The organism is Sagittula sp. P11 (assembly GCF_002814095.1).
Classification (GTDB): domain Bacteria; phylum Pseudomonadota; class Alphaproteobacteria; order Rhodobacterales; family Rhodobacteraceae; genus Sagittula.
Genome location: NZ_CP021914.1, coordinates 286,139 through 342,520, shown reverse-complemented (window position 1 = coordinate 342,520; position 56,382 = coordinate 286,139). Strand labels below are relative to the sequence as shown.

The following is a 56,382-nucleotide window of genomic DNA, read 5'->3' as shown; positions in this document are numbered from 1 at the left end:
ATCGTCTACGCGCAGGACAAGGAAATCGCCGAAATGCGCTACCTGATCTCCGACATTTCCGCCAATGGCGAGGCCGCCCCGAAAGAGCCTGTTGCCGCTCCGGAGGTGGTCGACGCGCAGCAGGCCCTGTCCACCGAGGTCGTCGCCAAGGTCGATCCGGAATTCCTGACCGGAGACGATATCGCCAAGGTTCTGCCCGAAGGCGAAAGCTGCCGGTTCACCTACACGGCCTCCAGCCCTGCCGTTCTGGCGGTTGGTGCCGATGCGGCCGTGATGAAGATCAGCGGCGATCTTGTGCAGCTCGACCTGCAGTCCGACGACACAGCCACTGCCCGTTTTGCCGCGGACCCGCTGAACGCGGAAATTCGCAAGGGTGACGATCTCTCGGACATGATCGTGACGGCGGGCGAGGACTACACGGCCGGCTTCCGCGGTCAGTACAGCTGCAATGGGGGTCAGTGAGACTGGGGTCTGCAACTTCGGTTGTCAGGCTCAGGACCCATTGATTTCAGCGGAAGGGCTTGATTCATCGCGCGGAAAACTGAGCCGTGACATGTCTGATGTCTTTCTTGCTCAGGGATGCGCAGACGGCGCGTTTGGAAGCATACGTCCCGAAGTCCCACGGCAAGCCGCGTGCCGACGACCGGCGTATCCTGAACGGAATTATCTTAATAAATATCAATGGGTTGCGCCGAAGGGGTGCACCGAAGGAGTATGGTCTGCACAAGTCTCTCTACGATGTTTGGACGCGCTGGAGCGATAAAGACATCTTTGGACAGACGCTGGCCAGGTTCGCCGACCGGATTGCCAACGGAAACACTTGGCCTCGCCGTCAGGATGCGGAGTTTTTCCTCTCGTCGCTCACGCAAATGATCAGGGACAACTTCTCCTCTAGGTTTGCTCCTCTTGAAGTCCACCTAGAACACCCTGCCCCCGAGGATCCGCAACCGCTCGAACGGATGTTCCGCGCGCTGGTTCGCTATCTAAAACCGATCAATCGCCTGATCATCGCCCGTCCGGACGCCCATCGCGTTTCCGCCATGAGGAGCAAGGGCTGCTTGCGACACGCGAGCGCCAAGTGCGCGACCTCATCGGCGAAGCGACCCCGGCCCTCGACACGACATCCGCAGCCCGCGCAGTGATCGACGCCAACCTGGGCATCTCCGCCATCACGCTCGACCGGGTGGCTGCGGCGCTGCATCTCGGGCCGCGCACCCTGCAAAGGCGGCTGGCCGCCGAAGGCACAAGCCTGCGCGCCCTTCTCGACCAGGTGCGCCATGCCCGTGCCACCCGGCTCCTCGCGCAGCCCGGCCCTCAGGTCGGACTGGTCGCTCAGCTTCTGGGATACACCGATCCGACTGCGTTCCGGCAGGCATGGCGCGGCTAGACCGGAGAAGCTCCATCGAAATTGCGCTGCGACTGACGGCAAACGGGGCATATTCACGTTCCATCAGTCGCGCTGACACTATCCTTCCTGCGGCACCTTTGAACCGGACCCTTGCTCTTGACGATCGACGACCCGAAGCACCTGAAAACCGATTGGCCTTTTTTTTGCTGGGTCAGCCAGGTCAATTCCGCTTTCGCGGATAATCTGGAGCGCCGCATCCGGCGCATGGGCATAGATATCCCGCGCTTGCGTGCCATGACGAGCGTTTAAAAGGATCAGTATCTTTCGGTCTCCGAAATCGCCGGGTTCTCGGCGCAGATACTTTATGCGACGACCAAGGTGATCCAGCGGATGATCAAGGACGAACTGGTCCGCAACCCGTGTGTGCCCGACCGATGGCAGGGTCACCGAGGTGTGCCTGACCGAAATGGGCGACCGGCTGCGCAAACTTACGCTCGCCGAAGCCCGCACCATCTACGACCAGACCTTCGCTGGGATCACGCCCGAAAAGGTGGCCAACCAGAGCAAAGCCCCCTACCCCACCGATGGCGAACACGCGAAACTGGCGCAGCGCTCAGTTTAACCACGGCTCTTCCCGTTCTGGATCCAGCTTCACGCGCGTCCTCTCGTGGACCGAGATCGGCAAGGGTCGAGATATCCGCCCCAATCGGGGTGCAATTGATTGAGTGCGAAACGGTCTCGGGCAGACGCACCTTTAGCCAACTAACTGCTATCAGAATGATGCCCAGATGCGACCGCACGTCCCGTGATTTCGCCGGTTAGTACGACCGAACGCACCCTGTACCGCGGCAAGTTTACAGCTGTAAACTTCAGGGACGTGCCGGAAGTCATTGAAGGTTCGGGTGAAATAGTCTCTGTTTTGTCAAAAAAATATTGACTTAGAGCCCTGAATCGAACCTTTTATCCCCAAGTGGCGCGAAAAAGGCCACATTCTGGAAATTGGGGCAACTACATGATTCCGGTGACACCGCTCGACGCAGACCGCCCGTCGGAGCTGGCAACAGACATATCAGAGCGTCTGACCAGCGCAATACGCGAACATCTCCTTTCGGCGTTCGCACCCGACAACACCAAATCCTTGCGCTCCTTTTCCGCCCCTGAGGCCGCGGACCTGCTGGGTGTGTCCGGACAGTTCATGCGCAAGGCCCACGCCGAAGGCACGCTGCCCGAACCCACCGATGTCCGCGGCGGACGTCGCTACTATAACGTCCGGGAACTGTGGGACGCCCGCCGCATTCTCGAAGGGATGTCCCGCAAGAAGGGTCGTTACCTGCCGGGCCGCCGCGATGGCGACAAGCTGCAGGTCTGGCAACTGATGAACTTCAAGGGCGGCTCTTCGAAGAGCACCACCACGATTCACCTGGCCCACTACCTCGCGCTTCACGGCTACAAGGTGCTGGCCATCGACCTGGACCCCCAGGGTTCGCTGACATCCATGTGCGGCATAAGCCCCGAGATCGAGTTCGACGGTCTCACGATCTACGATGCCATCCGTTACGACAATCCCGTCCCTTTGGCGGATGTCATCAAGGAAACCTATTTCCCCGGCCTGTCCCTGGCCCCTTCCCGCCTGTTGCTCTCGGAATTCGAAACGGAGTCCGCGGTGCACTCGGCACCGGACCAGCCATTCTTCACACGAATTCGGAGCGCGCTGGAACAGGTGGAAGCCGACTACGACATAGTCCTCATGGACAGCCCGCCACAGCTCGGGTTTCTCACAATTTCGGGCATGGCAGCGGCGACATCACTGATCGTTCCGTTGACTCCATCGATGCTCGACGTGTCCTCTACCGCTCAGTTCATGGAACTGGTCGGAGCCTACATGGGCGTGATCGAGGACGCCGGCGCGAAGCTTCATTACGACAACTTCCGGTTCCTAATAACCCGCGACGAACCCACCGACGTGCCGTCTCAGCAACTGACCTCCTTCATGCGCGCACTGTTCCAAGAGCGGGTGATGTCGTCGACGGCGTTGAAATCGACGGCGATCAGCGACGCGACAATGCTCAAGCAGTCGATTTACGAGGTCGTCCGCTCCGACATGACTCGCGCCACATATGACCGCGCCAAGCAATCCATGGATGCCGTGGGGCACGAGGTGGAAACGATGATCCAGAAAGCATGGGGACGTAACTGATGGCACGGAAATCCCTCGGCAGCATGTCCGGAATCGCAAGCACCATCGCACGCTCCAGCCCACAGGCTGGCGCAAAAGACCGGCCCGCCCGCAGCAGCGCACCCGCGCTCGGGGCACTTCAGGGGTCACTGTCGGCCATTCGTGAGATCGACCCCGCCCAGATCGACGACTGGGGCCCGAAGGATCGCATGGAGGCGTTTACAGTTGTAAACTCCGACGACGATGCCGAAGGTTTCGAAGCCCTGAAAGACAGCATACGCGACGGGGGTCAGCAGGTACCGATCCTCGTCCGCCGTGCGCCAGTCGACGGCCGGTACGAGGTGATCTACGGTCGTCGACGCCTTCAGGCCTGTCGTGACCTTGGGCTGAAGGTCCGTGCCAACGTGCAGGATCTCGACGACGCGGCGGCATTGCTGGCAAAGGGGCTTGAGAATGCGGCCAGGCGCAACCTTTCGTTCTACGAAAAGGCGCGCTTTGCTGCCGTGATCCAGGTCGCCGGGCATGACACAAAGACGACCCGGCAGGTCCTGGGCCTGACCGCTTCCGGGTTGTCGCACCTCACGAAGGTCACCGACAACGTGCCGGACGACGTTGGTGACATCATCGGCGCTGCGCCGAAATCCGGGCGTCCGAAGTGGACGGCTTTGGCCGATGCATTCATCGCAAAGAAGGTCACAGCATCCACCGCGCTGGCCATCCTGAAGAAGATCGATCCCCAATCGACCTCAGATGAACGGCTCGACCGCTTGCTGAAAGAGATCGCCCGCCGCGGCGCCCGACCGGCACAGCTGCGAGAATCGATGCCGGTCGATGGTGTGACCGTGAAGTCCGGCCGTGGCGCCGTTTCGGTTTCGATTTCCAAGGCCGGCGTCAATGCCGCATTCGGAAAGTGGCTCGACGACAACATCGACGAGATCATCAAGGAACAATACCGCGCGTTTACAACTGTAAACGACGCCGACTGAAACTGAGGAAGAGCAGAAAGGAGGATGCACCGCAAAGAAAAACCCCCGAAACCGGAGGCTTCGAGGGCTGTAGCGCACTAAGCGCCCTTAGCTTGACACCTAAAGGTTAGCAGCACTCGAATCAGTGAACAAGAAAAAACCGCACCGGTGCGGACGGTATTTCTTTGCCTGCTGGCGCGACATGACCCCAATCAACGATTTTGCCCCCAGGGGCGCAAACCCGTCGCACTCTGCGGCAGGGCAGGGCGGAGCTTTGCCCGAACGACCCAAACACAGACCCGACAAGTGGACACTTTTACGCGCAGTGGAACAGGCACGCGAACCGCTCGGCTTAAAAGCCACTCCACTGAACCTGTTACGCGCAATGCTGTCGTTCATGCGAGACGACTTCATTTCGCCACACGCAGAGGATTCGCACATCTGCTTCGCCTCGAACGCAGCCCTGGCAGAACGCGCGCATGTGAGCGTCCAGACCGTGGAACGCCATATTACCCGCCTTGTTGGTTTGGGTCTGGTGACGCGTCATGCCGCCGGAAACAACAAACGGTGGGCACGTCGAGACCGGCAGGGCAGGGTGGTGCTTGCCAGCGGTCTGTCACTCCTCCCGCTTCTTGAGCGTCACACCGAGCTCGCTGAGCGCGCTGAAGCCTACACACGCCAGAAAGAACGACTGACGCTCCTCCGGGACCGCTGCGTCCTTGCCCTGTCCCACCTGAAATCCATCCTGAGCAAGGCCAGGGCCAACGTCCACGATCTCTGCCAGCACGCTGCGCGCATCCTCCGCCGCAAACCTGTCGAAGAGCAACTGACCGAACTCCTCGACGCTTTAAAGGTGGAAAAGTCATGTATTGGCGAAACCGGAACACACAAAACGCGGGGCAGTGACACCTCGGATGAGGGGCACAAAGAAACAAATATGAACCCTAGTGAAGAAGCTCCAACCTTTGAGGACAAACCTCTCTCCGAAAGAGAGGTCACCGCTGCATTCCCTACACTTTGCCTGGAGTTGCGGAGTGCCAGGAACAATGCAGACTGCAAGGAAAGGATGGACTTGATCGCGAGCTACCTCGGTCTTGGACAGGTCTGGCAAACCGTCAACTCCATGGGCCCAAGTCTGGCGTTCATGCTCCTTGGTTACGTTCTGGAACGCCAGGACAGGATACAGAGCCCCAGACGGTATGCCATGAGACTTGTTCGTGACCTCCAATCAGGCACCATGCTTCCACTTGACCTTTTGCCAACGACAGCGCCGAAGGACCTGCATTCTCGATCGTCAATGGCTCTGGCATAGCGGTCATGGCTCGTGGAAGAACGTCCGCGCTATTGGCATGAGTCAGCAGCCAGTGGGCGAACCTTGTCTGACTGAAGTAACGTGACAGAGATTTCCTCCGATGCGGTGAGGTAGTGACCTGCCACTGAACTTTCATCCAGCCACGACCGGAGCCCGGTTAGTGTTTACGCCGGTTGGCGCAGGTTGAGCAATCGCCCGGCGCGCGGAGCTTTCATCTCGCGCAGCGGGGCGGGCGATTGCGGTGGTCAGGGTCCGCGCGTAGGCAGCCGGGGTCTGGTAATCCAAGGCCGAATGGGGGCGCTCGGTGTTGTAGTCCGTAGCCCAGGCTGCGATCACGATCCGCGCATGGGCCAGATTGCGGAACATGGTCTCGTTGAGCAGCTCGTCGCGCATCCGGCCGTTGAAGCTTTCGACGAAACCGTTCTGCATCGGCTTGCCCGGCGCGATGTAGTGCCATTCGACCCGGTGCTCGGAACACCACCGCAGGATCGCGTTACTGGTCAGCTCCGTCCCATTATCGCTGACAATCATGCCGGGCTTGCCGCGGCGCTCGATCAGGGCCGTCAGTTCACGCGCGACACGGCGCCCTGAGATCGAGGTGTCCGGGATCGCCGCCAGGCATTCCCGGGTGACGTCGTCGACCACGTTGAGCACGCGGAAGCGCTGGCCGTTGGCGAACTGGTCATGGACGAAATCCAATGACCAACGGGCGTTCGGTCGCGCCTCGACCAGGATCGGTGCCCGCGTTCCGACCGCCTTGCGCCGCGCCTTCCGCTTGCGCACCGTCAGCCCTTCTTCGCGGTAGAGCCGATAGATCCGATTGATCCCCGAGGGCTCGCCCTCGCGGCGCAGCAGCACGAACAGGCGCCGGTAGCCGAACCGCCGACGCTCGTTGGCCAGGTCCCGCAACCGGCCGCGCAGAACCGTGTCCGGCGCGCGCTGAGATCGATAGCGGATCATCGTGCGATCCGCGCCGACGATGTGGCAGGCCCGCCGTTCCGACAGGCCATGCTCAGCCTGAAGATAGGCGACGACTTCGCGCTTCACCGCGGGCCCTACCACTTTTTTGAAACCAGATCCTTCATCGCCGCCAGATCCAGCATCTGTTCGGCCAGAAGCTTCTTCAACTTGGCGTTCTCATCCTCAAGCGCCTTCAGCCGCTTGGCCTCTGATACCGTCATGCCACCGAACTTGGCCTTCCAGTTGTAGAAGGTGCCTTCCGACATGCCGTGCTTGCGGCATAGATCGGCGCACTTCGCGCCGGCCTCATGCTCGGCCAGGATGCCGATGATCTGCTCGTCCGTGAATCTCGTTCGCTTCATTGTCCGTCCTCAGGTTGGGCCGGACTCTAATCGACGGTGGAGGAAAAATCCCGTGGCAGGTCAGCGTGGATAAGCAGGGCAAGGTCGACCGGGCAGCACAAAAGGTTCCTGACCACAAGAACCGTTCACAGGTACTTGGTCGGGACGGCCGTCGTGAACTTCATTTCTTCCATGGAGATCATGCCATTGACCATGGTGAAATCCAGCTTGTCGACCATTCGTTTGTAGACCGCGTCATAGGCGGTCACGTCGGGGACCACGACCTTCAGAATATAGTCGACTGTGCCGGTCAGGCGGTAGGCCTCGATGATTTCGGGGATCTCGTCGATCAGGGTCCGGAAGCGGTCTATCCAGTCCTTTTCGTGGCGCGGCGTGCTGATGCCGATGAAGACCGTCATCGGCACCTTGGCCATGGCGTGATCGACAATGGCCACGCGCTTGGAGATCAGACCCGCTTCCTCCATGCGCTTGATCCGCCGCCAGCACGGGGTCGGCGTCAAACCGACGGCTTCGGCAATGACACTGATCGGCACGTCGCTGTTGACCTGTATCATGTCGAGGATCTTGCGGTCGAGTGCGTCGAACGTGATCTGGTCAGACGGCTTCGCGGGGGTGCGTGTCGTCTTCGGCTGGGTCATCGCGCGATGAACTCGACAATTGTGCCTGCGGCATGGGCCGGGCCCACTGCCGTGCCTTGATCTGTCTTGATCCACGGGATCCCGGCAGCATCCAGCACCTCACGCGCCGTGTCCTTGTCGCGCACTTTCACCTGCAGGACGTCGAACGCTCCGTCGGGCAGGGCATCGAGATCCAGTCCCCGGTATTTTTCGGCCAGTACATCCGGCGAAAGTAGTGTCAGGTGGGCAGAGTTTTCGCCGGTGAGCACGACGACGCCATCGTCAGTGGTCGTCACCCGACCATTCGCCCAAAGCCGGGCAAAGCGTTCGGCATCCTCTTGCGGTGTGTCGCTCTTTGCGACGACGCCGGCGAGCCCGCAGGCGGTGTTGGCGTGGTCGAGGAGTTTCGGCAGCCAAACGGTGTCCGGGGTCCGGTGCTGGCACATGAAGACGGTGCCGCGGGGCACCTCTTCGGGTGCGAAATGGAGGATTGAGAACGCCGCTACTCCCGTGCTGCCGCCGGGCAGATCGACCGGCCGTTCGAAGTCGTTGAGGCCGACCGTGGCGATGCCCATTGCGTCAAGGGCGGCCTTGGCATCACGTGCGTCCTTGATGCGACAGGCGATGGCGTGCAGACCCTCGCCGCTTTCGCGGAGCTTTTCCTGCAGCCGCACATTGCCGGGTGTTTCACGCAGCAAGCCCAGAAGCTCATAGTAATCGTCCGGAAACATGATGGTGTAGTTGGCCGATCCCTTTTCCTCGGAGTGCAGGCCGCGCGGGGACAGCGTGAAGCCAAGCGCCCGGAACGTGTCGGCGGCGGCGTCCAGATTCGAGACCAGGCTGAAGCAATGGTCGATACCGAGACTGGGGTGGGTCATCATGTGCACTCCTTACACCAAAAGGATGTTCGACGGCCGACCCGGGCAACAGTGCAGGGTTTCCAAACCCTTGGGCCGACCAACGATTCGTTGCGTTCACGATAGCCAATAGAGGCATCTGAGCAAATGAAATCTATGAATGTATGATTTTGAAGCATGGCTATCTAATTAAGCTGGTATGTGTGGTTAAATCTTGACAGTAATGGCACATATTGCGCAAGCTGGATGCGGTATCGGCCGTTTGGCCGCAAGACAACTTGATCCTCGGGGAGTGGACGCATGAAGAAATTCTCAGGACTGAAGTGCACAGTGGCCTTTGGCTGCGCCTGGCTGGGCCTTGGCGCCGGTGTTGCGCTGGCGCAGGATGAAGAGCCGAAGCGCGGCGGCACGCTGGTCGTTCATATGGCCAGCGAACAGCGCACGCTGAACCCGGCGCTGCGCGCCTCGACCGGGGTGTACGAAATCAGCGGCAAAATCATCGAGCCGCTGATCGACCGCAGCTATGACGGCTATGTGCCGGTGCTGGCGACGGAATGGTCCTCGACCGAGGATGGCAAGCAGATCACGTTGAAGCTGCGCGAAGGCGTCAACTGGCATGACGGCGAGGCGTTTCAATGCGATGACGTGGCCTTTACCGCGATGAACATGTGGAAGGAATTGCTGAACTATTCCTCCTCGCTTCAGGCCAACCTCGAGTCGGTCGACTGTCCCGATCCGCATACGGCGGTGTTCAACTATTCCAAGCCCATGCCGCTGGAGCTGTTCGTCGCGGCGATGCCCGATCTGGGTCATCCGGTGCCCAAGCATCTTTTCGAGGGCACTGACATCCTCAAGAACGAGTTCAACACCGCGCCGGTCGGCACCGGCCCGTTCAAGTTCGTAGAATACGAGCGGGGGCAATATGTCATGGCCGAGCGGAACGACGACTACTGGCGTGGCGAGGAATATCCCTATCTCGACCGGATCGTCTGGCGGTTCATCCGTGACAAGTCTGCGGCGGGTGCGGCGCTTGAAGCCGGGGAAATTCACGAATCCGGTTTCATCGGAATCTCGATGGCCGATGTGGAGCGGCTGTCGAACGATGATCGTTTCGACGTCGGCACCAAGGGCTATGAAAACAACGTCGCCCACTCCACCATCGAGTTCAATCACCGCAACCCGATCCTGGCCGACGTGAACGTCCGCCGGGCGATCTATCACGGCCTCGACATCGACTTTGCGATCGAGAACATCATGCGCGGCTTTGCCAAGCCGGGCCGGGGGCCGGTGCCGTCGACGGGCGGCGAGAATTACACCGACGACGTGCCGACCTATCCCTACGACGTGGAGAAGGCCAAGCAGATGCTGGACGAGGCCGGTTATCCCGTGAAAGAGGATGGCTTCCGCTTCAAGCTGCGCCATCGTCCGGCGCCGTGGGGGGAATACACGCAGCTCTGGGGTGAGTACTTTGCCCAGGCGATGAAGGAGCTGGATATCGACGTCGAGCTGCTGAACAACGACGCGCCCGGCTTCCTCAACGGCGTCTACCGTGACCACGACTTCGACACGGCGAATGGCTGGCACCAGTTCCGGTCCGACCCGGCCGTCTCGACCATGGTGTGGCTGCGTTCCGGTCTGCCCGAGGGCAGCCCCTGGACCAACCAGTTCGGCTGGAAGGATGAGACTGTCGATACGCTGATCGACGACGCGGCATCGGAACTGGACCCGGAAAAGCGGGCCGAGTTGTATCACGAGATCCAGCGCCGTGCGATGGAAGAGCTGCCGGTGATCTTTGCCATCGAGCATCCGTTCATCTCGGTCACCAACAAGAAGCTGCAGAACCACCACAACACGCCGCGCTGGAATTCCAGCAGCTGGTATGACCTCTGGATCAAAGAGTAACCATCCAGACCCGGGGCAGGGCCGTCAGTGGCCCGCCCCATTTTGCCTCTGTTTCTCCGGTCATATCGAACCCGAACCGCGGCGCGAAGCGCGGCGGTGCTCAGGAAAGCTCTGCTATGTCCTTGCCAATCCCTCCGATCCTTTCTTACGCACTGAGGCGTCTGATACAGGCCGTGCCGGTGATCATCCTGATCATGATCGGCACCTTTCTGCTATTGAAGCTTGCCCCCGGAGATACGGTCGATGCGCTGGTCGGTGACATGGGCGGGGCCGATGCCGCCTTCATCGAGCGTCTGAGGGCCGAGTACGGTCTGGACCAGCCGGTCTGGGTGCAGCTCTGGCGCTACATGGCCAAGCTCGCGAGTTTCGATTTCGGATGGTCCTTCGTTTATGAACAGCCCGTCTCGACTGTCCTGATGGACCGGCTTGGCGTGACGCTGCTGCTGATGGCCACGTCCTTGGGTGTCGCCTTCATCGTGGGTATCACGCTGGGTGCGATCGCCGCGCGACGCGCCTATTCGGCGACCGACAACCTGATCTCGACGCTCGGACTGATCTTCTACGCGACCCCCAGCTTCTTTCTGTCGCTCATGATGATCCTGCTTTTCTCGGTCAAGCTTGGCTGGCTGCCGGTGGGCGGCATCAAGACGATCACCGGGTTCTACACCGGCTGGGATCATGTCGTGGACGTCGCCCGCCACCTCGTCATGCCGACCCTCGCACTGTCGCTCATCTACCTGTCCTTCTACCTGCGGCTGATGCGCGCCTCGGTCCTGGAAGTGGCCGATCTGGACTACGTTCGCACCGCAAAGGCAAAGGGCGCGGGCGAGACCCGGCTGATGGTCCACCACATCATGCGCAACGCGCTTCTTCCGGTGGTGACACTGCTGGGCCTGCAATTCTCGACCGTTCTCGGTGGGTCGGTCGTCGTCGAGACGATCTTCTCGCTGCCGGGCCTCGGGCAGCTCGCGTACCAGTCGGTGATCCAGCGCGACATGAACACGCTGATGGGGATCATCTTCCTGTGTTCGATCATCGTGGTCGTGGTGAACTTTGCCACCGACCTTCTCTATGCCCGTCTCGATAGCAGGATCCAGTTGAAATGAGCCTTGCCGCAACCGAACTCCCGCCCCCCGAGCCGTCCCGCGCCGTGGTCCTCTGGCGCCGGTTCCGTCGCAACCGCGCCGCCTTGCTGGGTCTGATCCTCTTTGCTGTCGTCGTCGCCATGGCGCTGCTGGCCGGGGTGATCGAACCCGACGATCCTCTGGCCCGCGCCGGTGCGCCGCTGACCCCGCCCTTCGTGGATGCGGCGGTGCCCCTCGGCACCGACCAGCTTGGCCGCGACATCCTGGCCATGCTGTTCTACGGCGCACGCATCTCGCTTCTGGTCGGCGTCGTGGCGACGCTGATCTCCATTGCCATCGGCATCCTGATCGGCGCCCTGTCGGGCTACTTCGGTGGCTGGGTCGATGACGTTCTGATGCGGATCACCGAGGCGTTCCAGACGGTCCCCAGCTTCGTGCTGCTGCTGACGCTGGTGGCGATCCTGGGTTCAAAGATCGAATGGATCGCGCTGGCCATCGGCATCGTGAGCTGGACCGCTCCCGCACGCATGGTCCGGGCCGAGTTCATGGCCCTGCGCGACCGGGAGTTCGTCGATGCGGCGCGCAATCTGGGCGTCTCGCACACGGCGATGATCTTCAAGGAGATCATGCCGAACGCGATCCCGCCCATCGTGGTCTACGCCTCTGTGGTCATGGCGCTGTCGATCCTCCTGGAAAGTGCCTTGGCCTTCCTCGCGCTCGGCGATCCCAACTACGCAAGCTGGGGCAACATGATCGGGCAGGGGCGGGCGGTTCTGCGCAGCGCCTGGTACTGCGCGGCCATCCCCGGCATCGCTATCATCCTGACCGTCTTGTCCTTCTCTCTGCTGGGCGAGGGGCTCAACGACGCACTGAACCCGAGGCAGAAGAAATGACGGACTCCGTACCCGCCCTGAAGATCGAGGATCTGCGCATCGCCCTGCCCAAAGGCTCCGACCGGCCCTATGCGCTCGACGGGCTGAGCCTCGAGGTGAAGCGGGGAGAGGTGGTCTGCCTGGTCGGCGAAAGCGGCTCTGGCAAGTCGCTCACAGCGGGCGCGATCATGCGTCTGCTGCCCGAACCGCACGTCCATGTCGCCGGCGGTGCGATCTCGGTCCAGGGGCAGGACATGCTGTCCAAGACCGAGGCCGAGATGCGCAAGATCCGCGGAGATCTGGTGTCGATGATCTTCCAGGAGCCCATGACGGCGCTCAATCCGCAGAAGACCGTGGGCTGGCAGATGGACGAGGTCCTGCGCCTGCACACGGACCTGTCGCGCAAGGCGCGGCGGGCGCGCGTGCTTGAACTGCTCGGGCGGGTGCATATCCCCGACCCGGAATCGGCCTACAATGCCTATCCGCATCAGGTGTCCGGCGGCCAGCGCCAGCGCGTGATGATCGCCATGGCGCTGTCGCTTTCACCGGGCCTCATCATCGCGGACGAACCGACCACCGCGCTGGACGTGACCACGCAGTTGCAGATCCTGAAACTGATCCGCGAATTGCAGGACGAAGAGGGCGCCGGCGTCCTTTTCATCACCCACGATTTCGGTGTGGTGGCCCAGATCGCCGATCATGTGGTTGTCCTTCAACAGGGCGAGATGGTCGAGTCCGGCCCGGCAAGTCAGGTGCTGAATGCGCCGAGCCACCCCTATACCAAAGCCCTGATCGGCTCGGTCCCGGCGTTGATCCCGCCGCCGCCGAAATCCTTCGAAGGTGCGCCGGTGGTGCTCAAGGGCACGCACCTGAAAAAGACCTTTGCCGCGCGCGGCGGGTTCTTCAGCGGCAAGCGCCGCTCGGTGACGGCTGTCAACGACCTGACCTTCGAGTTGCGCAAGGGCGAAACCCTTGGCGTGGTGGGGGAAAGCGGGTCGGGCAAAACGACGGTCTCGCGCATCGTGACCCGCCTGCTCGAGGCGGACTCCGGCGCCGTCGAACTGGACGGCACGGATCTGCTGGCCTGCACCCCGCGCGAGATGCGGGCGATGCGCAAGCATGTGCAGATGGTTTTCCAGGACCCCATGGCCTCGCTCAACCCGCGCAAGCGTGTGGTCGACCTGATCGCGCAGGGTCCCATCGTGCACGGCGCCGATCCCGCCAAAGCCCGCGCCGAGGCGCGCGACCTGCTGGAACTGGTGGAGCTGTCGCCTGCCGCGGCCACGCGCTTTCCGCACGAGTTTTCCGGCGGGCAGCGGCAGCGCATCGGCATTGCCCGCGCCCTCGCGCTGCGCCCTAAGGTGATCGTCGCGGACGAGCCGGTCTCGGCGCTGGACGTCAGCGTTCAGGCGCAGGTGCTGCGCCTGCTGGCCGATCTGCGCGACCAGATGGACCTGTCGCTGCTGTTCGTCACGCACGACCTGCGGGTGGCGGCACAGCTTTGCGACCGGATCATCGTCATGCAGCGCGGCGAAATCGTCGAAGCGGGCGAGACCGCCGCCGTCTTCGCCGATCCGCAGCACGAATATACGCGCAACCTTCTGTCTTCCATTCCGGGGCGGGACTGGACGCCGCCCCGCATCGAAACAAACGCCGCCTGAGGTAACTGGTATGACTGTCGAGATCACAGACATTCGAAAATCGCTGATCGGGGAAGGCACTCCGATCCCCGGGCCCTTCGGTCCGCGTGGTCTGATTTACGCCGACTACGTCGCGTCCGGGCGTTCGCTCACCTTCATCGAGGACGCGATCCGGACCCATGTGATGCCGTTCTACGGCAACACACACACCGAAACGTCCTTTACCGGGCGCCGCACCACCCAGTTGCGCGAGATGGCCCGCGCCGCAGTGCGCCGCGCGGTGGGGGCCGATGATGGTCACGCGGTGATCTTCACCGGGTCGGGCGCGACGGCGGCGGCCGACAAGCTGGTGCGCGCCTTGTTGCTGCGCGGACTAGACAAGCGGTCAGTCGTCTTTGTCGGCCCCTACGAGCACCATTCCAACGATCTGCCGTGGCGCGAATCCGGGGCCAGCATCGAGCGTATCCCGTTGAACTCGGACGGCGCCATTTGCCTCGAAACGCTGGAAGCGCGGCTCGCGGCCTACCCGGACGCCCCCGTGAAGATCGGAGCCTTCGCCGCGGCCTCGAACGTGACCGGCGTGGTCAGCGACCTGCGCGGCATCGCGCGGCTGATGCATGCGCAGGGCGGCTGGTGCGTGGCCGACTTCGCCGCCGCCGGTCCCTACATGCAGATTTCGCTGGCCGAAAGCGTCCCCGGCGCGGCGGACCGGATTGACGCGGCCTTTGTGTCCCCGCACAAGTACGCGGGCGGGCCCGGCGCCTCGGGATTGCTGATCGCGGACCGGACCTTTCTCGACACCGGACGGCCGACAGTGACAGGCGGCGGTACCGTGTCCTACGTTACTGAAAACCACCATGAATACGTCACGAACCCCGAACGGCGCGAAGAAGGCGGGACACCCGCGATCATCGAGAACATCCGCGCGGGCATGGTTCTGGCGCTGAAGCGCACGGTCGGTGAGGACAAGGTCGAGGAACGCGAACTGGCCATGACAGACCGGATGGAACGCGCCTTGCGCGCCATCCCGGGGCTGGAACTGCTGGGGCCTGTCGGCGCTGCACGGGTGGGGATCTTCTCCTTCAACCTGCGGGTCGGCGGGCGGATGCTGCATCACAACTACGTCGTCGCCTTGCTCAACGATCTGTTCGGCATTCAGGCGCGCGGCGGGTGTTCCTGTGCGGGACCTTATGGCCACCATCTCCTGGGCATCGACCGCGAGACTACGGAACGCCACGAACGCGAAGTGCAGCTTGGCTATTCCGCCTTCCGCCCCGGCTGGGCCCGGCTGGGGGTGAACTGGTTCTTCGAAGAAGCGGACGTGGATCGCATCGCGCGGGCGGTTGAATTCGTGGCGCAGCACGGGCTGGCGCTGCTGCCACTGTACAGGCTGGACCTGAAGGATGGTGTCTGGCGCGCCCGTGCCGGCGTTGCCGATACGCCGCCCGCACGGCTTTCGGACCTGTGGGACGGCGATGCGGCCCCGACCGGCGAGGCCCCCGATTTCGAGGTCGCGATGGCAGAGGCCAAGGCCCTCCTGTCAAAGGTTCCCACCGATCCGGAGCAGCTTCAGATGACAGCGGAACAAGAGGAGCTGCGCTGGTTCTGGTTGCCGCATGAGGTTGCGCGCCCGGTCGAGATGGAGCAGGCATGATGCGCGACGACGCCGCTTCGCATCGACAGCCAACGGTGCAGTTTCCGCCCTCTCTCTGGGCGCAGACGGCACCGCCTCGGGACGTCGCTCCTGCCGCGACCGGCACGATCGACACCGACATCGCCATCATCGGTGCCGGGTTCACCGGCCTGTCGGCCGCCATCGAGGCGGCGCGGCGCGGTCATTCCGTCACCGTGCTAGAGGCGCAAGCCGTGGGTTGGGGGGCCTCGGGGCGCAACAACGGGCAGGTGATCCCGGTCCTGACGGCGGCAGAACCGGACGCCTGGGTCGCGCGATATGGCGATACCGGGAGACGCGTGGTCGATCTGATCGGCAATTCCGCCGATACCCTGTTCGGTCTCGTCCGAGAGTTCGGGATCGACGCCGAAGCAGAACAGACCGGGTGGTTCCAGCCGGCGCACAGCCCGGGTCGTGTGGCGCTGTCACGCAAGCGGGTCGAGGCCTGGCAACGCTACGGCTTTCCCGCGCAGCTCCTGTCGGCAGAAGACTCCGTCGGGATGCTGGGGAGCGATTTCTGGTATGGCGGCATGTTCAATCCCACAGGCGGACACATCAATCCGCTGGCGCTTGCGCGCGGCATGGCCCGTGTCGCCGAAGGTCTGGGCGTGACGATCCACGAAACCAGCCCGGTCGACAGTTACCAGCGCGACGGCGCGGCCTGGGTGCTGCGCACCGACCGCGCGACGGTCAAGGCGCGGGCGATGATCCTGGCCACGAATGCTTACACCGGCGAGGTGAAGCCGCGCCTTGCCCCGCGTATCGCGCGCTCGCTCATTCCGGTGCTGAGCTGGCAGATGTCCACCGAGCCGCTGGGAGACAACCTGCGCGGCCGGATTCTGCCGGGGCGGCAGGCCGTGTCCGACACGCGTGGCGATCTGCGGTTCTTCCGCTACGACGCGCGCAACCGCCTCATCACCGGCGGCGCGGTGATCGGACCGCACGACGTGGCGGGCCGGGTGCAGCGCAAGGCGGCGCGCAGCCTGGCCGAGGCCTTCCCCGAGCTGGGTACTCCGACAATGAGCCACGTCTGGTCGGGCTACATCGGCATGAACTGGGACCGCTTCCCGCGCGTGCACCAGATCGGACCGGACGGCTGGGCCTGGGCCGCCTGCAACGGGCGGGGTGTCGCCTTCGGCACCGCCATGGGCCGAGAGCTGGCCCGCGCCGTGACCGGCACCGATCCGCGCGAACTGGCGCTCCCGGCGACCGATCCGCAACCCTTTCCGATACAGGGCGTGTTGCGTCACATCGCGCCCGCCTACCTTGCCTGGCTCAAGCGCAAGGATTTGAGCGAACCGAAATCATAGGACCAGAGGCAATGACTGACACAACCGACACAACCACCGCACCGGACAGCACCTCGGCGACGGGCGTTCACGACATTCCGATCCTCCTGCGTCGGCGGATCGAGGCGATGATCCTGAAGCACGTGCTGGACGTCATCACCGAACGCTCGGGCCGTAAGGAGGCCGAGGCGGTGATCGGAGAGACATGCTCGCGCTCTGCCATCGAGCAGGGCAAGCAACTGGCCGAGCAACTGGGCCACGCCCCGGACCTGACAGATTTCGCCGCGATCCAGCCGAACTGGACGCGCGAAGACGCGCTGCGGATCGACACGCTGGAAGCCACCGAGGAAAAGCTCGACTTCAACGTCACGCGCTGCCGCTATTCCGAGATGTACAAGGAAATGGGTCTCGGCGACATCGGCCACCTGCTGTCCTGCAACCGGGACGGCGATTTCTGCATCGGCTACAACCCGCAGATCGAGCTGACCCGCACCCAGACCATCATGAAGGGCGCAAGCCACTGCGATTTCCGTTTCCGCATGAAGAAAGAGGACAGCTGAACCATGGCCATCGAGAACTGGGTCGGCAAGGAGCTGGAAACTCTCACCGCCTTTCGCCGTGACCTGCACCAGAACCCCGAATTGCTCTACGACACCGTTCGCACCGCCGCCACCGTCGCCGAGGCCCTGCGCGCCGCCGGTGTCGACGAGGTGGTCGAAGGCATCGGCCGTACGGGCGTGGTGGGGGTGATCCACGGCCAGAGCAACAAGAGCGGGCGCATGATCGGGCTGCGCGCCGACATGGATGCGCTTCCGATCAACGAGGCCACGGGCAAACCATGGGCTTCGAAGGTGCCTGGCAAGATGCACGCCTGCGGCCATGACGGCCATACCACGATGCTCTTGGGCGCGGCGAAGCACCTGGCCCAAAGCCGCGCCTTCGACGGCACGGTGATCGTGATCTTCCAGCCGGCCGAGGAAGGCGGGGCAGGCGCCAGGGCAATGATCGAAGACGGTCTGTTCACCCGCTGGCCATGCAACGAGGTCTACGGGATGCACAACCGGCCAGGAATGCCGGTGGGCGAATTCACGATTGCGCCCGGCCCGATCATGGGCTCGGTCGACGAGGTCCGCATCACCATCGAAGGGCGCGGCGGTCACGCTGCCAAGCCGAACGAGACCATCGACCCTCTGCCGGTCGCGGCAACGATCATCCAGTCGGTGCAGACCATCGCTTCGCGCACAATCGACCCGATGGACAACGCCGTGGTGTCCCTGTGCACCATGCAGGCCGGAAACGCCTTCAACGTGATCCCGCAGACGGCCGAAATCACCGGCACGGTGCGTGCCTTGCGCGAGGAGGTCCGCGATCAGGTGGAGGCCCGGCTGAAGAGCCTGGTGGAGAATATCGCGTCGGGTTTCGGTGCGACCGGGAAGGTCGACTACATCCGCCACTACCCCGTGACCGTGAACCATGAGCGCGAAACGGACCTGGCCGCACAGGCCGCGCAGGAAGTGGCTGGCGTGGACCGCGTCGATCTCGAAATGGCACCGGTGTTGGGCGGCGAGGATTTCTCTTTCATGCTGAACGAGGTTCCCGGTGCGATGATCAACATTGGCAACGGTCCCTCGGCGGGACTGCATCATCCGGAATACGATTTCGACGATGACGTGATCGGCTGGGGATGCTCGTACTGGACGACGCTGGTGCGTCAGCGTCTCCCGGCGGCTTGACGGCAGACGGGCTCGCAGTTGGGAAATCCAATTGCAGGCTACGCATGGGAGTTTCGCTGCATGCGCTTGGCCACGACATGAGACAAGACCCTGCGAGCCGGTGACATACTGACCGGTGAGCCGACTCAGGATTGCCGGAAGCCGGATTTTTCCGGCTGGTTCACGATGCCGGGCGTTTTATCTGCGCGGCATCGAAGCCTCGGCCGGTCCGCATGAGGAACCTGCCGGGGCCAAATCTATCAAGCTCTTAACGGACGTTCCCGGATCGCCAACTACGATGGCCCCCAGCTCCAAGCCAGCTGCGAAGAGGGTCGCGTTCCTATGCGGCTCGAAGGCGGCAAAGCCGTCAACCGTGGGACCAATGACGCGGTCCGCGCGGTAGCGGGCCGTTCCGTTTAGGTGTTGACGGCGGAGAGGTGCAGGACAGGCAGGATTTCCGCGGCCAGAAGCAGGGCGAGGGGGGCGCGGTTAAACGATGCGCGCTTGGGGCGCGTTAAATTGCGCCTCCCAGAATAATCGATTATCCGTAGATTGATGAACTTTTGATGTTTACATGGGTTATCCTGACCTCATATGACTTCCGCTCAGGAGGACAGCCCATGGCCCATCCCGCAAACCAACCGTATCCTGCCGCCAAGCAGACCATTGCCGCCCGGATCGAGGCGCGGGTGCGTCAGGACATCCTGCACGGTCGGCTTGCACCCGGAGAAAAGCTGAATCTCGACCGTCTGCGCGATCAGCATGGCGTCGGGCTGTCGCCGCTGCGCGAGGCAATGAACCGGCTGGTCGCCACAGGACTGGTCGAAGCAGAGGCCATGAAGGGCTACACGGTCACGCCGATCTCCGTGGCGAACCTGGACGAGGTCGCCGCGCTGAGGATCGAGCTGGAGCCCTATGCCCTTCGCCGCGCCATCGCCAATGGCGGGCTGGAATGGGAAGGCGAGGTCATGGGCGCGCTGCACCGGCTGAACCGCACGCTGCGCGTGCCGGGGGATGCGGGGAGCCTTACGGCTTGGGAAGCCGCCAACAACGCCTTTCACGAGGCGCTGATCGCCCGCTGCGACATGCCGCTGCTGATGAAGATGTATCACCAGCTTGTCGCGCTGAACGACCGTTACCGGCTGATCTACCTCAAGGCCACGGCGATCCAGCGCGAGGTGATCGACGAGCACACCGCCATCGCACAGGCCGCTGTAGAGCGCCGCGCGGATGAGGCCTGCGCGTTGCTCACCGGACATATCACACGCTCTACCGACAACCTGCGCCGGCTGATTGTGGCCTCCTTGCCGGAGACCCCGCAATGAATGCACTGAACGGCATCGGCCTTGGGCACTTCACTTTTCTCGACCAGTCGCCGGTCGATCTGGTGCGGCTGGCGCGGCAGGCGGGCTTCGGCTTTGTAGGCCTTCGGTTCCACCCTGTTGCCACCGGACAATTGAACTGGCTGCCCGACGCGGCGGGCCTGCGCGAGCTGGCCCGCGTCATGGAAGGCGAAGGGATCGGCCTTTACGACATCGAAACCGTAGTGATCGACGCGGGGTTCGACGCCGAGGCGCTGATCCCCGCGCTGGATGCGGCGGCGCAACTGGGTGGGCAGCGAGTCAACACCTGCGCCGATGTCTTCCCCGCACTGGCGGAACGGTTTGCGCGTGTCTGCGCGCTGGCGGGGGAACGCGGCCTGTCCGTGGACATCGAGTGCATGAAGTGGCGCGGCGTGAACCGGCCCGGCGCCTGTCTCGGCCTGATCAAGGCAAGCGGGGCCACCAACGCCGGTTATCTCGTGGACACGTTGCACCATGCGCGCTGCGGCGGCACGACCGACGATCTGCGGCAGATCGCGCCCGGCCTGCTGCGCTCTGTCCAGATCTGCGACGCGCCCTTGCCCGCGCCCGAAACCACCGACGCGCTGCTGGCCGAGGCCCGTGGCGGGCGGCTTCTGCCCGGCGAGGGTGCGCTGCCTCTGGCAGAGTCCCTGCGCGCCCTGCCACACGACGCGGTGATCTCGGTCGAGCTGCCCAATGCCTCAGACGAACGCGATCCGCTGACCCGCGCCCGTGCCATCCACGCCGCCACGACGGCCCTTCTGAAAGAACTGTGAAATGCCTGACATCCTGATCCTCAACGGCCCGAACCTGAACCTGCTGGGCAAACGCCAGCCCGAGATCTACGGGCGCGAGACGCTCGATGACGTGGCGCGCCTGTGCCAAGAGGCCTGCGCCGAGGGCTTCAACACCCGGCTGGAACAGTCCAACCACGAAGGCGACATCATCGACTGGATTCACCAAGCCCGCGAGACGACCTGCGGCATCGTGATCAATCCCGGCGCCTTCACTCATACGTCGATTGCCATTCTCGACGCGCTCAACACCTATGAGCCGCCGGTGATCGAGGTCCACATCAGCCAGGTCCACAAGCGCGAGGCCTTCCGCCATCATTCCTATGTGTCGCACCGGGCCGACGGTGTGATCGCGGGCCTTGGCCTGGAAGGCTACGTCGCCGGCATCCGCCGCATCTGCCAGCTTGCAGGAACCCGCTGAGATGAACACCAAGATTGCCGTTGTCGGCGCGGGCTTGATCGGCCGACGCCATGCCGCAGCGGTGCGGGCGGCAGAAAACGTCGAGCTCGCCTGCATCGTTGATCCGGCCCCTGATGCGCAGGCCTATGCCGCCAGTCTCGGCGTGCCCTGTTTGCCCGATCTTGGGTCGCTTTTTGCCTCGGAGAGCGCGGAGGGTGTCATTCTCTCTACACCCAACACCATGCATGCGGACGGTGCGCTGGCCTGCATCTCCGCGGGCTTGCCTGTTCTTATCGAGAAGCCCCTGACCACCGACCTCGCATCCGCCCGCGTTGTGGTAGAGACCGCTGAGAACGCCGGAGTCGCCATTGCCACCGGCCATCACCGTCGCCACAACCCCCTGATCGCGCGGGCGAAGGCGCTGGTGGACGACGGAGTGCTGGGACAGATCGCCAGCGTCCATGGCACTACCTGGTTCATGAAGCCTGAAGAGTATTTCGAGGTCGACTGGCGGCGGCGCAAGGGGGCAGGGCCGGTCTACCTCAATCTCATCCATGACATCGACCTGCTGCAACATTTCTGCGGTCCGGTCGCTTCGGTCCATGCGGCGGAGTCGAATGTGATCCGCAGGAACGAAGTCGAGGAAACTGCCGCGATCCTGCTGCGCTTTGCCAGCGGACTTCTCGGAACAGTCAATGTCTGTGACAGCGCGGTTGCTCCGTGGAGCTGGGAGCTGACCGCCCGCGAGAACCCTGCCTATCCAGCAACGACCGAGGATTGTTACTGGATCGGCGGCACCGAAGGCTCGCTTTCGCTGCCGAACCTGACGCTCTGGCAGAACCCGGGCAAGCGCTCGTGGTGGGAGCCCATCTCCGGTTCGAAGTTGCTCTTCGACTTTTCTGACCCGTTGATCCTTCAGGCCGAGCAATTCGGCCGCGTGATCCGGGGCGAAGAAGCACCGCTCGTCTCTGGCCGCGACGGTTTCGCCGCATTGGCGGTGATCGAGGCGGTAAAGCTGTCCGCCGCAACCGGCCAAACTGTGGAGGTAGACCGATGACCATTCTTTCCGGCGTATCTGAGGTCACGCCAGCCGTGCAGGACGTCATGGCCCGGACCACCGATCCGCGCCTGCGCGAGATCATGACCTCGCTGATCACCCATCTGCACGGTTTCATCCGCGATGTGCGGCTGACCGAGGCCGAGTTCCAGCAGGCGACGAAGATCCTCAACACCATGGGGCAGCAGTCGAACGACAAGCACAACGAGTTCGTTCTGATGGCGGGGTCGCTCGGGGTGTCCTCGCTGGTCTGCCTACTCAACAACGGCGACAATGGCACCACCGAAACGACGCAATCGTTGCTGGGGCCGTTCTGGCGGCTGAACCATCCGATGACCGAAAACGGCGGCTCGATCCTCCGGTCGGAGACGCCGGGGCCGCGTCTGGACGGTTGTTTCCGCTTTGTCGACAAGGAGGGCCAGCCGATCGAAGGGCTGGAAGTGGACATCTGGCACGCCTCGCCCGTGGGGCTCTACGAGAACCAGGACGACAGCCAGGCAGAGTACAACCTGCGCGGCAAGTTCCTGACCGGCGCGGACGGCTTGGTGCGGTTTCGCTCGGTTCGGCCCGTGGGCTACCCGATTCCTACGACCACCACGGTGGGCCGGCTGCTGGAGGCGCAGAACCGTCACCCGTACCGTCCGGCGCATGTGCATGTGCTGGCGCATAAGCCGGGGCTGAAGACGTTGATCTCGCAGATTTACGTCGATGACACCGACTACCTGCACACGGATGTGCAGTTCGGCGTGACCCGTGCGCTGGTGGGCGAGCTGACCGCCCATGACGAACGCCACCCCGTCGACGGCGACGTGGGCCAGTGGTTCAGCCTCGATCATACGCTGGTGCTGGAGCCCGGCGAATCCAAGCTTCCCATTCCTCCGATCAAGTGAGTTCCCATGCTGAGTGACACCGAACGCCAGGCCGCTGCCGATGCGATCCTGAAGGCAGAGCAGACCCGCGAAGTCTGCGTGCAGCCTTCGACACAATGGCCCGGCATGACGCTGGAGGACGCCTACGATGTGCAGCGCCGCTGGGCCGAAGCGCGGATTGCCGCCGGGGCGAAGATCGTCGGTCGCAAGATCGGCCTGACCTCCCGCGCGATGCAGCAGGCGTCGAAGATGACGGAACCGGACTACGGTGTGATCCACGACGACGCGCTCTATCGGGACGGGGCGCGGATCAGCGCGGGGACCTTCATCAAGCCGCGGCTCGAGGTCGAGCTGGCCTTTGTCATGGGTGCGGACCTGGAAGGCGCGGGGTGCCAGGTGCACGATGTGCTGCGTGCCACGGAATACGTGACCCCGGCGCTGGAGATCATCGACTACCGCACGGAGGTGCCGCGCCAGATCGTCGACACCATCGCCGACAATGCCGCTTATGGCGCGAGCGTGCTGGGCGGACGCCCCGTGCGGCCCTTCGACGTCGATCTGCGCTGGCTCGGCGCGACCCTCTCGCAGAACGGCAACATCGAGGAAACCGGCCTGTCGGCGGGGGTCATGGGGCATCCGGCTGCGGGGCTGGCATGGCTGGTGAACAAGCTCGCGCCGCTCGGCAGCGGTCTCAAGAAGGGCGACATCGTGCTGGGCGGGTCCTTCACCCGGCCCGTGGACATCCGCTCCGGCGATGTGATCTTTGCCGACTACGGGCCTCTGGGCGCGATCGGAGTGTCCTTCGAATGATGCCGGCCAACAGCTTCAAATCCCGGCTGAAGGCAGGTGAGGTGCAGATCGGCCTTTGGTCTTCTTTGGCCGATCCCACGGTGTCCGAGATCCTCGCCGGGTGCGGGTACGACTGGATGATGCTCGATCTCGAGCATTCGACAGCCAGCCCGGCGGATGCGCTGGCATGGCTGCGGACGCTGGCGGCTTACCCCGTCAGCCCCGTGGTACGCCCTGGCTGGAACAACCCGGTGGAGATCAAGAAGCTCCTGGACGCGGGCGCGCAGACCCTTCTGATCCCCTATGTCCAGAATGCCGAGGAAGCGCGGCAGGCCGTGGCTGCCATCACCTATCCGCCCGAAGGCATTCGCGGCGTGTCCGGCATCACCCGAGCGACGCGGTTCGGCGCGGTACAGGGCTATGCCCAACGGGCCAACGAAGAGCTGTGCCTTCTGGTGCAGGTGGAAACCCGTACGGCGCTGGACAATCTCGAAGAGATCGCCACCACGCCCGGTGTCGACGGCGTCTTCCTCGGACCGGCAGACATCGCCGCCAGCTTTGGCCATGTGGGCCAGCCCTCGCATCCGGAGGTCAAGGCCGCCATCCTCGACGCCATGGCCCGGCTCAAGGCGCTCGGTGTGCCTTCTGGCATCCTTTCGCTGGATCAGGCTTTTCTGCAGGAGGCCAGGGGCGCGGGCGCGGCCTTTGTCGCCGTCGACGTGGACAGCGGCATGCTGCGGCGCGCCGCCTGCGCCCGGCGAGCGGAATGGGCATGACCTCTCTGCGCATCGCCTTCAATCTGAACAACCGCGCCGTGGTGCAACTGCACGACGGCGTCTTTACCGGCCCTGCCGCAAAAGTGGCACGTCATATCGCCGAGGCGCTTGGCGACGTGACCCTGAAGGGAAACGCCGACGCGCGCAGCATCTTGCAAGACATCGGCAGCGGCTGGGATATGGCCTTCCTCGCTGCCGATCCGAAACGTGCGCACTTGATGCGTTTCAGCACGCCATACCTGCAGGTCCGCGCAACCCTGCTCCTGCACGAAGGCAACCCTGCAACAAACTTTGCGGAGTACCTTGCGACGGGGCAGCCGATCCTTTCGGTGGCGGGGGCAGCCTACCACGGGCATCTTGCGCGCCTCGTTCCAGAAAGCTGCCTGATCGCCGCAGAAAGCGCCGCAGACGCGAGACAACGCTTTGCAGATGGCGACGCTCCGGCACTCGCGGGGCTGCGCGCAACTTTTGCCGACAGACCTTTCCCGGAAACGCGGATGCTCCAGGACGATTTCGCCACAATCTCTCAGGCGGTGGCGCTCGCCCCGGAAGCGGCCTCCCTTTTAACCACTGTCGAGATCGCCATTCACAAGGCGGGACTGCCCTGAGAGCTGCCGCAAAGGGCAGGTGCCGGGACGCACTCGGCACCTAGTGTCACGCTGCACGAAGATCTGCGACCCTCCCCCGGCGTGAAAAGCTTTATCAAAACCGCGTCCTTGCCATCACACGCCGCTTAGGTTCACGAAATGCTGCGGCGGGGGACATGGGGACCTGAACGCTCGGCCGTGCGGAGCGTATTGCTGGCCGTCGGCGACTTCGATCAACATTGGTCAGCTTGCGAAAGTCCGCGGTACTAACAGACAGGGCGTTCTCCGCGCGTGTTCGAAGCGCCGCTTGATACTCGCGAGATGGACCTGAGCTCTGGCACGGTATTGCGCAAGTCGCCTTCGAAGCCGAAGGTGCGGCCATGGCAACAGAAACAGACTTCTCCTTTGCTGCGCTGACCGGTCCGGCGAAACGGCACATCCGGGTGTTTCAGGTCCACCAGTTTCTCGATCGTTTTGCGATGGGTCTGACGGTTGCCGTCGTTGCACTGGCCTTGACCGATCGCGGCATGGACCTCTTCCAGATCTCGCTGCTGTTTGGGGTCTACTCACTGACAACCATGGCGATGGAACTTCCGTTCGGCGGACTGGCTGACAACATTGGACGCAAGCCGGTCTTCCTGGCCGCAGTCGTCGCCAGCCTGGTCTCTCTGGCACTCTTTCTCTCGACGCGCGATTTCTACGTTCTCGCGCTCTCATTTGCCTTCATCGGTTTCGGGCGAGCCCTGCGGTCGGGCACGCTCGACGCATGGTTCGTTGAGACCTTCCGAGCCGCTGCGCCGAACGTGGACGTTCAGCCCGCTCTCGCAAAAGCGCAGTGGGCGAATGCCATGGGCCTGGCGGTGGGAGCTGTCTTGGGGGGCGTGCTGCCCGATCTCTTTGGGCCGGTGGCAGAGAGTCTGGGTTTCAGCGTTTACGACGTCTCTTACGCGGCGAGCTTTGCGGTGATGCTTGGGGTGTTCACCTACACCTTGCTTGTCATCGTGGAGGATCCGCGCCCGTTGAACCCCCAAGCCCTGAAACAGGGGTTCGCAACTGTACCGCAGGTGATCGGGGACGCAGGTCTTCTTGCCCTCAGACATCCGGCGTTGTCGGTGCTTTTGGCGGCTCTGGCGTTTTTCCTGATGGCGACCAACCCGGTCGAAGTGATCTGGCCGACCCATGCAAAACCGATGCTGGAGGAAGGTTATGCAAACACGGTCATCGGTGTCCTGACCGCCACCTATTTCTTTTCAATCGCATTCGGCGCGTCTCTGTCTCCGTACATCAGTCGGATCTTCAGACGGCGGCACGCGATCACCCTTGCCGCGGCTTTCGCCTGCATGGCGGGCGTTCAGGTCGCGTTGGCCCTGCAGGGCAGCATCGCGGGCTTTGCGACGGTTTTCATCCTGTATTCCGTTCTCCTTGGCGTATCCGAGACGCCCGCCAGCAGTATTCTGCATCGATGCGTAGAAGACCGTCAGCGATCCACGATGCTCTCTCTGAGGTCACTGATACAGCAACTCGGAGCAGCTCTGGGTCTGGTCTTGGTGGGAGCGGTTGCCGAGGCCTACTCCACACCTGCGGCCTGGATCGTCGGCGCCGCGTTTCTTGTCGTTGCCGTGATCCTGCTCGGCATCCTCGCCAAACGGCTCGCCGCAGAGATTGAATAGCGATCATTTGAGCGACATGCATCGTCGGTAAGAAGTGGGCTTGCAGCGGCCTCGCGGCGGTGCTGCAAGGGCAGGTGGAAGGTCACAGCGATCTCCGCATTGATCTGACCGAGGAAGTGCTTGGCTCCGTTGGGCAGCACTTCGGCGATGGAGGCCGCGTTTTGGCCGCGCTGCGCCGGCAGGTGGCGGGATGTGCAGCGCGCTCGGACTGGGACTGGCCGGTGACAGAGGCGATGAAGATGCCCTATCCGCTATAGGGCATGGGAGAAATGGAGGCGCGGCGATCCGTCGGGTGCCGCGTGGCGCACCGCCGCGACGCCGAATACATCGGCCAGCAGAGCCTCGTTGAGCACCTCGTGTGGACGGCCCATTGCCACCAGTCGGCCCCGGCTGAGCACCCCGACCCGGTCACAGGCCGCGGCCTGGTTGAGATCGTGGAGCGCTATGACCCGGGTGATTGGCAGGGCCTGGACAAGAGCCATGAGCGAGAGTTGATGGCGGATATCGAGATGGTTCGTGGGTTCGTCCAGCAGCAGCAGGTCCGGCGTCTGCGCCAGTGCGCGGGCGATATGAACGCGCTGACGCTCGCCCCCCGAAAGGGTGTGCCAGAGACGTTCGGCAAAGGCGGTCATTTCCACGTCTCTCAAAGCATCATCGACGGCAGCCTCATCTTCGCTCCCCCAGCCTCGCAGCGGCGAAAGATAGGGCGTGCGCCCCAGGTTCACCGCTTCCCGAACGGTCAGGCGGTCCGTCGTTTCGGCCTGCTGTTCGACGAAGGCGATGCGCCGGGCGCGCAAGCGGGCAGGCATCCGCCCGAGCTCCTCGTTTTCCGCCAGTACGCGGCCCGTTGTGGGACGCCGAAGTCCCGCGAGGCAACGCATGAGCGTGGATTTTCCAGAGCCGTTGGGGCCGATGAAACCGACGAGTTCCCCGGGCTCGACGCAAACCGAGATGTCCTCAAGCAGGGGCGTGCGGTGCACGCGGGTCGACATGCGCTGCACCTCTATCCTCATCGCCGCGCTCCCCGTATGAGGATCAGCGCAAAGGCCGGAGCGCCGACCAGCGCAGTCACGACGCCGATGGGCAGGACCTGCCCCGGAACGATGATGCGGCTGATGACATCTGCCGCGACAAGGAACACCGCGCCCGCCAGCGCTGAGGCGGGGACCAGCCTGTCGTGGCGCGTGCCGACGAGAAAGCGCATGGCATGCGGCACGACAAGGCCAACGAAGCCGATCGCGCCCACTTTGGAAACGAGTACCCCCACCATGATGGCGGTGACGGTGATGAGACTGCCGCGCAAGGCAGGCACGTTGATCCCGATGGACGCGGCCCCGTCCGCACCGAACGTGAAGGCGTCAAGCCCACGCCGGTGCCAAAGACATAGCGCGACACCCCCGAGGGAGACGGCCGTGCAGGCCCCGACGTCATCCCAGCGGATGCCCGACAGATTGCCCATGAGCCAAAACATGATGCCGCGGGCCTGCTCGGCATTGGCGGAGCGGGCGATGGTGAAGGCGGTCAGAGCGTTGAACATCTGCGAGCCGGCGATCCCGGCGAGGATGATTGCGGCCGCCGCCTGGGTCCCGCGCCCGCCACCCGCGCTCCCGTTCACCGCGTGGGCCAGGGCCACGACGCATCCGAAGGCGACAAGCGCTCCGGACAACGCACCGAGCGACATCGAGATCGCCCCGCCTCCGATGCCCGCGACCGACACGAGGACCGCCCCCGTCGAGGCGCCCGCCGACAAGCCCATGAGGTAGGGATCGGCCAGAGGATTGCGCAGCAGCGCCTGAAGAACGACGCCGGTCAGGGCGAGGCCAGCCCCGCAGCAGGCGGCCACGATGGCCCGCGGGAGGCGGTAACTCCAGATGATGCCCGCCTCGATCCCGTCCACGGGATAGCCCGCGCCCCACAGATGGTTGGCCAGCGTCCGGCACACCACGGCAAAGGGCAGACTGGTCTCGCCGATTGCCGTACCTGCAAGGATGGTGGCCCCGAGCAGAAGAGGCGCGAGCCAGAGCCCGTGCCGCACCGTGATGCGCGCGGGTGTGGCCGCCATGGTCATTCGAAGGACATCTTCGAAAGGGCTTCGGAGAGCGTTTCCAGCCCGTAGATCGACCGCATCGTCGCGCTCATGGCGTGTGCATCCATCTGCACGATCCGGTCCTCGCGCACGGCCGTCATCTGGCTTGCGACAGGATCGGTGCGCAGGAACTCCAGCTTCTTCTCGATGTCGTCGGCGGGAAAGCGACGGCGGTCCATGTAGGCGATGACAATCACGTCCGGGTCGGCCCGGGCGATTCTCTCCCATCCCACAGTCGGCCATTCCTCATCGGACTCGATGACATTCTCGATCCCGAGCTTGGACATCATGTAACCCGGCGCGCCGAGGCGTCCGGCGACATAGGGGTCCATTTCGACGTCGGCGGAGGAGAACCAGAACACGGCCGACAGGTCCTCGGGCAGGTCTAGCCCTTCCGCGCGGGCAATGGCGCGCTCTTCGGTCGCCTGAAGGTCCGAGACGAGGGTTGCGCCCGCGCTGCGCACGTCGAATATCTCCGCCAGCTCCCGAATGCCCTTGTAGATCGAGGCCGTCTCAAAGGCGCCGACGCGTGTGCCATCGCCGCCGGTGGAATTGTCCTTGGTGTCGCAATCGGCGGGCAGGATGTAGGTCGGGATGCCGATGTCGTGGAACATCTCCCGTGTGCCGACGTTGCCGCTCTCGCCCACGTGCCATTCGTATTGCACGGCGACCAGCCCGGGCTTCTTCGCGACCACGCTCTCGAAGCTGGGGTCGTTGTCGGCCAGCCGCTCGATCGCCTCGTTGACCTCCGCGAACTCCGGCAAGACAGGGTTGAACCAGACCGAGGTGCCCGAGACCTTCGGCGCGAGGCCGAGCGAATAGAGGATCTCTGTCGCGGACTGCCCTATCGTCACCACGGTGTCCGGTGCGGCGTCGAACGACACATCGAGCCCGCAGTTCGTCAGTGTCAGGGGGTAGTCCGTTTGCTGCGCGTTCAGCGCCGTGGCAGCGCTGGCCAACAGCGCAGCCGTCATCAAGGTCTGTCTCATCCGATCCGTCCCGTCAGATAGGACCATCAGGGGAAAGACGCGAAACGGAATGCGGCCCGGCGGCCACGTCATGTTTCCCGCCTCGGCACACCCCGTCCGGTCGTGGTTTCGTTCATGTCGGCAGGTCTCCTGACTGACGGGTCACAGCGTCTCTCGCCTTCCCGGGACGAACCCAGTGGCGCATCGAGAGGCACTCACCGCCTACAGTTGCGGGGGCAGTTCCGTTTGCCGGCCGAAGCCGGAACGGATTCCCTTTCAATTCCCGAAGGAAACCGACGCCGCAATCTCTGGCATAGTTCCCGATGCACAGCAAGTGCGCGGCGGCACGAACACAATCGCCGAAGCCGAGGTTGGCGAGTGCGTCGAAAAGGGAAAATGGGCTCGGAGCGGACCTGCGGCGGTGCGGCAAGGGCAGGCCAAAGGTCACCTCAGGTGCGCTGTCGCTGCAGGCCCATTCCGGCAGTTCACGCGATCCGCCATTGCCGCCATCGCTCTCGCCGCTGCTGCCATCTACCTCCTATGAGATGCCGTAACGGGGCCTGCGTCCGTGACCCGCCCGTTATCGTTGCAAGATCGAGGGCAAGCTGGCGCCATTCCCGTATCGGATCCACATGGAGGACTGCGGGATGAAGCTGTGAATTGGGCTGGATGTGTCGCTTGAGAAGACCGCAATTTGCGTGATCAGCGAGCATGGGAAGATCGTGAGGGAGGCGGAGGTGTCCAGCGAGCCCGAGGCGCTGTTGCTCTGGATCGGCGATCAGGACGGGGAAGCTGCGGCTATCGGGCTCGGAGCTGGCCCCCTGTCGCAATGGCTGCATCGCGGGTTGTCCGCGGCTGAACTCCCTGTCGTGCTGATGGAAACCCGGCAGGTGAAAGGCGCCTTGAAGGCCATGCCGATCAAGACGGACCGCCGGGATGCCGAAGGGATCGCACGCCTGCCGCACCTCGGCTGGTTCCGACCGGTTCACTGCAAATCAGTCTCCGCACAAGAGGTTCGCGCTGTGCTCACCGCTCGCAAGGCGGTGCAGCAAGGGTTCATCACGCTTGAAATGTCCCTGCGCGGGCTACTGCGGAACTTTGGCTTCAAGGTTGGCACTATATCCCGTGGCCTATTCGAACATCGTATACGCGAACTGGCGGCAGGTAATCCGATGCTGGTAGCGGCAACCGAACCCATGCTTCGCGCGCGGGCAGCGCTGCGACGAGAACTGGCAGGCCTTGAACGCCATGTCCGCCAACCTGCCCATGACGATCCGGTCTGTCTGCGCCTAATGTCGATGCCCGGGACTGGCGTGGTCGCGGCAAGAGATCCGTTGTGCTGGACGTCAAGGATGCAGATGACCTCGCAACGCTGCGCGCGCTGCAGGAGACCGCGGACGTCTTTGTCGAGAATTTCCGAGACGAGACCCTGGCGAAGATGGGGCTCGCGCCGGACCAGCTGCGGCAAAGCCATCCCGCGCTTGTCGTCGCCTCCTGCAAGGGCTTTCTGAAGGGTCGCTACGAACACCGCGCAGCCATGGACGAGGTGGTGCAGATGATGACCGGTATGGCGTACCTGACCGGGCCAAAGCGGCGTCCGTTGCGCATCGGGTCTTCTGCCAATGACATCATGGGCGGGCTGTTTGCAGCCTATGGCGTGCTGGGCGAGCTTATCCAGCGCGGCAAGACCGGGCAGGGGGCGGCAATCCGCTCGGGCCTGTTCGAGAACTGCCTTCTGCTGGTGGCACAGCATATGGTGCAGTTCGACATCGAAGGCGAGGAAAGCCCGCCGATGCCCGAGCGGGTGTTCTCCTGGCCGATCTACGACCTGTTCGAAACGGCGGACGGGCGGCAGATATTCGTGGGCGCGGCGACGGACGGGCAGTGGGAGAAACTGTGCATCGGGCTCGGGCTGGAGCACTTGCTCGCGGATGACCGTCTGAAGACCCGCCCCGACCAGATCAGAGCGCGTGACTGGACCATGCCGCAGATTGCGGCGGTGATCGTTGCACGGCCCTTCGACGAGATGGTGCAGGTGATGGAGGCCAACGACCTGCTGTTCGCCCCGGTTTCCCGTCCTGCCGAGATGTATGACGATCCGCATGTGAACAGGCCCGGCGGGCTCTTCACCTCCGAATGCCGGGACAAGAAGGCTTTCCGCGCTCCCGCGGTGCCGGTCGAGATAGACGGGCGACCCATCGTGTCCGAAAGCGTCACTGTGCCCTCGGTCGGCGAGCACACGGCAGAGATCCTTGGCGCGTTGAAGGTGCAGGCATGACCCGCGTCCTTGCGGCCTACCCGGAGGATCGGATCGCCTTGCGCGAGGTCGGCCTGCGCGACGGTCTGCAAATGCCGAAAACCTGGCCCACGACGACACAGAAGCTGGAGTGGGTCACGCGGGGCGCGGCCGCAGGTGTGCGCTATTTCGAGACGGGGAGTTTTCTTTCCGCCGACAAGGTGCCGCGCTTTGCCGATGTGCGCGAGGTCATCGGCGCCGTGGCGGCGCAGGGGGGCCATGGCGTTGCGTTGGCGATGAACAAGCGGGGCGCAGTGGATGCGCTGGCAAGCGATGTGCCGGAAATCACCGTGGTGATTTCCGCAAGCGCCGCGCACAACGAGGCCAACGTGCGCCTTACGCAGGAACAGAGCCTGTCGGCCATCGCCGACGTGGCGCGGCTGCGTGACGAGACGGGCAAGGGCACAATCATCAACGCCGGGATCGCCACGGCCTTTGGCTGTTCGATCGTGGGTGATGTGTCCGGCGATGACGTGATGCGGATGGTGGAGCGTCGTCGCGGTTTTCATGCGCTACGTCCTGACAGCCCGCTTCTGTGGTCCGACGAGGTGACCGGCTGGGCGTTGGTGGCGATGATTTCCTGCGGGGTGGCGGAAGCCTACCGGCGGGGCGATCACATCGCCATCGACCTGCTGACCGACCGCCTGCGCGGCCCTTCCCGCGCGGTACAACGGGTGTTTGCCGCCCTCGCCGTTCTGGTGCTCTCCGGCGTCCTGTTTCTGTCCACGTGGGAAGCGGTGGAATTCTTCCGCATGTTCGGCAGCTACACCACCGGACACCTCGAAATCCCGGGCTGGATCCCCCAGGCGCCGCTGATGCTTGCGGCGGCGATGCTGGTCCTCGTCGCGCTCACGCGCATCCTCGACACCCTCGCTGGGCGGAGCCAATGACCATCCTTTTAGTCTTCGGCGGGCTGATCCTGCTGCTCCTGACCGGAATGCCGATCTTTGCCGCGCTGGGGCTGACGGCCACGGCGATCCTGCTGATCTTCGAGGGCCATATCGGCCCGATCTCCGACACCGTCATGGCGCACCTGTCCAAACCTGTGCTGATGACCATCCCGCTCTTCGCCTTCATGGCGCAGATCATGATCAAACCGAAGGTCATCGACGATCTCTACGTCATGGCAAACACGGTGATCGGCCACATCCGGGGCGGCCTCGGGGTGGCGACGGTGCTGTCCTGCACGATCTTCGCCGCGATTTCCGGATCGTCAGTGGCCACGGCCCTGTCGATTGGCTCCAGCGCCATCCCGCAAATGAAGCGCTATGGCTATCCGGAACGCGAGGCGCTGGGGGTGATCGCCGCGGGTGGAACCCTGGGCATTCTCATTCCCCCTTCGGCCCCGATGATCCTCTATGCCATCGTCTCGGACGCTTCCATCGGCGCGCTGTTCCTCGCCGGTATCCTGCCCGGCCTGATGCTGGCGATCATGTTCTCTATCTACTGCATGTGGAACGGCGGCACACGCGAACATACATCCTGGTCGGGATGGGGCGCCGTGATGCTGGCGCTGCGCAAGTCGATCTGGGCCGTGCTGACCCCGCCGATCATCATGGGCGGCATATACGCGGGTGTCTTCACCGCTTCCGAAGCCGCCGCCGCCGGGTGCCTCTACGCACTACTCGTTGCGGCGCTGGCCTATCGCACCCTCACACCACGCATGATCTGGGACTGCGCTTATGCCACGATGCGGACCTCGATGATGGTCTCCATGATCATCGCGGGGGCGGCGATGCTCGGCCATGCCATCACCATCATCCGCCTGCCGGTCGGCGTGACGGAGGCTGTTGCCGCGCTCGGCCTATCTCTGCTGGCCTTCATCCTCGTGGTCATGGCGCTGATCTTCGTCATGGGCATGTTCTTTGATTCCATCGCAATCATTCTGATCACTACGCCAATCCTGTTGCCGACGATGCACGCGCTGGACATCGACCTCGTCTGGTACGGTGTGCTTCTGATAATCAACCTCGAACTGGCGATGATCACGCCTCCCGTCGGTTTTAACCTGTTCGTCATCAAGGGGATCACCGACGCGCCCCGGGCGCCACAGCCGCTGACCGGATTCATGACGGATCTGCGGGCTTGCCGGACAGCACTGGCGAAGCCGCCCCGCGTCACCGGTTGTCTGGGCTGATTGGGCGGGCGGGCAGATGCCAGAGATCAACTTGTCGGCTGTCGAGCGCCATCGCGCAAGAGGTTACGCGCCCATCCCCGCCTCGGAATCGGACGCCACACGCCCAAAGAAGGCGGGTCCGCAAATGCCTACTGGTCGAACTCCAAGTGAATCTTTTCCGAGACTTCGGAGCCCTCGGTAAAGCGGTCGATGCCGTAGCCCGAGATGTCGACCTTTGAGGCCTCGCCCCGCACCAGCGCGGCGAGGCATTCGCCGACCGCCGGAGCAATCTGGAACCCGCCGCCGCTGCCGCCGAAGGCATGGAACAGGCCCGGAGTGGTGGTGCTGGCGCCAATCACCGGGAGCATGTCGGGCAGATAACCCTCGACCCCGGACCAGACGCGGATGATCTCTGCCCGCGCCAGCATGGGGATGCATTCGACGAGCGTGCGCATCCCTCGCAGTGTCTTGGCTGGCGGCACGTAGGTGAACTCGCCCGAGGGCAGCGAACGGGTGCGCGGGTAGCCCGAGAAGATGATGTTGCCGCGCGGGATCTGACGCACGATGACATCGCCCTCCACCATATGCACCGACGGGTGCAGTCGGTGCGGCAGGGGCTCGGTGACGAATTGCGGCGGGCCGGCGCTGAACATCGGCACGGGTTCTCCGGCCTGCTGGGCGAGCTTGCCGGCCCAGGCCCCCGCGGCGTTGACGAGCCTTGGCGCTTCGAAACACCTGCCATCCGTGCTGGTGACCGCGAACCCCGTGGCGGTGCTGTCAAAGCCCGCAACCTCGCAGCCTTCGATCACGGTGCCGCCCGCCCGGGCCAGCGCCCGGGTCACGGGCGGCGTGCTGAGACGGGGATTGGCCACAGCGCTGCGCGGACTGAACGCCGCAAGGCGGATGTGGCGCGACAGGAAGCCGAACCGGGCGTGAAGGGCATCTTTCTTAAGCAATTGCGACTCGACGCCGAAGCGCGTTGCGGTCTCTACGTCCTTGCGCAGCTGGATCTCGCCGCGTTCGCCGTGGGCGAAATAGAGATGCCCGGTGCGCTCGATCTCGCAACCCTCGCCAGTGAGGGTGCCATAAGCCTCCCAAAGCTCCTGTGCGCGGATCGACAGCGGGTACTGGCGTGCGGATCGTCCGTGCAGCCGCAGGTTCCCGAAATTTGTGGCGGAGGCCTGCGCCCCGATCTGACCCTTCTCGAGCAGCGCGACACTCAGTCCCGCGCGCGCGAGGAAGAGCCCGGTGAAGGCGCCGAAGAGACCGCCGCCAATCACGATTACGTCGCATTTCAGGCGCCGGTTCATGCGTCTTCCCCCCGCGCTTTGGGGTCGAAGACCAGCGGGATGGGGCGGACCGGAGCCTGCGCGCGCAGCCGTCCGGGCGGACTTTTGGTGGCGGCTGCAACAATCTCGCCAAGGGCCTGTCCGCAGAACCGGCCCTGGCAGCGGCCCATCCCGCAGCGGGTCACGGATTTCACCCGGTTCACCTCGGTCGGGCAGGAGGGCTCGTTCAGGGCGGCTCGGATCTCGCCGGCGGTGACCCGTTCACACCGGCAGACCAGAACGTCATCGGCAAGTGCGGTGGCTTGCTCGGCAGGCCAGCGGAAAGCGCCTGTCATGGCGCGCTGGAATGCCTGCTGCGCGGCCAGGCGGCGCCTGTCGCGCCTCATCACGACGCTCCGGACCGGATGGCCGAGACTTTCCAGAAGGCTCTGCGCTGCAAGGCTCCCGGCGGCATCGGCAGCTTCGGCGCCGCCGGTACGGGCGCTGTCCCCCGCCAGCCAGAGCCGCTCGCCCGCGCGGCCCGCCGCGTCGGTGCAGGGGAACCATTGCCGCAAGTCCGGATCGAACGCGAAGGTTGCTCCGGCCAGCTCGGCGAGTTGGGTCTCTGCGCGCAATCCGTGGCCCAGGGCCACTGCGTCCGCCTCGGCGGTCCCGGCCCGGCCGCGGGCGGTCGTGTAGCGCAGCAGCTTGACGCGGGTGTCGCCCTCGATCGCTTCCAGCCGCACGCCCGAACGCATGCTGACACCGCCGCGCCACAGCTCGGCGATCAGGGAAAGTCCTCGCAGCGCATTGCGCGGCGCGTGGCGGAGCATGGCCGGGAAAGCCCGGGCCTTCCCCGAGATGGGCGTCGTGTCGAGCACGGTCAGATCGCGGTGCCCAAGCCGCAGGTACTGCGCTGCCGCAAGGTACAGCAGCGGCGACGACCCGGCGAAGATCACCTTTCGCCCGATGAAGCTGGCATGGCGTTTCAGCGCCACCTGTGCCCCACCGAGGGTGAAGACACCCGGCAGGGTCCAGCCGGGCAAGGGCATCAGCCGGTCGGTCGCGCCAACCGCGATGACGAGATGGGAATAGGCGATACTGTCGAAACCGTCCGGGCCAAGCAGCTCCAGCCGATTGTCATGGCAGGCCCATGCCAAAGTGCCGGTTCGGAAATCGCAATGCTGCAGCACCGCATCCTCGGCCTCTTCGCGGCGCGCGATGGTCTCGGCCGACTTTCCGAAGAGCGCGGCGCGGTGGCGCGAGGTCAGGGGCGACAAGCGGCGGGTGCCCTGCCCGCCGGGGTGGGCGCTCTCCTCCAGAACGATGGGCCTCAGACCGGCCTCGACGAGCCGCCGCGCTGCCGCGAGCCCTGCCGGTCCGGCGCCGACGATAACGATCTTCGTTTCCCCCTGCATGTCATTCGGCCTCGTCGTATGGGCGCGAGCGCAGGCGCAGGCCATCGCGGGCGACCGTCATGCAGCCGCGCAGGCGTCGGCCTTGATCGTCCCACATGGTGCATTCCTGGCAGCTGCCCATCAGACAGAAACCGGCGCGGGCGCCCCCGTCGAATTCGTTGACGCCGCACTCCGGCTGCGTAGCCAGCACCGCAGCCAGCACGGTGTCGTCGAGCCGCGCGGTGATCTCGGCACCGTCGAATTCAAAACGCAGCGGACGCGGCGCGTCGGCGTCGATGGGATGAAGGAGCGAGTCCGCCATGAGTATTACCATGCAATATGATTTATGGCAATATGAGGGGCCACAACTGGTCCTGCGTCAAGCCTCAACGTTTCCGGCCCTGCTTATCGGGCGGATTCTTCAAAACGGCTGGCTCGTCGGAGGATTGCTTGGTGTCTCCGGGGCCCGGATCGTCAGGAGAAGGAGATCGACCTCCCGGCCGCGAGGATCATCGCGGCGAAGGACGCTTCGAGCTGTTCGGGCGTGTAACGAAGGGTCGAGACCGCAAGCGAAACCGAGCCGATCACCTGCCCCTGGGCGCCGAGGATCGGTGCCGCGATCGAAGCATCGGCGTGGTAGACCTCTTCGAACGCGCAGGCATAGCCCTTCAGACGCGTCTCTTCGATGATCTCCTTGAGCCTGTCGACGTCCGTCACGGTGTTCCGGGTGTGAGCGCGTATGTCCGAGGCATCCAGAATCGCCGCCACCTTTTCGGGCGGCAACCGTGAGAGCATCGCCCGCCCCGGTGCCATGCAATAGGCGGGCAGACGGGTGCCGATGGTCACATCCGTGTGAAGCACGTGACGGCTGAGAAAGCGCGAGATGAAGACGATCTCGGTCCCGTCCAGAACGGTGAGGTTCACCGTCTCCTCGGTTTCCTTGCTGAGGTACTGCAGGACCGGCATCGCCCGGTCCACGAGGCGTGACGTGCGGGTGAAATGATGGGCCAGATCCAGCGTCTTGACCGACAGCTGAAACTGCCGCGTGCGCGTGTCCTTCTCGAGATAGCCCAGCGTTTCCAGAGTGTGCGCAAAGCGTTGCGCCCCGCTCAGGTCAAGGCCGGTCTGTTCGGCAATGTCGGAGAGCGTCATCTGCGGATGCTGGCCGTTGAAGGCTTCGAGCACGCGAAAGGCCTTGGCAACTGACTGCACCATGAGGGGGTCTGCCCGCTTCGCCGGCTTCTTGTTTTGTTCTGACACCATCTTGTCCTTCGATCCCGCCTTGGTCGCATGCAGACACCCTGAGAATGCACCGCACTGTCTTCGGTAACACAGACAGGAATTTCAACCGAGAGCCACAAGACGATTGACAAACATGCCTGCTGTCATTTTTATCCAATAGTAACTATCACAATGCAATGGATGCTATGGACAACTTCATTCTTACCGAAAAAACCGCCAACGTTCTGACAATCACGTTGAACCGTCCCGAGAAGATGAATGCGTGGAACACCTCCATGCGTGACATGCTCATCGACGCCTTCGTGGCTGCAGAAGCGGATGACGAGGTGCGTGCCATCATCCTGACAGGAGCCGGCGACCGGGCGTTCGGCGCGGGGCAGGATCTGGGCGAGAGCAAGACCTTCGACGCAGACCGGGCCGAAAGCTGGATGGGCGAATGGAAGAAGCTCTATGCCTGCCTGCGCGACAGCTCCAAGCCCATCGTCGCGGCGCTCAATGGCGTGGCGGCGGGCTCGGCCTTCCAGGTGGCGCTGCTGTGTGACCTTCGTGTCGCCCACCCCGGCGTGCGCATGGGCCAGCCAGAAATCCTGTCCGGCATCCCGACCGTCACCGGCAACTGGGTCATGCGGGAGATGATCGGCATTGCCCGCACCATCGACCTGACTTTCACCGGCCGCATGCTCGACGCCAAGGAAGCCTATGACTGGGGCCTGATCAGCCGCCTTGTGGACCAGGACCAGGTGATGGCCGCGTCGATGGAGCTGGCAAAGGATCTTGCATCCAAGCCTCCCGTGGCGATGCGTCTGAACCGTCAGCGGGTCAAGGAAGTGACCCAAGCGGGCTACGAGGACGCCATGCAGGCCGGTATCCGCATCCAGCTGGAGGCTTACTCCACCGGCGAGCCTCAGCGGATGATGGAGGAATTCTTCGCCAAGCGCGCAAAGGCCTGACCGGCCTCACGAGGAATCCTCCCGAAGACGACGGTTTCCGCCCTGCGGGCGAGCGCCGCCACACAGACAATAAAGCAAAAACCAAGCCAACATCCCAACAGAGGTACACACCATGACCAAGAACGACAGATCGCGCCTGAACCGTCGCAGCATGCTGGCCATCGGCACTGCCGCGCTGGCAGCCCCGATGCTGGGCCGCCGTGCCAATGCGCAGACCGCGTCGCTGACCGTGGCCGATCCGGGCGGTCCGTTCAGCGCGGGCTTCAGCAAGGCCTTCTACGAGCCCTTCACCGCCGAGACCGGCATCGAGATCGTTTCCGTGGCGCGAGACGCGGAACCCACGGCGCAGTTCAAGTCCATCGTCGAGACCGGCAGCTACATCTGGGACGTTTGTACCCTGACCCTGTCGGCCCGGCTGATCCTTGAACAGGAAGATCTGCTGGACGACATCCAACTCGATCCGGCGCTGGCCGAAACCATGATGCCGGGCTCGGTGCATTCGAACTTCCTCGGCACCGATGTCTACGCGACGATATCGGCGTTCAACACCGACAGGATGGAAGCCGGTCCGTCCAACTGGGCCGAGTTCTGGGACACGGAAACCTTCGCCGGGCGTCGCGCGCTGCGCCGCAATCCCATCGACACTCTGGAGCAGGCGCTGATGGCCGACGGTGTCGCGCCCGAGGATCTTTACCCGCTCGACGTGGACCGCGCCTTTGCCAAGCTTGACGAGATCAAGGACCACATCGACGTATGGTGGACCGGCGGTGCGCAATCCTCGCAACTGCTGCAGAGTGGCGAGGTCGACATGGTGGCCGGCTGGAACGCCCGCCTGCAATCGGCCATCGACGCCGGGGCGCCCGCTGAACTGGTCTGGAACCAGGGTCTTTACTCGATCGAGGGCTGGGGCCTTCCCAAGGGCGGCCCGAACGTCGATGCCGCACGGCAGTTCCTGGCCTTCTGCGCCCGGCCCGAGCAGCAGGCGCTGTTCACCGATGATCTGTCCTATGGCCCGACCAACCTCGCGGCTTACGACCACATCTCGGAAGAGCGCGCGCCCGTTCTGACCACCGCACCGGCCAACCTGGACAAGATGGTGCTGGCGGATGAAAGCTGGTGGGAAGAGAACCGTGCCGAGATGACCGAACGGTTCAATCTCTGGCTCCTGATGTAATCACCCTTCTGCCAGCTGCCCCCTGCGGGTGCGGCTGGCAGGCTCTCTCTGCCCCCCGCGATCACTCCAGAGACGGCCGTTGCGCGCGGTCGCCGGGCGAAGCCCGTCGCCGCCACACGACCGGTGCCCGGCCCACTCCGACAGAGGCAATTCCTTCATGAACATCTCCACCGCTCCTGCCGCCAAAATCCGCATCGATGGGCTGTCAAAGAAATACGGCACGTTCACCGCTCTCGAACCCACGACGCTGGACGTCCAGCGCGGTGAGTTCCTCACGCTGCTGGGGCCGTCGGGGTCGGGCAAGACCACGCTGCTGCAGATGGTGTCGGGGCTGACTCCGGCCACATCGGGGCGGCTTTCGATTGACGGCGAGAACTGGACCAACCGTCCGGTTCACGAGCGCGGCATGGGGCTGGTGTTCCAGCACTACGCGCTTTTCCCGCACATGACCGTCGAGGATAACGTCGCGTTCCCGCTCAAGATGCGCAACCTGCCTGCCGCACAGATCCGGACGTCCGTGGCCGAGACGCTGGAAAAGGTGCAGCTCGACAAGTTCGCGCACCGTTTCCCGCGCGAGCTTTCGGGCGGGCAGCAACAGCGGGTGGCCCTTGCGCGCTGCTTTGTCTTCCGCCCCGAGATCATCCTGATGGACGAGCCGCTCGGCGCACTCGACAAGGCCCTGCGCGAGACCATGCAACTGGAGATCCGGCGCTTGCACAGGGAATTCGGCACCACGCTGATCTACGTCACCCATGACCAGGAAGAGGCGCTGGTGATGTCCGACCGCATCTGCGTGATGAACCATGCCAAGGTCGAGCAGCTGGGTACCCCCAGCGAGATCTACTCGGATCCTGAGACCATCTTCGCCGCCACATTCATCGGTCATTCGAACCTGCTGGAAGGCACGCTCGCGGGCACCGACGCACAGGGCAACACGCTGGTCAAGACCGCTGCGGGAACCTTTGCGGGGCGCATGGGCGCGCGCGATGTCAATGCCGGAATACACGCGCTGATCGTGCGGCCCGAGCGGGTATCGCTCGGCGCGGCCACCGGCCCCGGCATGAACGAGCTGCGCGCCACGTTGCGCGACGTGGTCTACATCGGTTCGGACAACCGGCTGATGCTGGTGTTGCCGGACGGCACGGAATTCACGCTGCGGCGCGACCCGGGCGTCGCCATAGGCGCCGATGTCGGCCAAGAGATCACCGTACATTGGCCCATCGAGGCCGGCCGGGTGGTGTCATGAGCAGTCTGGCCTCTGATATCTTCGCCCGTGGCAGCGCCCTCTCGCGGCTGAGGGTCGGCCCGATGTGGCTTGCCGCGCCCGCGCTGGCTTTCGTGGCCGTCTTCCTTCTGCTGCCCATGCTGCGCCTCATCGGCCTGAGCTTCACAGGCGGTGAGACCGGCGGCGCGACGCTTGAGCACTACCAGCACCTCGCCGACACCCCGGTCTACATGCGCATTCTGTGGATCACCTTCCGGATCTCGATGCTCACGGCCTTCTTCTCGGTGCTGCTGGGCTACCCGGTCGCCGCGTGGCTGGCCCGGCTTCCTGACAAGAGCCGCAACAAGTGGCTGTTCCTGGTGCTGTTGCCGTTCTGGACCTCGTACCTGGTCAAGACATTCGCATGGATGATCATGCTGGGTGACCGCGGCCTCTTCAATTCGATCCTGACCGGCTCGGGAGTGACCGAAAGCTCGCTGGATCTCATGTACAACGAGTTCGGCGTGCTGGTCGGCATGGTCCACGCAATGATGCCGCTGGCCATCCTGACCATGGTGCCGGTAATGACCGGCATCGACCAGCGCCTGCCGCTGGCCGCCGGCAGCCTCGGCGCGAAACGTTCTCAGCGGTTCTGGCTGATCGAATTTCCGCTGGCCTTGCCCGGGGTTGCCGCCGGGGGGCTCCTGACCTTCATCACGTCGCTCGGCTTCTTCATCGTACCGGCCTATCTTGGCGGCCGGAGCCAGACGATGCTGGCTCAGATCATCATCATGCAGGTGCAGGAGCTGGTGAACTGGGCCTTTGCCGCGGTGCTGTCGGTGATGCTGGTGGCGGCCGCCCTCGTGGCGATCTGGATCTACGACCAGTTCTTCGGGCTTTCTTCGCTGACGCAGGCCAGCTCCGAGGGGACCAAGGGTTCGAAGAAGGGCGTGCGGTGGCTGCGCCGTGCGGGTCAGAGAGTGCTGAACGGGCTTGCCTGGATCTGCTCGCCGTTCAACCATCTGGGTGATCGCGGCGACGAGGCCCCGAGGCCGCTCCGTGGCGTCTATCTAGGGGTGCTGTTCCTATTCCTGCTGGCGCCCGCGATCATCGTGCTGCCGCTGGCCTTCACGGGCGAACAGACGCTGGCCTTCCCGCCGCCGTCCTATTCCACCCGTTGGTTCTCCGAGTATTTCGGTTCGCAGATCTGGATCTCGGCCACCCTACGCAGCTTCGGCGTGGCTTTCGCCACCGCCATCCTGGCCACCCTTCTGGGCGGCATGGCGGCACTGGCGCTGGCGCGTTCGGACAGCAAGTTCGGCAAGACGGTCTTCGGCCTGATGCTCGCACCGATGATCGTGCCGCGCATCGTCATCGCGGTGGGCCTGTTCTACCTGATGGCCCAGATCGGGCTCGTGGCCTCCAACATCGGACTGATCATCGGTCACACGCTGCTCGCGATCCCCTTCACCTTCATTGCCATCGGCGCGGTGCTCAAGGGCTACGACTGGCGGCTTGACCAGGCGGCGGCCACGCTGGGGGCAGGGCGGATCAAGGTCCTCAGATTGATCACGCTGCCGCTTCTGCGGGGCGGCATCATCTCGGCGGCGCTCTTCGCCTTCGTCACCAGCTTTGACGAGCTTACCATCGCGCTGTTCATCTCGGGCGGTCTGAAATCGACCCTGCCCAAGCAGATGTGGGACGACATGTACCTGCAGCTCAACCCGACGCTGGCCGCCGTGTCCGTTGTGGTGCTGGTCATCGTCACGCTGATCCTGCTTGTGGCCCAACGCGTCCAGAAGTCCTGAAGACACCCTGTACGCCGCGCCGCCTGAACCGTGGCGCGGCTCTCTGTTCCATTTCGAGGAAACACATGAACATCCAAGGCTTGGCAAAGTCCTTCATCCAACAGGCCGACAGGACCCCCGATCGCGTCTTTGCCCGTACCACCGAAGGCACCGAACTCAGCTTCCGGCAACTGTCAGATGCCGCCGACGCGATGATCGCCTGGCTTGCCGACCATGGCGTGCGCCCCGGTGACACGGTGGCCGTGATGACACGCAACAGTCCCGCCTCGCTTGCTCTCATCCATGGGCTTCTGCGCGCGGGCATGGTCTGGGTGCCGGTGAACCCGGCGCTCGTCGGCGACGGGCTGGTGCATGCAATCCGCTTGGTGGACGCCGCCATCGCGGTATGCGATCCGGAGCTCGAAGCCACGCTTGCCGCCTGCGAGGCGCAGCCGCGCGAAGGCATCCTCGTGCTGCACAGTCGCGATCTTCCCGGCGCCCCCGCCGTCCGGCCCCGATATGACGTGGCGGGGCCCATGGGCCTCGCGGCGATCATGTTCACCTCCGGCACCACCGGGCCTGCCAAGGGCGTGCTCGTTACCCAGACCATGCTCGAGATCGCCGCGCGCGGTGTGGAGGAGGTGGGCAACCTGCAGGACGGCGACAATCTCTTCATGTGGGAGCCGTTCTATCATGTCGGCGGCGCGCAGGTCCTGGTCCTGCCGATCCTGCGCAATGTCACCCTCACCATCGCCGAGAAATTCTCGGCCAGCCAGTTCTGGCAGCAGGTGTCTACTGCGCGCTGCACCCACATCCACCATCTCGGCGGTATCCCGCAGATCCTGCTCAAGCAGCCGCCCTCCGAGCTTGACCGCAGCCATGGCGTGCGCGTCGCATGGGGCGGCGGCTGCCCTGCCTCCGCATGGCGCGATTTCGAGGACCGTTTCGGCATCACCATCAAGGAGTGTTACGGCCAAACCGAGGCTTCGTCGATCAGCTGCGCCAATGTCGAAGGGGTCGTGGGGGCCATCGGTCGACCGCTGCCTTGGTTCGACATTCAGGTGAAGGATGACACAGGCCGCATCCTCGGACCGGGAGAGGGACGTGGCGAACTGGTCATCACCTCGACCATCGAGGGCGCAATCTTCGCAGGCTACCACAAGGCACCCGAGGCCACCGCCAAGGCGCTGCAGCCAGACGGGTTCCACACCGGTGACACCGGCTCTTGGGGCGAGGACGGTATGCTGCGGTTCCATGGCAGGGTGGGCGACAGCGTGCGCTGCATGGGCGAGAACGTCTCGGCACACGAAGTCGAAAGCGTTGCCAACCGGCACCCGCAGATCGAGGAATCCGCCATGGTCGGTGTGCCCGCCGAAATCGGCGAATATGACATCCAGCTTTTCGTGCGGCCAACCCCCGGTACCAAACCGGATGCCGAGGAGATCAGCCGCTGGTTGAGCGACAAGCTCGCCCCCTACCAGCAGCCGCGCTTCATCGCCTTCATCGACGAGTTCCCCAAGACGCCAAGCCAGCGGATCCGCAAGCATCTCTTGCCGAAGTCGCCCGAACGCTGGGAACGCAAGAACACCAGAAAGGCCCACACCGTATGACGACCGACGTTCTCATCACCGGCACCGGAATGTTCGCCGGCCGCATCGCTCTCGACATCGCGGCCACCGCAAAAGAGCCTGTCTCGGTGGTCATCGCCGGGCGCAACGTCGACCGGCTGCAATGGCTGCAGACCGCGGGCAATGCCCGGGCCGCCATGTTCGGCACGCCTGCCGGCTTCAGGGCGCACCGGATCGACCTGCTTGAGGAGGGCGCGAGCGAGGCGCTCCTGTCGGAATTACAGCCCCGCATCGTGGTACAGGCGGCGTCGATCCAGACCTCCTCGGTGATCTCGGACAAGGGGTCGCGCTGGACAGAGCTGGTGGCCGAAGGCGGGCTCAGCGCCACCGCCGTCTTCCAGGCGCTGATGTCCGCGCGCATGGCGGCAGCAATCAGCAAGCTGTGCCCGACGACACCGCTGATCAACTGCTCCTTCCCGGACGTGGTCAACGGGATGATCACGGCCATGGGCCATGACGTGCTGTGCGGGACCGGCAATGTCGCGATCCTGTCAAACGTCTTCCGTGGCGCCAGCGCGCGTCCGGCGGGCACGCTGAGGGTGTTGGCACATTACCAGTGCCTCAAACCCTGGCGCCAGCCAGCGGCAGAGCGCGCCGGCCCCGCGCCGCGCATCTTCTCCGATGATCGTGAGATTACCGACCCCTTCGCGACCTTCTCCGAGTGCAAGCTGACGCCGGAGCCCGCCATCGAGATCTCGGGGGCCAGCGGCGTCACCCTGATCCTGGCCCTTGCAGCCGGAGCCGCCTGGACCGGGCACGTTCCTGGGCCGAATGGCCTGCCGGGTGGATATCCCGTGAAACTGTCACAGACCGGGGTGTTGAGCCTTGATCTGCCCGGCAGCGTCACCGAGGCCGAAGCCATCGCCTGGAACGACGCGTTCGAACACGCGGGCGGGCTTACCGTCTCGGGTGGACGGGCGAGCTATAACGGTCGGCTCGCCGAGTTGCTGCACGCCGAAGGGTTTGCCCATGCGGACGGCTTCGACGTTGCGGACCTCGAAGATGTCTGCACGGACATGCTCGCGCTGCGCGACAGGCTGATGTCCGAACCGGCCTGAGGCCGCGCCTACGAAGGTAGACCATGGGCGACGCATGCCTGCGCCCATGGTCCAGTGAAAGGGCTGAAGTGGGTCGCAGCGCTATTGACCAGCTCGGTCCGGGGCCGCTCACAGTGGTGCCCGTGCCTGTGGCCGTGATGCGTGCCCGGTCAGCGGGGCAGCAGGGTGCCGAGACCTTTTTCGGCAGCCTCCGTCATTGCAAGCCGTGCGACCGCCAGGTCGGCCAGCGGCATGCCGGGGAACAGGAACATCAGGCGCTGCGCATCGTCCACGCGGCCGGGATGCGCTCCAGTCAGGAGTGCGGCGAGGTCGCCATCATAGCGGCCTTGATGCGCCAGAGCCGCATTGCCGCCGTTGCGTTCGAGCGCGGCAAGATCGTCGGTGAAGAATCCGTCCAGATAGTCCGTGAGGCCATCGCGATGCCATGCGCGCCCGAGGTCGACCCCGATTGCCAGCGCTCCGGGGCGCAACACCTGCGGGCGTACGATGGGCGGGATGCTGTCGATGCTGGGCAGGCAGCTCACCACCACGTCGCTCGCGGCGGCGAGCGCCTCGGGGTCCTGCATGACCTCGGCTTCGAACCCCATCTCGCGTGCCCGCAGCGCAAGCGCCTCCGCCGACGCCGTGCTGCGTGAAAACGCGCGGACCCTGCGCAGCCTAGGCAGCACGTCCGCCAGCGCCGAGAGGTTGCTGTGCGCCTGCACGCCGCACCCCAACACGCCGAGGTTGGACGCGCCCGGCCTGGCCAGCGCCTCGGCCGCGAGGGCTGACAGGGCAGCGGTGCGGTGTGTCGTGATCCAGCTGCCGTCCATGATCGCCACGGCGCGGCCAGTGACGGCATCGTTCACGATGATCTGCGCACTGATGGCAGGAAGGTCGCGCCGCGCGTTGTCGGCCGAGTATCCGATCCACTTGGTCACGCCCAGACCAAGCCCGTCATCCGCATCGGACATCGACATGAAGAAGCGGCCCTCATCCAGCTGCACCCGCGTCTTCAGGCCGCCGCCACGGACGGGTGCGGACCGCTGCCGGATCGCTGCAGCAATGGCGCGGCGCAGTGCCGTGGGAGAGAGGTTCAGGCTCTCGATGTCGGCCGAGGACAGGTAAAGCAGGCCGTCCCCGCGCGCCTGCGCGGACCAAGGCGATGTAGACCCTGAGGTTCCACTGTCAGACATTGGCGGTCTCCATCCCGATCGCGGCGCAGGCACGCCGTCAGCCGATCCGTTTCACACGAACCTCCAGCGCCAGCCGTTGTGACGAAGATCCGGCAGCGGCTCAAGTGTCCCGACTGTCTGCGCAGGGTGTCATGGCCCAGCCCTTGCAGGAGAGGACGCCGGCTTCCCGGCGTCCCGGATGTTTATTCAGGCCGGATCCGACAGGGTTGCACAGGCAGCCGCGATGCGGGCCATAGCGGTCTTCAGCGTTTCGGTGTCGGTGGCGTAGGACACGCGGAAATGCCCCGGCAGGCCGAAGGCGGTGCCCGGCACGACTGCAACATCCGCCGTTTCCATCAGCCAGGCGCAGAACGCGCGGTCGGTGTCCAGCCGCGTTCCGTCCGGCGTCTGGCGCCCCATCACACCACCGCATTCGGCGAAGGCATAAAAGGCGCCTTCGGGACTGCGACAGGCAAGGCCGGGGATGGCATTCAGCGCGTCAACCACAAGATCGCGGCGGGCGCGGAAGGCTTCGGCCCGTTCCGCCAGGAAATCCTGCGGCCCCTCCAGTGCGGCGATGGTTGCCGCCTGGCTGATCGTGTTCGCGGCCGAGGTCGACTGACTCTGGATCACCGTCATGGCCTTGATCAGCGGCACGGGACCACCGGCATAGCCAAGGCGCCAGCCGGTCATCGCATAGGCCTTGGAGACGCCGTTTATGGTCAGGGTACGCTCTTTCAGCGCGGGCTCGATGGCCACCGGGGTGACATGGCGAAAACCATCGTAGACGATGTGTTCGTACATGTCGTCGACCATCAGCCAGACATGCGGTTCCTCCAGCAGCACATCCAAGAGCGGCCGCAGGTGTTCGGCCGCATAGGCCGCACCCGACGGGTTGGAGGGCGAGTTCAGCATCAGCCAGCGGGTGCGCGGCGTGATCGCCTCGCGCAGCTGCGTGGCGCTCAGTCGGAAGCCCTGCTCGGCGGCGCAGGGCACCAGAACCGGAATGCCGCCGCAAAGCTCGACGATATCGGAATAGGTGACCCAGTAGGGGGTTGGGATGATGACCTCGTCGCCGGGATTCAGCGACGCCATCATGGCGTTGTAGATCACCTGCTTGGCGCCGGTGCAGGCGATGATCTCGGACGTTGAATAGCTCAGTCCGTTCTCGCGGGCGAACTTGCCGGCAATCGCGGTCCTGAGCGCGGCGGTGCCGGGCAGCGCGGTGTACTTGGTCTCCCCGCGCTGCATGGCGTCCCAGGCTGCCTGCTTGATGTGGTCGGGCGTGTCGAAATCAGGCTCGCCCGCCCCGAGACTGATGATGTCGCGACCCGAGGCGCGCAGCTCTGCAGCACGCGCCCCGATCGCGAGGATTTCGGACACGCCGAGCGACTCGATGCGCTCGGCGGGCCGGAAGTCTGATGCGACTGCGGTGTTCATGGTCAGTCGATATTGAAGACCACGCCCTGTGCCAGCGGCAACTCGCGCGAGTAGTTGATCGTGTTGGTGGCACGGCGCATGTAGGCGCGCCATGCGTCCGAACCGCTTTCGCGGCCGCCGCCGGTCTCTTTCTCGCCGCCGAAGGCGCCACCGATCTCGGCGCCCGAGGTGCCGATGTTGACGTTGGCAATGCCGCAGTCAGATCCGCGTGCCGAAAGGAAGGTTTCCATCTCGCGCAGGTCCGTGGTGAAGATCGAAGAGGACAGCCCGCCGCCGACATCGTTGTGCAGCTCGAGCACCTCGTCGAAGTCGCTGTACTTCATCACGTATAGGATCGGGGCGAAGGTCTCCCGCAGCATCGGGCCTTCCTGCTTCGGCATCTCGACCAGCGCGGGCTTGACGTAATAGGCCGTCTCCGGACCGACGTCCTGGCGCTCGCCGCCGTGAACAGTCCCGCCCAGCCCGGCCGCTTCCTTCAGCGCCTCACCCATGGAGTCGAAGGCCGTCTTGTCGATCAGCGGGCCGACCAGCGCCTCGGTTTCCAGCGGATTGCCCACCGAAACGGAGGTGTAGGCCTTCTTCAGCGCGGGCACGATCTGATCATAGATGCTGTCATGCACGAAGAGCCGGCGCATGGTGGTGCAGCGCTGGCCCGCCGTGCCCATCGCGCCGAAGGCGATGGCGCGCAGCGCCATGTCCAGATCGGCAGAGGGGCAGACGATACCGGCGTTGTTGCCGCCTAGTTCGAGGATGCACTTGCCGAAGCGCGCCGCGACCTTGGGGCCGACGATCCGGCCCATGCGGGTGGACCCGGTGGCCGAGATCAGCGCGACCTTAGGGCTGTCCACCAGCGCCTCGCCCACGGCGGGGCCGCCGACCAGCACCTGGCTGAGGCCTTCGGGCGCGTCGTCACCGAAACGCGCCAGCGCGCGTTCGAACACCGCCTGGCAGGCCAGCGCGGTCAGCGGGGTCTTTTCGGACGGCTTCCAGATCACCGGATCGCCGCAGACCAGAGCGAGGGCCGCGTTCCAGCACCACGGCGCGCAGGGGAAGTTGAATGCCGTGATGATGCCGACTACGCCCAGCGGATGCCAGGTTTCCATCATGCGGTGGCCGGGGCGTTCGGTGGCGATGGTCAGGCCGTAGAGCTGGCGCGAGAGGCCAACCGCGAAGTCGCAGATGTCGATCATCTCCTGCACTTCGCCAAGGCCTTCGGACGGGGATTTGCCCGCCTCGATGGAGACCATGCGGCCCAGGTCTTCCTTGGCCTTGCGCAGCTCTTCGGCGAAGAGGCGCACCAGCTCACCACGGCGAGGGGCAGGGACAAGCCGCCAGGTGCGGAAGGCGTCGTTGGCCTTGGCGATGGCGGCCTCGGTGTCGGGGACGGAATGCTCGGCAAGGCTGGCGACGGGCTCGCCGGTCACGGGAGAGATGACGGACATGCCGCCCGCGACGGCAAGATCGGCGGTCGCGCCGCAGGCTGCCATCGTGTCGGCGGTGGTCTGCTTGAGAGGGGTGCTCATGAGAGGGTTCCTTGATTGGTCGGTTGTCTTTTCGGTGTACGGGGTGTGGGCCTTCGGGCGGTCGTGCCGCTGCCCGGGTCAGGCCGTCTGGTGGCTCCGGCTCAGCTCGATACGGGCCTCGGCGAGCGATCGTGCCTCGGTCTCGGCATAGCGGAAGAACAGGTCATGCACGGGCGCGCCGAGGTCTTCCTCGAAGCGCGCACGGTTGGGGTTGGCGACGAAGGCCTGAGCGGCGCCGTCGCCGAGATTGGACTGGAAGATCCCAGCGGCCGAAACCGGCAGGAAATCCTCGTAGACAATGGGGTCGGCACGCAGGCAGCCTTGCGCGATCAGCGCATCCAATCCGCAGGACGGATCCTTGCAGGGCTGGCCCGTTGCCGAGTAGCGGAAGTACCCCAGCCCGTCCTTGCGCAGCGTTTCCAGATCGTCCGGGAAGGCCGCGAACACCTCGGCCAGTGTGGCGCGGTAAGCGTCGGCGTTCGAGCCGTCGGCGGCCGGTGTGATGCGGCTGCGCGTCTCGGCCAGCAGGCGGTCATAGAGGGCTTGGCCGCTCGGGGTCAGCGCGATGCCGCGCTGCTCGATCTCGCCGAAGCGGGCGGTGTGGCGGCCAATCGTGGTACCGGCCTCGCCGGTGTCATCAGCGGGGAAGTTCACCGGCTCTTCGAGCGCCTTGAACGAGGTCTGGCGCAGAAGGATCGGCACGGTGCGGGTGGGCGGTCCCTCCACAACGGCCTTCGGCGAGATTCCCCGATCCGGCATCATCTCCTGCACGCGGTCGATGTCGAGCGTGCGCGGAGTAAGGTGATTGATGTGCGGACCCTTGAAGGCCACCACGTCGGCCACCAGCCGGTGCGCATCGTGCAGGCGGCGGTAAAGCGCGTGGGGAACGTTTGCCTCGGCATGCCAGCGGAAGGTCTCGACCGCCTCGGCCACGAAACGCTCGGCGTCGGCCTCGGAAAGACCGCCATCGGCTTCGGCCTTGTGGATCAGTTCGAGACAGCCCGGCGTAAAGATTTCGCGGCGGTCCAGTACCTCGGCGGCGGCGTCGCGCAGGTCGGCGTCGTCCAGCAGGTCGAGCCGGAGCAGCGAGGTGAAGACGCGGAACGGGTTGCGGCGCAGCGCAGCGTCGTCGAGCGGGCGGAATGCGGTGGAATGCACCGGCACGCCGGCCACGGACAGGTCATAGTAACCCACCGGGTGCATGCCCATGACCGCAAAGAGACGGCGGATGGTGAACAGCTCGCGCGGGGTGCCGAGGCGGATCGCGCCATGGCGTTCCTCGTCGATACGCTCGAGCTCGCCCAGGCCTTCGAGGCGCTCCCTTTCGGCCGGGCTGGCCGAGAGCACTTCGGCGTTCACGTCATGCACCAGCTCCATGAGCGTGCCGTAGGCCGGCACCTCTTCGCGGTACATGACGGACATGGCGCGGGAGAAGAGCGCGCGGATTTTATCGGGGTTTGCATGTTCGGCTGCCATAGGGCCGCTCCGTTCGTATTCATGATCTATGGGCATTGTAGACCAAGGGGTGTCGCGGTTCCGAATGACCATTCCAGATAACCTCATTCCGAAAACACATGGCGTCCCAGTCTTGCCTCCAAATAGGAGCATGGTGACGCCAAAGACGTGATCTTCGGGTGTAGCCAAGAGCGGAGCAGTCGAACGATCCGGCAACGCTGATACCGGCCTGACATGCGGATGCTGCTGTCCTTCGAACGCGCTGCCCTGAACGCCATTTCACGCGTTCAGGCGAAGAGCTTGACCTGCCGCAGAGCGCTATTATCCAAAAGTACTTCGATCTCGAGACGCAGAACGACAAACCTCTGGCTGGACGCGCGCGCACGTGTGATCACCAGACAGTCCGAGCCCCGTTTCCTCGCAGAAGTGGAGGCATCGCTGGACATGGCGACCTGCACCAAGGGTCACGTCATCTCAGGGAGCCAAGGCGAGCGCCTCCTCGCGATCATCGCTCCGCTGGCCTTTGCCGCAAGCCATCCGGAGTGGTCCGGCGTGCCCCGCCTCCGCCAGCGCCGCGATGCAGGTCGACTGTGTGTCCTGCAACGTTTGCCAGATCAGCGAGTGAACTGTCGTTCCCTGCTCCGACCGACGGGCCGAACAATGCCATACGCGGCCTTTGCATCCGGCTGGACTGTGATAGAGACTTCGGGTCCGTCACCCAGAAGGCTCTGCTGTCCCATGAACACGCGCAACGCTCCACCGCAGGACGAGGTCGACACACGGCTCTACGTGGCGTTGGTCGAACGCACGATGCGAGTCATGGCGGCCTTCGACGGCGGGCTCGGCTCAAGGACCATCGCAGACATTGCCAAGCAGATCGACCTGGGGCGCAGCGCCGTGCAGCGGATCGTCTACACACTTGAGCAGCTCGGATACCTCGAAAGGGAGGAAGACCAGCGCCACTACCGGCTGACGCTCAAGATCCTCGACCTGTCCGGCGGGCTGACCAGACCCGGAAACCTGATGCGGCTGGTCCAGCCCGTCCTTCAGGATCTGGCCGACGAGACAGGCGAAACCGCAAGCTGGGTCAAACTCGAAGGCGACGAGATCGTCATCCAGCAGACCGTGCGCAGCAGGCACCTCGGCCATGTGAGCTTTGCCCCCGGGCAGCGGTTCGCCGCCTTACCCTCTTCATCGGGACAGGCGATCCTTGCACAAGGCGACCCTAAGTTCGCGGAAAGCCTTCTGGCTGCGGCCAGTCCTGCGCTGCGCAAGCGGATCGCCTTTGCCGACGCGGCAGAAATGGCTGCGCGCTTCGCGGAAATCCGGTCGCAGGGCTTTGCCACCACCTCCAAGGAAGAAGACCTGTTCAGCGTCTCGATCTCTGCGCCGGTCCTGTCGTCATCCGGGTTGGTTCTGGGGGCACTCAACGTCTCTGCGCTGGAGAGCAGGGTTCCTCATACAGCCATCTCGGAGCGTCTGGGGCCGCCGATCCGCGCGGCGGTGGTGCGTGTCGCAAGGATCCTCGAACACCAGGCAGAGACCGGGCTCAACGGCCTCTGAAAAGGTCCGCGTCGAGCGTCTGAACCAGCTCGTTCAAGGCCGGGACGATCTCTGACAGCAGTTTTTCCGGCCCGGTGCGCGCGCGCAGGACCGAAACGTTGATGGCGGCCACGACCTGGTTCTGCAGATTGCGCACCGGCACCGAGAGCGACATGGAACCGATGTCCATGTCTTTCTCGGTCAGCGCGTAACCTCGGGCGGCTTCGCTGCGGACAAGGTCCACGTAGCTGTCGGCATCGAGGTCTCCGAGCCGTGCCCGGACGGAGGGGCCGGCGTCCTCTAACATGCCGACCACGATCTCGCGTCGCATGTCCGCCAGGAACAGGTGTCCCGACGAGGAGGTCAGCGCATCGAAGCGGGCACCGATGGGCAGCACCACGGCCGCGCGGTGCGGGCTGGGTGCAGAACTCAGCACGACGACCTGCCCGGCGTCGTATTCCAGCCAGGACACGGTTTCACCAAAGGTCTCTGCAAGCCTGACCATGGACGGAAAGGCCCGTTCGATGGCCGCGTGAGACGTCAGGATACTGCGGGCAAAGAGCAATGCACGGTTCGAGAGCCGGTATTCGAGCGTCCGTGCATCCCGCCGCAGGTAGCCCAGCGTCTCCAACGTGTAGACGAAGCGCTGCGCTGCGCTGCGCCCAAGCCCAGTCTTGGCCGCGATCCGGGTCATAGACATCGCGGGCTCGGTTTCGTCGAAGGCTTCCATCACGGCCATCGCCTTGCGCACGGAGCCGACGAAGAGGCGTGTATCGACCGTGCTGGGCTCTTCCTTGGTCTCCGGCTGCTCCATGTCGGTCTCCCTCCGGTGGTGAGCTTTTCACGGGCGGACAGCCCACGCGATGGCGTGTGTGCCGGGAAAAACCGTTCGCGACAAGGGACCCGGTGCTCTACCGCCCCTTGAAGACCGGTGCGCGCTTGGCAGCAAAAGCGGCGACGCCCTCGACGTAGTCATCGCTGGCCTCCGCCTCGCGGGTGAGGGCGGCGATCTCGTCTGCCAGCCCCTCGGGCAACTGTGTGGCAAGGCGATTGAAGACCGTGCGCGCCGCCGCCACGGTCAGGGGCGACTTGTCCGCTATCCTGGCCGCAAGCGACAGTGCCGCCGCCAGCGGATCGTCCGCGACATCCCCCCAGGCAAGACCCGTCGCCACCGCCTCCGCCGCGTCGAGCGATGCGGCGGTATAGATCATGTAGCGTGCGGCCTGTGGTCCCACGAGGGCCGCCAGACGCGCAGTGCTGTCGGCCGGATAGACCAGCCCCAGCCGCGCCGGCGGAACCGAGAGAACGGCGCGCGGCCCCACCAGCCGGAAATCTGCGCGCAGCGCCAAGGTCATGCCGCCGCCCACGCAGGGTCCGTCGATGGCAGTGATGATCGGCAACGGCACATCGGACAGCGTGGCGTAGCAGCGCATGATCGTGTTCCAGTAACGGTCCCGCTTCACCGGATCCTTGCTGGCCTCCGCGAAGGCCCCGATGTCGTCACCGGCGCAGAAAGCGCCGGGAACACCGGTCAGCACGATCGTCCGCACCTCCCGGTCGTCGCCGAGTTCGCCCAAGCCACGCGCCAGCGCATCCCAGGCAGCCTCGTTCAGCGCGTTCCGCTTTTCGGGGCGATTGATGGTGATCACCCCGATGCCGGGTGCGGGGCGCGAGACGGTGATGATCTGGGTCATGGGTGCGTCCTTTCGCGGCGGCTCAGGCGGATTTGCGGCCCGGTTTGTAGCCGGTCGCGTCAAGATCCCAGGCGCCCTCGGTGCCGCGCGACAGTTCCTTCTTGCGGATGCGCTGGGTCGGGGTCTTGGGGAACTCTTCGATCACCGCAACATAGCGCGGGACCTGATAGTAGGGCATGCGCGTCTCGCAGAAGGTCACAAGCTCCATCGGATCGAACGCAGCGCCATCGACCAGTTTCACGAAGATCTTGAGCTCGTCTTCGCCAAGCTCGCTGGGCACGCCGACCAGAGCGCTTTCGGCAACCGCGGCGTGCTTGTTCACCACCTGCTCGACCTCCCAGGCCGAGATGTTGATGCCGCGGCGGCGCAGCATCTCCTTCTTCCGGCCAGCGTAGAAGATGTAGCCGTCCTCATCCATCCGCCCAAGATCGCCGGTCAGCAGCCAGCCGTCGCGCACGGTGTCCCGGGTGGTCTGCTCATTGCGGAAATAGCCGAGGAAGCCGAGCCCCTTCTGCGTGCCGCGGGCCACGATCTCGCCGGTTTCGCCGCGGGGCACTTCGTTGCCCTCATCGTCGGCGATCATCATGTCGAAAAGCGACAGCGGCCGTCCGCACGAGCCGACGCGGCCGTCCTTGTTCAGCGTCACGAAAGTGATCAGCTCCGAAAGTCCGTAACCCTCGCGCAGTTCGACGCCAAAGCGCTCCTCGACGTCCCGCCAGATTTCGGGCGGGCAGCCGCCGCCCCAGGCGATGCGCACATTGTGGTCGCGGTCGCGTTCGGAAGGTTTTTGCTTGAGGAGCAGCGGCAACACACCGCCGAGGTAATGGATGTGCGTGACGCCATGCCGGCGTACGTCGTCCCAGAAGCCCGAGGCGCTGAAGCGTTCCACCATGGCCAGGGTCACGCCGCCGATGACTGCCGAAATAATCACCGCGACGCCTGCGCCGTGGTGAAGCGCTTCCCAAAGCAGGAAGACGTCGCCCTTCTTTGCGTCGGTGATGTTCAGCACGGCCATCGGGCCACCGCGCAGGGTCCGGTCGGATTTCAAAACGCCCTTCGGCGCGCCGGTGGTCCCCGAACTGGGGGTCAGGGCCAGCACGTCGTCAGGGCCGAAGACAGCGTCCGGTTCCGCGTCGGAGGCGGACGCGACCTGCGCCTCGTAGCTGTCCGGCGCCGGGGTCTGCTGGCCGCGCCAGAACATCGCAGGGCGAGGCGCGGTTGCGAAAGCGGCTTCAAGCGCCTCTGCGTAGGCTGCGTCCGCGATCAGCGCCGCCATGTCGTAGGAGGTGAAGTAATGCTCGAGAGAGTCGCCCTTGGCGTGGATATTCACCGGGACGCGCACGAGT

At 64.4% G+C, this 56,382-nt stretch carries 53 protein-coding genes, 2 pseudogenes and 1 riboswitch (2 of these 56 only partly in view); of the genes and pseudogenes, 38 read left to right on the top strand and 17 right to left on the bottom strand.

Annotated elements, in window-relative coordinates:
• The 10 genes and pseudogenes from CDO87_RS27515 to CDO87_RS23590 form a co-directional block, all read left to right on the top strand.
• On the top strand, nt 1-46 hold the final stretch of the coding sequence (locus CDO87_RS27515) for a hypothetical protein (protein WP_308213933.1). It extends 377 nt beyond the left edge of the window; the window shows 46 of its 423 coding nt (coding positions 378-423); the start codon falls outside the window, past its left edge; its stop codon occupies nt 44-46.
• On the top strand, nt 34-462 hold the full coding sequence (locus CDO87_RS27510) for a hypothetical protein (RefSeq protein ID WP_308213932.1): 429 nt from the start codon (nt 34-36) through the stop codon (nt 460-462). Before CDO87_RS27515 ends, CDO87_RS27510 begins: the two co-directional genes overlap by 13 nt.
• A 98-nt stretch (nt 463-560) precedes the next feature.
• A pseudogene (locus CDO87_RS27360) lies at nt 561-797 on the top strand (transposase); the annotation flags it as partial.
• Nucleotides 783-1,142: an AraC family transcriptional regulator ligand-binding domain-containing protein gene (locus tag CDO87_RS27355; RefSeq protein ID WP_404944758.1), complete on the top strand. Its 360-nt coding sequence runs from the start codon at nt 783-785 to the stop codon at nt 1,140-1,142. The pseudogene CDO87_RS27360 and the gene CDO87_RS27355, both read left to right, overlap by 15 nt.
• Nucleotides 1,139-1,387, top strand: coding sequence for a helix-turn-helix domain-containing protein (locus CDO87_RS23610; RefSeq protein ID WP_198521916.1), 249 nt, complete (start codon nt 1,139-1,141; stop codon nt 1,385-1,387). The genes CDO87_RS27355 and CDO87_RS23610 overlap by 4 nt, the downstream gene beginning before the upstream one ends.
• A 117-nt stretch (nt 1,388-1,504) precedes the next feature.
• A complete protein-coding gene (locus tag CDO87_RS27350) occupies nt 1,505-1,657 on the top strand; it encodes a hypothetical protein (RefSeq protein ID WP_254698480.1) in 153 nt (50 codons plus the stop codon).
• Nucleotides 1,658-1,799: 142 nt separating this feature from the next.
• Nucleotides 1,800-1,970, top strand: coding sequence for a hypothetical protein (locus tag CDO87_RS27345; RefSeq protein ID WP_254698479.1), 171 nt, complete (start codon nt 1,800-1,802; stop codon nt 1,968-1,970).
• 390 nt (nt 1,971-2,360) lie between these two features.
• Nucleotides 2,361-3,545: a plasmid partitioning protein RepA gene (gene repA / locus CDO87_RS23600; RefSeq protein WP_100931350.1), complete on the top strand. Its 1,185-nt coding sequence runs from the start codon at nt 2,361-2,363 to the stop codon at nt 3,543-3,545.
• Nucleotides 3,545-4,510 carry a plasmid partitioning protein RepB gene (gene repB, locus CDO87_RS23595; RefSeq protein ID WP_100931349.1) on the top strand — a complete coding sequence of 322 codons (966 nt, stop codon included), beginning with the start codon at nt 3,545-3,547 and terminating at the stop codon, nt 4,508-4,510. Before repA ends, repB begins: the two co-directional genes overlap by 1 nt.
• Nucleotides 4,511-4,814: 304 nt before the next feature.
• Complete coding sequence (locus tag CDO87_RS23590; protein WP_157815102.1) at nt 4,815-5,801, top strand: helix-turn-helix domain-containing protein; 987 nt, start codon at nt 4,815-4,817, stop codon at nt 5,799-5,801.
• A 132-nt stretch (nt 5,802-5,933) separates the two neighbouring features.
• Here CDO87_RS23590 and CDO87_RS23585 read toward each other — a convergent pair.
• The 3 genes from CDO87_RS23585 to CDO87_RS23575 form a co-directional block, all read right to left on the bottom strand.
• Nucleotides 5,934-7,123, bottom strand: a protein-coding gene (locus tag CDO87_RS23585; protein ID WP_100927447.1) for an IS3 family transposase whose coding sequence is annotated in 2 segments (ribosomal slippage) — nt 5,934-6,871 and nt 6,871-7,123 — 1,191 coding nt in all. Because the reading frame shifts where the segments join, the coding sequence is not laid out codon by codon here.
• A 125-nt stretch (nt 7,124-7,248) separates the two neighbouring features.
• Nucleotides 7,249-7,761 (bottom strand): Lrp/AsnC family transcriptional regulator, encoded by a 513-nt coding sequence (locus tag CDO87_RS23580; protein ID WP_100931347.1) that lies wholly within the window; start codon nt 7,759-7,761, stop codon nt 7,249-7,251.
• Nucleotides 7,758-8,621, bottom strand: a complete 864-nt coding sequence (locus tag CDO87_RS23575; protein ID WP_254698478.1) for a VOC family protein — start codon at nt 8,619-8,621, stop codon at nt 7,758-7,760. Before CDO87_RS23575 ends, CDO87_RS23580 begins: the two co-directional genes overlap by 4 nt.
• Before the next feature lie 276 nt (nt 8,622-8,897).
• Between CDO87_RS23575 and CDO87_RS23570 the strand changes: the two genes are divergently transcribed.
• The 17 genes from CDO87_RS23570 to CDO87_RS23490 all read left to right on the top strand — a co-directional run bounded on the left by CDO87_RS23570 (nt 8,898) and on the right by CDO87_RS23490 (nt 27,054).
• The gene (locus CDO87_RS23570) at nt 8,898-10,499 is read left to right on the top strand and encodes an ABC transporter substrate-binding protein (RefSeq protein WP_100931346.1); all 1,602 of its coding nucleotides are present in this window, start codon (nt 8,898-8,900) and stop codon (nt 10,497-10,499) included.
• Between the two features lie 122 nt (nt 10,500-10,621).
• Nucleotides 10,622-11,605, top strand: coding sequence for an ABC transporter permease (locus CDO87_RS23565; RefSeq protein WP_100931373.1), 984 nt, complete (start codon nt 10,622-10,624; stop codon nt 11,603-11,605).
• Nucleotides 11,602-12,477 (top strand): ABC transporter permease, encoded by an 876-nt coding sequence (locus CDO87_RS23560; protein ID WP_100931345.1) that lies wholly within the window; start codon nt 11,602-11,604, stop codon nt 12,475-12,477. Before CDO87_RS23565 ends, CDO87_RS23560 begins: the two co-directional genes overlap by 4 nt.
• Entirely contained in the window at nt 12,474-14,117 is a 1,644-nt protein-coding gene (locus CDO87_RS23555) for an ABC transporter ATP-binding protein (protein ID WP_100931344.1), read from the top strand. The genes CDO87_RS23560 and CDO87_RS23555 overlap by 4 nt, the downstream gene beginning before the upstream one ends.
• A gap of 10 nt (nt 14,118-14,127) precedes the next feature.
• On the top strand, nt 14,128-15,750 hold the full coding sequence (locus CDO87_RS23550; RefSeq protein WP_100931343.1) for an aminotransferase class V-fold PLP-dependent enzyme: 1,623 nt from the start codon (nt 14,128-14,130) through the stop codon (nt 15,748-15,750).
• Entirely contained in the window at nt 15,747-17,078 is a 1,332-nt protein-coding gene (locus tag CDO87_RS23545; protein WP_254698477.1) for an FAD-binding oxidoreductase, read from the top strand. The genes CDO87_RS23550 and CDO87_RS23545 overlap by 4 nt, the downstream gene beginning before the upstream one ends.
• Before the next feature lie 11 nt (nt 17,079-17,089).
• Entirely contained in the window at nt 17,090-17,617 is a 528-nt protein-coding gene (locus CDO87_RS23540; protein ID WP_100931342.1) for an L-2-amino-thiazoline-4-carboxylic acid hydrolase, read from the top strand.
• 3 nt (nt 17,618-17,620) lie between these two features.
• Nucleotides 17,621-18,790, top strand: coding sequence for a M20 aminoacylase family protein (locus CDO87_RS23535; RefSeq protein WP_100931341.1), 1,170 nt, complete (start codon nt 17,621-17,623; stop codon nt 18,788-18,790).
• A 599-nt stretch (nt 18,791-19,389) separates the two neighbouring features.
• The gene (locus CDO87_RS23530; RefSeq protein ID WP_198521915.1) at nt 19,390-20,094 is read left to right on the top strand and encodes a GntR family transcriptional regulator; all 705 of its coding nucleotides are present in this window, start codon (nt 19,390-19,392) and stop codon (nt 20,092-20,094) included.
• Nucleotides 20,091-20,888 carry a sugar phosphate isomerase/epimerase gene (locus CDO87_RS23525; protein WP_100931339.1) on the top strand — a complete coding sequence of 266 codons (798 nt, stop codon included), beginning with the start codon at nt 20,091-20,093 and terminating at the stop codon, nt 20,886-20,888. Before CDO87_RS23530 ends, CDO87_RS23525 begins: the two co-directional genes overlap by 4 nt.
• A gap of 1 nt (nt 20,889) precedes the next feature.
• Nucleotides 20,890-21,327, top strand: coding sequence for a type II 3-dehydroquinate dehydratase (gene aroQ, locus CDO87_RS23520; RefSeq protein WP_100931338.1), 438 nt, complete (start codon nt 20,890-20,892; stop codon nt 21,325-21,327).
• A 1-nt stretch (nt 21,328) separates the two neighbouring features.
• A complete protein-coding gene (locus CDO87_RS23515) occupies nt 21,329-22,363 on the top strand; it encodes a Gfo/Idh/MocA family protein (RefSeq protein ID WP_100931337.1) in 1,035 nt (344 codons plus the stop codon).
• Complete coding sequence (locus CDO87_RS23510; protein WP_100931336.1) at nt 22,360-23,253, top strand: dioxygenase; 894 nt, start codon at nt 22,360-22,362, stop codon at nt 23,251-23,253. Before CDO87_RS23515 ends, CDO87_RS23510 begins: the two co-directional genes overlap by 4 nt.
• A gap of 6 nt (nt 23,254-23,259) precedes the next feature.
• Complete coding sequence (gene hpaH, locus CDO87_RS23505) at nt 23,260-24,042, top strand: 2-oxo-hept-4-ene-1,7-dioate hydratase (RefSeq protein WP_100931335.1); 783 nt, start codon at nt 23,260-23,262, stop codon at nt 24,040-24,042.
• Nucleotides 24,039-24,797 (top strand): HpcH/HpaI aldolase/citrate lyase family protein, encoded by a 759-nt coding sequence (locus CDO87_RS23500; protein ID WP_100931334.1) that lies wholly within the window; start codon nt 24,039-24,041, stop codon nt 24,795-24,797. Before hpaH ends, CDO87_RS23500 begins: the two co-directional genes overlap by 4 nt.
• Nucleotides 24,794-25,405 (top strand): transporter substrate-binding domain-containing protein, encoded by a 612-nt coding sequence (locus CDO87_RS23495; protein ID WP_100931333.1) that lies wholly within the window; start codon nt 24,794-24,796, stop codon nt 25,403-25,405. Before CDO87_RS23500 ends, CDO87_RS23495 begins: the two co-directional genes overlap by 4 nt.
• Nucleotides 25,406-25,764: 359 nt before the next feature.
• On the top strand, nt 25,765-27,054 hold the full coding sequence (locus CDO87_RS23490) for an MFS transporter (protein ID WP_100931332.1): 1,290 nt from the start codon (nt 25,765-25,767) through the stop codon (nt 27,052-27,054).
• Between the two features lie 251 nt (nt 27,055-27,305).
• Here CDO87_RS23490 and CDO87_RS23480 read toward each other — a convergent pair whose 3' ends face one another.
• From CDO87_RS23480 to CDO87_RS23470, 3 genes are read right to left on the bottom strand one after another with little or no spacing between them, the layout of a single operon-like run.
• Nucleotides 27,306-28,067, bottom strand: coding sequence for an ABC transporter ATP-binding protein (locus CDO87_RS23480; RefSeq protein ID WP_100931330.1), 762 nt, complete (start codon nt 28,065-28,067; stop codon nt 27,306-27,308).
• Complete coding sequence (locus CDO87_RS23475; RefSeq protein ID WP_404944757.1) at nt 28,064-29,116, bottom strand: FecCD family ABC transporter permease; 1,053 nt, start codon at nt 29,114-29,116, stop codon at nt 28,064-28,066. The genes CDO87_RS23480 and CDO87_RS23475 overlap by 4 nt, the downstream gene beginning before the upstream one ends.
• Nucleotides 29,117-29,118: 2 nt before the next feature.
• Nucleotides 29,119-30,129 (bottom strand): ABC transporter substrate-binding protein, encoded by a 1,011-nt coding sequence (locus CDO87_RS23470; protein WP_100931328.1) that lies wholly within the window; start codon nt 30,127-30,129, stop codon nt 29,119-29,121.
• A gap of 101 nt (nt 30,130-30,230) precedes the next feature.
• Nucleotides 30,231-30,421: riboswitch (cobalamin riboswitch) on the bottom strand.
• 358 nt (nt 30,422-30,779) lie between these two features.
• On the opposite strand from CDO87_RS23470, the pseudogene CDO87_RS27340 reads away from it, so the two are divergent.
• The 4 genes and pseudogenes from CDO87_RS27340 to CDO87_RS23450 form a co-directional block, all read left to right on the top strand.
• Nucleotides 30,780-31,145: pseudogene (locus CDO87_RS27340) on the top strand (transposase); the annotation flags it as partial.
• Nucleotides 31,146-31,444: 299 nt separating this feature from the next.
• The gene (locus CDO87_RS23460; protein ID WP_157815101.1) at nt 31,445-32,386 is read left to right on the top strand and encodes a CaiB/BaiF CoA-transferase family protein; all 942 of its coding nucleotides are present in this window, start codon (nt 31,445-31,447) and stop codon (nt 32,384-32,386) included.
• Entirely contained in the window at nt 32,383-33,294 is a 912-nt protein-coding gene (locus tag CDO87_RS23455) for a TRAP transporter small permease subunit (RefSeq protein WP_198521914.1), read from the top strand. The genes CDO87_RS23460 and CDO87_RS23455 overlap by 4 nt, the downstream gene beginning before the upstream one ends.
• Nucleotides 33,291-34,541, top strand: coding sequence for a TRAP transporter large permease (locus CDO87_RS23450; protein ID WP_100931325.1), 1,251 nt, complete (start codon nt 33,291-33,293; stop codon nt 34,539-34,541). The genes CDO87_RS23455 and CDO87_RS23450 overlap by 4 nt, the downstream gene beginning before the upstream one ends.
• Nucleotides 34,542-34,669: 128 nt before the next feature.
• Here the strand turns inward: CDO87_RS23450 and CDO87_RS23445 are convergent, their stop codons facing one another.
• The 4 genes from CDO87_RS23445 to CDO87_RS23430 all read right to left on the bottom strand — a co-directional run bounded on the left by CDO87_RS23445 (nt 34,670) and on the right by CDO87_RS23430 (nt 38,400).
• Nucleotides 34,670-35,830 carry an FAD-binding oxidoreductase gene (locus CDO87_RS23445; RefSeq protein WP_100931324.1) on the bottom strand — a complete coding sequence of 387 codons (1,161 nt, stop codon included), beginning with the start codon at nt 35,828-35,830 and terminating at the stop codon, nt 34,670-34,672.
• A complete protein-coding gene (locus CDO87_RS23440) occupies nt 35,827-37,206 on the bottom strand; it encodes an NAD(P)/FAD-dependent oxidoreductase (RefSeq protein WP_100931323.1) in 1,380 nt (459 codons plus the stop codon). Before CDO87_RS23440 ends, CDO87_RS23445 begins: the two co-directional genes overlap by 4 nt.
• A 1-nt stretch (nt 37,207) precedes the next feature.
• Nucleotides 37,208-37,507: a (2Fe-2S)-binding protein gene (locus CDO87_RS23435; protein WP_100931322.1), complete on the bottom strand. Its 300-nt coding sequence runs from the start codon at nt 37,505-37,507 to the stop codon at nt 37,208-37,210.
• Nucleotides 37,508-37,659: 152 nt separating this feature from the next.
• On the bottom strand, nt 37,660-38,400 hold the full coding sequence (locus CDO87_RS23430) for an IclR family transcriptional regulator (RefSeq protein ID WP_254698476.1): 741 nt from the start codon (nt 38,398-38,400) through the stop codon (nt 37,660-37,662).
• Between the two features lie 212 nt (nt 38,401-38,612).
• Between CDO87_RS23430 and CDO87_RS23425 the strand changes: the two genes are divergently transcribed.
• The 6 genes from CDO87_RS23425 to CDO87_RS23400 all read left to right on the top strand — a co-directional run bounded on the left by CDO87_RS23425 (nt 38,613) and on the right by CDO87_RS23400 (nt 46,228).
• Complete coding sequence (locus CDO87_RS23425; RefSeq protein ID WP_100931320.1) at nt 38,613-39,377, top strand: enoyl-CoA hydratase/isomerase family protein; 765 nt, start codon at nt 38,613-38,615, stop codon at nt 39,375-39,377.
• Between the two features lie 112 nt (nt 39,378-39,489).
• Nucleotides 39,490-40,551, top strand: a complete 1,062-nt coding sequence (locus tag CDO87_RS23420; protein ID WP_100931319.1) for an ABC transporter substrate-binding protein — start codon at nt 39,490-39,492, stop codon at nt 40,549-40,551.
• A 157-nt stretch (nt 40,552-40,708) separates the two neighbouring features.
• On the top strand, nt 40,709-41,797 hold the full coding sequence (locus CDO87_RS23415) for an ABC transporter ATP-binding protein (RefSeq protein ID WP_100931318.1): 1,089 nt from the start codon (nt 40,709-40,711) through the stop codon (nt 41,795-41,797).
• Complete coding sequence (locus CDO87_RS23410; protein WP_100931317.1) at nt 41,794-43,563, top strand: ABC transporter permease subunit; 1,770 nt, start codon at nt 41,794-41,796, stop codon at nt 43,561-43,563. Before CDO87_RS23415 ends, CDO87_RS23410 begins: the two co-directional genes overlap by 4 nt.
• A 65-nt stretch (nt 43,564-43,628) precedes the next feature.
• Nucleotides 43,629-45,152, top strand: coding sequence for a class I adenylate-forming enzyme family protein (locus tag CDO87_RS23405; protein WP_100931316.1), 1,524 nt, complete (start codon nt 43,629-43,631; stop codon nt 45,150-45,152).
• The gene (locus tag CDO87_RS23400) at nt 45,149-46,228 is read left to right on the top strand and encodes a hypothetical protein (protein ID WP_100931315.1); all 1,080 of its coding nucleotides are present in this window, start codon (nt 45,149-45,151) and stop codon (nt 46,226-46,228) included. The genes CDO87_RS23405 and CDO87_RS23400 overlap by 4 nt, the downstream gene beginning before the upstream one ends.
• Before the next feature lie 149 nt (nt 46,229-46,377).
• On the opposite strand, the gene CDO87_RS23395 is transcribed toward CDO87_RS23400, so the two are convergent.
• The 4 genes from CDO87_RS23395 to CDO87_RS23380 form a co-directional block, all read right to left on the bottom strand.
• Nucleotides 46,378-47,403 (bottom strand): ornithine cyclodeaminase family protein, encoded by a 1,026-nt coding sequence (locus tag CDO87_RS23395; RefSeq protein ID WP_100931314.1) that lies wholly within the window; start codon nt 47,401-47,403, stop codon nt 46,378-46,380.
• A 186-nt stretch (nt 47,404-47,589) separates the two neighbouring features.
• Entirely contained in the window at nt 47,590-48,828 is a 1,239-nt protein-coding gene (locus tag CDO87_RS23390; protein WP_100931371.1) for a pyridoxal phosphate-dependent aminotransferase, read from the bottom strand.
• Nucleotides 48,825-50,309, bottom strand: coding sequence for an aldehyde dehydrogenase family protein (locus tag CDO87_RS23385; protein WP_254698501.1), 1,485 nt, complete (start codon nt 50,307-50,309; stop codon nt 48,825-48,827). Before CDO87_RS23385 ends, CDO87_RS23390 begins: the two co-directional genes overlap by 4 nt.
• Before the next feature lie 114 nt (nt 50,310-50,423).
• Nucleotides 50,424-51,821: a VOC family protein gene (locus CDO87_RS23380; RefSeq protein WP_100931312.1), complete on the bottom strand. Its 1,398-nt coding sequence runs from the start codon at nt 51,819-51,821 to the stop codon at nt 50,424-50,426.
• A 717-nt stretch (nt 51,822-52,538) separates the two neighbouring features.
• On the opposite strand from CDO87_RS23380, the gene CDO87_RS27110 reads away from it, so the two are divergent.
• Nucleotides 52,539-53,363: an IclR family transcriptional regulator gene (locus tag CDO87_RS27110; RefSeq protein WP_198521913.1), complete on the top strand. Its 825-nt coding sequence runs from the start codon at nt 52,539-52,541 to the stop codon at nt 53,361-53,363.
• On the opposite strand, the gene CDO87_RS23370 is transcribed toward CDO87_RS27110, so the two are convergent.
• The 3 genes from CDO87_RS23370 to CDO87_RS23360 all read right to left on the bottom strand — a co-directional run.
• On the bottom strand, nt 53,350-54,156 hold the full coding sequence (locus CDO87_RS23370) for an IclR family transcriptional regulator (RefSeq protein WP_100931310.1): 807 nt from the start codon (nt 54,154-54,156) through the stop codon (nt 53,350-53,352). The genes CDO87_RS27110 and CDO87_RS23370 overlap by 14 nt on opposite strands.
• A 97-nt stretch (nt 54,157-54,253) precedes the next feature.
• Entirely contained in the window at nt 54,254-55,036 is a 783-nt protein-coding gene (locus CDO87_RS23365; protein ID WP_100931309.1) for an enoyl-CoA hydratase/isomerase family protein, read from the bottom strand.
• Nucleotides 55,037-55,058: 22 nt separating this feature from the next.
• Nucleotides 55,059-56,382, bottom strand: partial view of an AMP-binding protein gene (locus tag CDO87_RS23360; protein WP_100931308.1) — the 3' portion only. Its footprint extends 260 nt past the window's final position; 1,324 of the gene's 1,584 nt are visible here — the last part of the coding sequence; the start codon falls outside the window, past its right edge; it ends in the stop codon at nt 55,059-55,061.

What these genes read in the sequence shown, in the direction of transcription:
- CDO87_RS27510 (WP_308213932.1), top strand. Translation starts at nt 34, where the DNA reads ATGCGCTACCTGATCTCCGACATTTCCGCCAATGGCGAGGCCGCCCCG.
- repA (WP_100931350.1), top strand. Translation starts at nt 2,361, where the DNA reads ATGATTCCGGTGACACCGCTCGACGCAGACCGCCCGTCGGAGCTGGCA.
- repB (WP_100931349.1), top strand. Translation starts at nt 3,545, where the DNA reads ATGGCACGGAAATCCCTCGGCAGCATGTCCGGAATCGCAAGCACCATC.
- CDO87_RS23580 (WP_100931347.1), bottom strand. Translation starts at nt 7,761, where the DNA reads ATGACCCAGCCGAAGACGACACGCACCCCCGCGAAGCCGTCTGACCAG.
- CDO87_RS23575 (WP_254698478.1), bottom strand. Translation starts at nt 8,621, where the DNA reads ATGATGACCCACCCCAGTCTCGGTATCGACCATTGCTTCAGCCTGGTC.
- CDO87_RS23570 (WP_100931346.1), top strand. Translation starts at nt 8,898, where the DNA reads ATGAAGAAATTCTCAGGACTGAAGTGCACAGTGGCCTTTGGCTGCGCC.
- CDO87_RS23560 (WP_100931345.1), top strand. Translation starts at nt 11,602, where the DNA reads ATGAGCCTTGCCGCAACCGAACTCCCGCCCCCCGAGCCGTCCCGCGCC.
- CDO87_RS23555 (WP_100931344.1), top strand. Translation starts at nt 12,474, where the DNA reads ATGACGGACTCCGTACCCGCCCTGAAGATCGAGGATCTGCGCATCGCC.
- CDO87_RS23550 (WP_100931343.1), top strand. Translation starts at nt 14,128, where the DNA reads ATGACTGTCGAGATCACAGACATTCGAAAATCGCTGATCGGGGAAGGC.
- CDO87_RS23545 (WP_254698477.1), top strand. Translation starts at nt 15,747, where the DNA reads ATGATGCGCGACGACGCCGCTTCGCATCGACAGCCAACGGTGCAGTTT.
- CDO87_RS23540 (WP_100931342.1), top strand. Translation starts at nt 17,090, where the DNA reads ATGACTGACACAACCGACACAACCACCGCACCGGACAGCACCTCGGCG.
- CDO87_RS23535 (WP_100931341.1), top strand. Translation starts at nt 17,621, where the DNA reads ATGGCCATCGAGAACTGGGTCGGCAAGGAGCTGGAAACTCTCACCGCC.
- CDO87_RS23530 (WP_198521915.1), top strand. Translation starts at nt 19,390, where the DNA reads ATGGCCCATCCCGCAAACCAACCGTATCCTGCCGCCAAGCAGACCATT.
- CDO87_RS23525 (WP_100931339.1), top strand. Translation starts at nt 20,091, where the DNA reads ATGAATGCACTGAACGGCATCGGCCTTGGGCACTTCACTTTTCTCGAC.
- aroQ (WP_100931338.1), top strand. Translation starts at nt 20,890, where the DNA reads ATGCCTGACATCCTGATCCTCAACGGCCCGAACCTGAACCTGCTGGGC.
- CDO87_RS23515 (WP_100931337.1), top strand. Translation starts at nt 21,329, where the DNA reads ATGAACACCAAGATTGCCGTTGTCGGCGCGGGCTTGATCGGCCGACGC.
- CDO87_RS23510 (WP_100931336.1), top strand. Translation starts at nt 22,360, where the DNA reads ATGACCATTCTTTCCGGCGTATCTGAGGTCACGCCAGCCGTGCAGGAC.
- hpaH (WP_100931335.1), top strand. Translation starts at nt 23,260, where the DNA reads ATGCTGAGTGACACCGAACGCCAGGCCGCTGCCGATGCGATCCTGAAG.
- CDO87_RS23500 (WP_100931334.1), top strand. Translation starts at nt 24,039, where the DNA reads ATGATGCCGGCCAACAGCTTCAAATCCCGGCTGAAGGCAGGTGAGGTG.
- CDO87_RS23495 (WP_100931333.1), top strand. Translation starts at nt 24,794, where the DNA reads ATGACCTCTCTGCGCATCGCCTTCAATCTGAACAACCGCGCCGTGGTG.
- CDO87_RS23490 (WP_100931332.1), top strand. Translation starts at nt 25,765, where the DNA reads ATGGCAACAGAAACAGACTTCTCCTTTGCTGCGCTGACCGGTCCGGCG.
- CDO87_RS23480 (WP_100931330.1), bottom strand. Translation starts at nt 28,067, where the DNA reads ATGAGGATAGAGGTGCAGCGCATGTCGACCCGCGTGCACCGCACGCCC.
- CDO87_RS23475 (WP_404944757.1), bottom strand. Translation starts at nt 29,116, where the DNA reads ATGGCGGCCACACCCGCGCGCATCACGGTGCGGCACGGGCTCTGGCTC.
- CDO87_RS23470 (WP_100931328.1), bottom strand. Translation starts at nt 30,129, where the DNA reads ATGAGACAGACCTTGATGACGGCTGCGCTGTTGGCCAGCGCTGCCACG.
- CDO87_RS23455 (WP_198521914.1), top strand. Translation starts at nt 32,383, where the DNA reads ATGACCCGCGTCCTTGCGGCCTACCCGGAGGATCGGATCGCCTTGCGC.
- CDO87_RS23450 (WP_100931325.1), top strand. Translation starts at nt 33,291, where the DNA reads ATGACCATCCTTTTAGTCTTCGGCGGGCTGATCCTGCTGCTCCTGACC.
- CDO87_RS23445 (WP_100931324.1), bottom strand. Translation starts at nt 35,830, where the DNA reads ATGAACCGGCGCCTGAAATGCGACGTAATCGTGATTGGCGGCGGTCTC.
- CDO87_RS23440 (WP_100931323.1), bottom strand. Translation starts at nt 37,206, where the DNA reads ATGCAGGGGGAAACGAAGATCGTTATCGTCGGCGCCGGACCGGCAGGG.
- CDO87_RS23435 (WP_100931322.1), bottom strand. Translation starts at nt 37,507, where the DNA reads ATGGCGGACTCGCTCCTTCATCCCATCGACGCCGACGCGCCGCGTCCG.
- CDO87_RS23430 (WP_254698476.1), bottom strand. Translation starts at nt 38,400, where the DNA reads ATGGTGCAGTCAGTTGCCAAGGCCTTTCGCGTGCTCGAAGCCTTCAAC.
- CDO87_RS23425 (WP_100931320.1), top strand. Translation starts at nt 38,613, where the DNA reads ATGGACAACTTCATTCTTACCGAAAAAACCGCCAACGTTCTGACAATC.
- CDO87_RS23420 (WP_100931319.1), top strand. Translation starts at nt 39,490, where the DNA reads ATGACCAAGAACGACAGATCGCGCCTGAACCGTCGCAGCATGCTGGCC.
- CDO87_RS23415 (WP_100931318.1), top strand. Translation starts at nt 40,709, where the DNA reads ATGAACATCTCCACCGCTCCTGCCGCCAAAATCCGCATCGATGGGCTG.
- CDO87_RS23410 (WP_100931317.1), top strand. Translation starts at nt 41,794, where the DNA reads ATGAGCAGTCTGGCCTCTGATATCTTCGCCCGTGGCAGCGCCCTCTCG.
- CDO87_RS23405 (WP_100931316.1), top strand. Translation starts at nt 43,629, where the DNA reads ATGAACATCCAAGGCTTGGCAAAGTCCTTCATCCAACAGGCCGACAGG.
- CDO87_RS23400 (WP_100931315.1), top strand. Translation starts at nt 45,149, where the DNA reads ATGACGACCGACGTTCTCATCACCGGCACCGGAATGTTCGCCGGCCGC.
- CDO87_RS23395 (WP_100931314.1), bottom strand. Translation starts at nt 47,403, where the DNA reads ATGTCTGACAGTGGAACCTCAGGGTCTACATCGCCTTGGTCCGCGCAG.
- CDO87_RS23385 (WP_254698501.1), bottom strand. Translation starts at nt 50,309, where the DNA reads ATGGCAGCCTGCGGCGCGACCGCCGATCTTGCCGTCGCGGGCGGCATG.
- CDO87_RS23380 (WP_100931312.1), bottom strand. Translation starts at nt 51,821, where the DNA reads ATGGCAGCCGAACATGCAAACCCCGATAAAATCCGCGCGCTCTTCTCC.
- CDO87_RS27110 (WP_198521913.1), top strand. Translation starts at nt 52,539, where the DNA reads ATGAACACGCGCAACGCTCCACCGCAGGACGAGGTCGACACACGGCTC.
- CDO87_RS23370 (WP_100931310.1), bottom strand. Translation starts at nt 54,156, where the DNA reads ATGGAGCAGCCGGAGACCAAGGAAGAGCCCAGCACGGTCGATACACGC.
- CDO87_RS23365 (WP_100931309.1), bottom strand. Translation starts at nt 55,036, where the DNA reads ATGACCCAGATCATCACCGTCTCGCGCCCCGCACCCGGCATCGGGGTG.